The organism is Curtobacterium sp. MCSS17_011, assembly GCF_003224275.1.
GTDB lineage: Bacteria > Actinomycetota > Actinomycetes > Actinomycetales > Microbacteriaceae > Curtobacterium.
In genome coordinates this window covers 1-47,068 of record NZ_QKLE01000028.1, presented here as the reverse complement: position 1 = coordinate 47,068, position 47,068 = coordinate 1, and the positions used below count along the sequence as shown (strand labels likewise).

The 47,068-nt window shown below is 71.7% G+C and carries 50 protein-coding genes and 1 riboswitch; of the genes, 22 read left to right on the top strand and 28 right to left on the bottom strand.

The window, feature by feature from the left end; genetic code table 11:
- On the bottom strand, nt 1-736 hold a 736-nt coding region (locus DEJ17_RS15025), incomplete at its 3' end, for an SWIM zinc finger domain-containing protein (protein WP_181421231.1).
- A gap of 435 nt (nt 737-1,171) precedes the next feature.
- Between DEJ17_RS15025 and DEJ17_RS15015 the strand changes: the two genes are divergently transcribed.
- Nucleotides 1,172-2,155, top strand: a complete 984-nt coding sequence (locus DEJ17_RS15015) for an AraC family transcriptional regulator (protein ID WP_110894988.1) — start codon at nt 1,172-1,174, stop codon at nt 2,153-2,155.
- A 52-nt stretch (nt 2,156-2,207) separates the two neighbouring features.
- Here the strand turns inward: DEJ17_RS15015 and DEJ17_RS15010 are convergent, their stop codons facing one another.
- The gene (locus DEJ17_RS15010) at nt 2,208-3,620 is read right to left on the bottom strand and encodes an amino acid permease (protein WP_110894987.1); all 1,413 of its coding nucleotides are present in this window, start codon (nt 3,618-3,620) and stop codon (nt 2,208-2,210) included.
- A gap of 212 nt (nt 3,621-3,832) precedes the next feature.
- On the opposite strand from DEJ17_RS15010, the gene DEJ17_RS15005 reads away from it, so the two are divergent.
- The gene (locus DEJ17_RS15005) at nt 3,833-4,333 is read left to right on the top strand and encodes a DUF427 domain-containing protein (RefSeq protein ID WP_110894986.1); all 501 of its coding nucleotides are present in this window, start codon (nt 3,833-3,835) and stop codon (nt 4,331-4,333) included.
- Between the two features lie 7 nt (nt 4,334-4,340).
- On the opposite strand, the gene DEJ17_RS15000 is transcribed toward DEJ17_RS15005, so the two are convergent.
- Entirely contained in the window at nt 4,341-4,673 is a 333-nt protein-coding gene (locus tag DEJ17_RS15000) for a hypothetical protein (RefSeq protein WP_110894985.1), read from the bottom strand.
- 90 nt (nt 4,674-4,763) lie between these two features.
- Here DEJ17_RS15000 and DEJ17_RS18115 point away from each other — a divergent pair, with 90 nt between their 5' ends.
- The 3 genes from DEJ17_RS18115 (at nt 4,764) to DEJ17_RS14985 (ending at nt 6,132) form a co-directional block, all read left to right on the top strand.
- Nucleotides 4,764-5,144, top strand: coding sequence for a hypothetical protein (locus DEJ17_RS18115; protein ID WP_110894984.1), 381 nt, complete (start codon nt 4,764-4,766; stop codon nt 5,142-5,144).
- Entirely contained in the window at nt 5,117-5,602 is a 486-nt protein-coding gene (locus tag DEJ17_RS17980) for a DUF6264 family protein (protein ID WP_258366839.1), read from the top strand. The genes DEJ17_RS18115 and DEJ17_RS17980 overlap by 28 nt, the downstream gene beginning before the upstream one ends.
- A gap of 95 nt (nt 5,603-5,697) precedes the next feature.
- Complete coding sequence (locus DEJ17_RS14985) at nt 5,698-6,132, top strand: hypothetical protein (RefSeq protein ID WP_110894982.1); 435 nt, start codon at nt 5,698-5,700, stop codon at nt 6,130-6,132.
- Nucleotides 6,133-6,136: 4 nt separating this feature from the next.
- Here the strand turns inward: DEJ17_RS14985 and DEJ17_RS14980 are convergent, their stop codons facing one another.
- Nucleotides 6,137-6,757: a hypothetical protein gene (locus tag DEJ17_RS14980; RefSeq protein ID WP_110894981.1), complete on the bottom strand. Its 621-nt coding sequence runs from the start codon at nt 6,755-6,757 to the stop codon at nt 6,137-6,139.
- Nucleotides 6,758-7,111: 354 nt separating this feature from the next.
- A complete protein-coding gene (locus DEJ17_RS14975) occupies nt 7,112-8,566 on the bottom strand; it encodes an APC family permease (RefSeq protein WP_110894980.1) in 1,455 nt (484 codons plus the stop codon).
- Between the two features lie 98 nt (nt 8,567-8,664).
- On the opposite strand from DEJ17_RS14975, the gene DEJ17_RS14970 reads away from it, so the two are divergent.
- Complete coding sequence (locus DEJ17_RS14970) at nt 8,665-9,093, top strand: DUF6892 domain-containing protein (RefSeq protein WP_110894979.1); 429 nt, start codon at nt 8,665-8,667, stop codon at nt 9,091-9,093.
- A gap of 29 nt (nt 9,094-9,122) precedes the next feature.
- Here the strand turns inward: DEJ17_RS14970 and DEJ17_RS14965 are convergent, their stop codons facing one another.
- On the bottom strand, nt 9,123-9,734 hold the full coding sequence (locus tag DEJ17_RS14965) for a uracil-DNA glycosylase (protein ID WP_110894978.1): 612 nt from the start codon (nt 9,732-9,734) through the stop codon (nt 9,123-9,125).
- Nucleotides 9,731-10,933 carry a glycosyltransferase gene (locus DEJ17_RS14960; protein ID WP_110894977.1) on the bottom strand — a complete coding sequence of 401 codons (1,203 nt, stop codon included), beginning with the start codon at nt 10,931-10,933 and terminating at the stop codon, nt 9,731-9,733. The genes DEJ17_RS14965 and DEJ17_RS14960 overlap by 4 nt, the downstream gene beginning before the upstream one ends.
- A gap of 110 nt (nt 10,934-11,043) precedes the next feature.
- Between DEJ17_RS14960 and DEJ17_RS17875 the strand changes: the two genes are divergently transcribed.
- Both DEJ17_RS17875 and DEJ17_RS17870 read left to right on the top strand, forming a co-directional pair.
- Nucleotides 11,044-11,235: an antitoxin VbhA family protein gene (locus DEJ17_RS17875; RefSeq protein WP_146245006.1), complete on the top strand. Its 192-nt coding sequence runs from the start codon at nt 11,044-11,046 to the stop codon at nt 11,233-11,235.
- Between the two features lie 116 nt (nt 11,236-11,351).
- On the top strand, nt 11,352-11,831 hold the full coding sequence (locus DEJ17_RS17870) for a Fic family protein (protein WP_181421229.1): 480 nt from the start codon (nt 11,352-11,354) through the stop codon (nt 11,829-11,831).
- A 14-nt stretch (nt 11,832-11,845) separates the two neighbouring features.
- Here DEJ17_RS17870 and DEJ17_RS14950 read toward each other — a convergent pair whose 3' ends face one another.
- Entirely contained in the window at nt 11,846-12,670 is an 825-nt protein-coding gene (locus DEJ17_RS14950) for a DUF429 domain-containing protein (protein ID WP_110894975.1), read from the bottom strand.
- A gap of 124 nt (nt 12,671-12,794) precedes the next feature.
- Here DEJ17_RS14950 and DEJ17_RS14945 point away from each other — a divergent pair, with 124 nt between their 5' ends.
- Both DEJ17_RS14945 and ligD read left to right on the top strand, forming a co-directional pair.
- Nucleotides 12,795-13,463 (top strand): G5 domain-containing protein, encoded by a 669-nt coding sequence (locus DEJ17_RS14945; RefSeq protein ID WP_110894974.1) that lies wholly within the window; start codon nt 12,795-12,797, stop codon nt 13,461-13,463.
- A gap of 146 nt (nt 13,464-13,609) precedes the next feature.
- A complete protein-coding gene (gene ligD / locus DEJ17_RS14940) occupies nt 13,610-14,632 on the top strand; it encodes a non-homologous end-joining DNA ligase (protein ID WP_110894973.1) in 1,023 nt (340 codons plus the stop codon).
- A gap of 25 nt (nt 14,633-14,657) precedes the next feature.
- On the opposite strand, the gene DEJ17_RS17865 is transcribed toward ligD, so the two are convergent.
- The 4 genes from DEJ17_RS17865 to DEJ17_RS14925 all read right to left on the bottom strand — a co-directional run bounded on the left by DEJ17_RS17865 (nt 14,658) and on the right by DEJ17_RS14925 (nt 16,781).
- Nucleotides 14,658-14,801, bottom strand: coding sequence for a hypothetical protein (locus DEJ17_RS17865; protein ID WP_155896788.1), 144 nt, complete (start codon nt 14,799-14,801; stop codon nt 14,658-14,660).
- Complete coding sequence (locus DEJ17_RS17860; protein WP_181421227.1) at nt 14,798-14,959, bottom strand: hypothetical protein; 162 nt, start codon at nt 14,957-14,959, stop codon at nt 14,798-14,800. Before DEJ17_RS17860 ends, DEJ17_RS17865 begins: the two co-directional genes overlap by 4 nt.
- A gap of 143 nt (nt 14,960-15,102) precedes the next feature.
- Complete coding sequence (locus DEJ17_RS14930) at nt 15,103-16,146, bottom strand: ATP-dependent DNA ligase (protein ID WP_110894971.1); 1,044 nt, start codon at nt 16,144-16,146, stop codon at nt 15,103-15,105.
- A gap of 143 nt (nt 16,147-16,289) precedes the next feature.
- Nucleotides 16,290-16,781, bottom strand: coding sequence for a hypothetical protein (locus DEJ17_RS14925; protein WP_146239734.1), 492 nt, complete (start codon nt 16,779-16,781; stop codon nt 16,290-16,292).
- A gap of 96 nt (nt 16,782-16,877) precedes the next feature.
- Here DEJ17_RS14925 and DEJ17_RS14920 point away from each other — a divergent pair, with 96 nt between their 5' ends.
- Nucleotides 16,878-17,921, top strand: a complete 1,044-nt coding sequence (locus DEJ17_RS14920; RefSeq protein ID WP_181421226.1) for an MBL fold metallo-hydrolase — start codon at nt 16,878-16,880, stop codon at nt 17,919-17,921.
- 39 nt (nt 17,922-17,960) lie between these two features.
- Here DEJ17_RS14920 and DEJ17_RS14915 read toward each other — a convergent pair whose 3' ends face one another.
- The 4 genes from DEJ17_RS14915 to DEJ17_RS14895 form a co-directional block, all read right to left on the bottom strand.
- Nucleotides 17,961-18,593, bottom strand: a complete 633-nt coding sequence (locus DEJ17_RS14915; protein WP_110894968.1) for an FMN-dependent NADH-azoreductase — start codon at nt 18,591-18,593, stop codon at nt 17,961-17,963.
- 142 nt (nt 18,594-18,735) lie between these two features.
- Nucleotides 18,736-20,364 (bottom strand): putative Ig domain-containing protein, encoded by a 1,629-nt coding sequence (locus tag DEJ17_RS14910; RefSeq protein ID WP_110894967.1) that lies wholly within the window; start codon nt 20,362-20,364, stop codon nt 18,736-18,738.
- Between the two features lie 253 nt (nt 20,365-20,617).
- Nucleotides 20,618-22,471 carry a hypothetical protein gene (locus DEJ17_RS14900; protein ID WP_110894965.1) on the bottom strand — a complete coding sequence of 618 codons (1,854 nt, stop codon included), beginning with the start codon at nt 22,469-22,471 and terminating at the stop codon, nt 20,618-20,620.
- A gap of 132 nt (nt 22,472-22,603) precedes the next feature.
- The gene (locus DEJ17_RS14895; RefSeq protein ID WP_110894964.1) at nt 22,604-23,506 is read right to left on the bottom strand and encodes a LysR substrate-binding domain-containing protein; all 903 of its coding nucleotides are present in this window, start codon (nt 23,504-23,506) and stop codon (nt 22,604-22,606) included.
- Between the two features lie 105 nt (nt 23,507-23,611).
- Between DEJ17_RS14895 and DEJ17_RS14890 the strand changes: the two genes are divergently transcribed.
- Nucleotides 23,612-27,094, top strand: coding sequence for a bifunctional proline dehydrogenase/L-glutamate gamma-semialdehyde dehydrogenase (locus DEJ17_RS14890; RefSeq protein WP_110894963.1), 3,483 nt, complete (start codon nt 23,612-23,614; stop codon nt 27,092-27,094).
- A gap of 112 nt (nt 27,095-27,206) precedes the next feature.
- Here DEJ17_RS14890 and DEJ17_RS14885 read toward each other — a convergent pair whose 3' ends face one another.
- The gene (locus tag DEJ17_RS14885; protein ID WP_110894962.1) at nt 27,207-27,650 is read right to left on the bottom strand and encodes a thioesterase family protein; all 444 of its coding nucleotides are present in this window, start codon (nt 27,648-27,650) and stop codon (nt 27,207-27,209) included.
- Nucleotides 27,647-28,252, bottom strand: a complete 606-nt coding sequence (locus DEJ17_RS14880) for a QsdR family transcriptional regulator (RefSeq protein ID WP_110894961.1) — start codon at nt 28,250-28,252, stop codon at nt 27,647-27,649. The genes DEJ17_RS14885 and DEJ17_RS14880 overlap by 4 nt, the downstream gene beginning before the upstream one ends.
- Nucleotides 28,253-28,311: 59 nt before the next feature.
- Between DEJ17_RS14880 and DEJ17_RS14875 the strand changes: the two genes are divergently transcribed.
- The gene (locus DEJ17_RS14875) at nt 28,312-29,493 is read left to right on the top strand and encodes an acyl-CoA dehydrogenase family protein (protein ID WP_110894960.1); all 1,182 of its coding nucleotides are present in this window, start codon (nt 28,312-28,314) and stop codon (nt 29,491-29,493) included.
- Between the two features lie 97 nt (nt 29,494-29,590).
- On the opposite strand, the gene DEJ17_RS14870 is transcribed toward DEJ17_RS14875, so the two are convergent.
- Together DEJ17_RS14870 and DEJ17_RS14865 are read right to left on the bottom strand one after the other, a co-directional pair.
- Entirely contained in the window at nt 29,591-31,633 is a 2,043-nt protein-coding gene (locus DEJ17_RS14870; protein WP_110894959.1) for an alpha/beta fold hydrolase, read from the bottom strand.
- Nucleotides 31,630-32,526, bottom strand: a complete 897-nt coding sequence (locus DEJ17_RS14865) for a patatin-like phospholipase family protein (protein WP_110894958.1) — start codon at nt 32,524-32,526, stop codon at nt 31,630-31,632. The genes DEJ17_RS14870 and DEJ17_RS14865 overlap by 4 nt, the downstream gene beginning before the upstream one ends.
- A 113-nt stretch (nt 32,527-32,639) precedes the next feature.
- Between DEJ17_RS14865 and DEJ17_RS14860 the strand changes: the two genes are divergently transcribed.
- A complete protein-coding gene (locus DEJ17_RS14860) occupies nt 32,640-33,449 on the top strand; it encodes a GAF domain-containing protein (RefSeq protein ID WP_111236062.1) in 810 nt (269 codons plus the stop codon).
- Between the two features lie 41 nt (nt 33,450-33,490).
- A complete protein-coding gene (locus DEJ17_RS14855; protein WP_111093138.1) occupies nt 33,491-33,676 on the top strand; it encodes a hypothetical protein in 186 nt (61 codons plus the stop codon).
- 91 nt (nt 33,677-33,767) lie between these two features.
- On the opposite strand, the gene DEJ17_RS14850 is transcribed toward DEJ17_RS14855, so the two are convergent.
- Entirely contained in the window at nt 33,768-34,799 is a 1,032-nt protein-coding gene (locus DEJ17_RS14850; protein ID WP_110894956.1) for an NADPH:quinone reductase, read from the bottom strand.
- Between the two features lie 160 nt (nt 34,800-34,959).
- Nucleotides 34,960-35,322 carry a helix-turn-helix domain-containing protein gene (locus DEJ17_RS14845; RefSeq protein ID WP_071247254.1) on the bottom strand — a complete coding sequence of 121 codons (363 nt, stop codon included), beginning with the start codon at nt 35,320-35,322 and terminating at the stop codon, nt 34,960-34,962.
- A 108-nt stretch (nt 35,323-35,430) separates the two neighbouring features.
- Here DEJ17_RS14845 and DEJ17_RS14840 point away from each other — a divergent pair, with 108 nt between their 5' ends.
- Nucleotides 35,431-36,078: an NAD(P)-dependent oxidoreductase gene (locus DEJ17_RS14840; protein WP_110894993.1), complete on the top strand. Its 648-nt coding sequence runs from the start codon at nt 35,431-35,433 to the stop codon at nt 36,076-36,078.
- Between the two features lie 187 nt (nt 36,079-36,265).
- Here DEJ17_RS14840 and DEJ17_RS14835 read toward each other — a convergent pair whose 3' ends face one another.
- A complete protein-coding gene (locus DEJ17_RS14835) occupies nt 36,266-37,588 on the bottom strand; it encodes an MFS transporter (RefSeq protein ID WP_110894955.1) in 1,323 nt (440 codons plus the stop codon).
- Nucleotides 37,589-37,735: 147 nt separating this feature from the next.
- On the opposite strand from DEJ17_RS14835, the gene DEJ17_RS14830 reads away from it, so the two are divergent.
- Entirely contained in the window at nt 37,736-38,593 is an 858-nt protein-coding gene (locus DEJ17_RS14830; protein WP_110894992.1) for a LysR substrate-binding domain-containing protein, read from the top strand.
- A gap of 168 nt (nt 38,594-38,761) precedes the next feature.
- On the opposite strand, the gene DEJ17_RS14825 is transcribed toward DEJ17_RS14830, so the two are convergent.
- On the bottom strand, nt 38,762-39,949 hold the full coding sequence (locus DEJ17_RS14825) for a hypothetical protein (RefSeq protein ID WP_146239733.1): 1,188 nt from the start codon (nt 39,947-39,949) through the stop codon (nt 38,762-38,764).
- A gap of 97 nt (nt 39,950-40,046) precedes the next feature.
- On the opposite strand from DEJ17_RS14825, the gene DEJ17_RS14820 reads away from it, so the two are divergent.
- On the top strand, nt 40,047-41,015 hold the full coding sequence (locus DEJ17_RS14820; protein ID WP_110894953.1) for an aldo/keto reductase: 969 nt from the start codon (nt 40,047-40,049) through the stop codon (nt 41,013-41,015).
- Nucleotides 41,016-41,142: 127 nt separating this feature from the next.
- Here DEJ17_RS14820 and DEJ17_RS14815 read toward each other — a convergent pair whose 3' ends face one another.
- Nucleotides 41,143-41,778: an NADPH-dependent F420 reductase gene (locus DEJ17_RS14815; protein WP_110894952.1), complete on the bottom strand. Its 636-nt coding sequence runs from the start codon at nt 41,776-41,778 to the stop codon at nt 41,143-41,145.
- A 77-nt stretch (nt 41,779-41,855) separates the two neighbouring features.
- On the opposite strand from DEJ17_RS14815, the gene DEJ17_RS14810 reads away from it, so the two are divergent.
- The 4 genes from DEJ17_RS14810 (at nt 41,856) to DEJ17_RS14795 (ending at nt 43,695) form a co-directional block, all read left to right on the top strand.
- Nucleotides 41,856-42,152, top strand: a complete 297-nt coding sequence (locus tag DEJ17_RS14810; RefSeq protein WP_110894991.1) for a GNAT family N-acetyltransferase — start codon at nt 41,856-41,858, stop codon at nt 42,150-42,152.
- A 21-nt stretch (nt 42,153-42,173) separates the two neighbouring features.
- Entirely contained in the window at nt 42,174-42,635 is a 462-nt protein-coding gene (locus tag DEJ17_RS14805) for a VOC family protein (protein WP_110894951.1), read from the top strand.
- Nucleotides 42,636-42,718: 83 nt separating this feature from the next.
- A complete protein-coding gene (locus tag DEJ17_RS14800) occupies nt 42,719-43,189 on the top strand; it encodes a MarR family winged helix-turn-helix transcriptional regulator (protein ID WP_110894950.1) in 471 nt (156 codons plus the stop codon).
- Entirely contained in the window at nt 43,186-43,695 is a 510-nt protein-coding gene (locus DEJ17_RS14795) for a metallophosphoesterase (RefSeq protein ID WP_110894949.1), read from the top strand. Before DEJ17_RS14800 ends, DEJ17_RS14795 begins: the two co-directional genes overlap by 4 nt.
- A 60-nt stretch (nt 43,696-43,755) precedes the next feature.
- Here DEJ17_RS14795 and DEJ17_RS14790 read toward each other — a convergent pair whose 3' ends face one another.
- From DEJ17_RS14790 to thiM, 3 genes are all read right to left on the bottom strand, one after another.
- Complete coding sequence (locus DEJ17_RS14790) at nt 43,756-45,279, bottom strand: bifunctional hydroxymethylpyrimidine kinase/phosphomethylpyrimidine kinase (RefSeq protein ID WP_258366838.1); 1,524 nt, start codon at nt 45,277-45,279, stop codon at nt 43,756-43,758.
- Entirely contained in the window at nt 45,276-46,025 is a 750-nt protein-coding gene (gene thiE / locus DEJ17_RS18110; RefSeq protein WP_258366836.1) for a thiamine phosphate synthase, read from the bottom strand. Before thiE ends, DEJ17_RS14790 begins: the two co-directional genes overlap by 4 nt.
- Nucleotides 46,022-46,888, bottom strand: coding sequence for a hydroxyethylthiazole kinase (thiM, locus tag DEJ17_RS14785; RefSeq protein ID WP_181421225.1), 867 nt, complete (start codon nt 46,886-46,888; stop codon nt 46,022-46,024). The genes thiE and thiM overlap by 4 nt, the downstream gene beginning before the upstream one ends.
- Nucleotides 46,877-46,972: riboswitch (TPP riboswitch) on the bottom strand. Its footprint overlaps the gene before it by 12 nt.
- Between the last annotated feature and the right edge of the window lie 96 nt (nt 46,973-47,068).

Genomic DNA, 47,068 nt, shown 5'->3' with positions numbered 1-47,068 from the left:
GACTCCGGAAGTCGTCGAGGTGCAGCCAGTCGCTCTCGCCGGGCAGCCCTGCGAGCTGTCCGGCACGGTGCAGGGCCGCGAGCTGCAGGAACCAGGCGTGCTGTTCGGCACCGACGCCGAGCCGGTTCTGCGAGTAGGGGAGCGTGCCCCAGGTCAGCTGCCCGCGCACCCAGTTGCCGGCGTCGCTGCGGGTGACCGGACGGACCCCGAGCCGCACGCTGCGGGACGGCGCCGGCAGGGCGCGGCCGGCGGCACGCGCTCGCGAGGCGAGCTTCGCGGGGACCGCGTCACGCAACTCGAACTGCAGTCCCATCCGCGTGCCCTGCGGCGTGGGGGGCTGCGCGTCGTCGTCGCCGGCGAGGCGGGCGAGGTCGTGCCTCCAGTCCGAAGGCGGCGGAGCCGGCGTTTCCGGGCGTGGGCCGGCGTTCGCGGCGAGGGCACGCGCGTTGATGGTGAGCAGCGCGGCTGCCACGTGCTTGCAGTCGCCGCCGAGCGGGCAGGTGCAGGTGCTGCGCACCGGGCGGACGAAGTCGCCGCGCGCCGGGGTGGTGTCGACGCGCAGTTCGTAGGGGTCGTCGGCGGTGCCGGAGACGACCGCGGTGACCGTGCCGTCGTCGTCGTGCCAGGTGGCGTCGTCCACCAGACCGGCACGCACGACGTCTCGTGCGCGGCCGAAGGTCTGCGGCCCGACGAAGCGGATGACGTCGACGGCGTCGATCATCGGGGCAGCTGGCACAGGTCAATCGTGCCAGCCACCACCGACGATCCGCACCGCCACCCTGTGCGCCGCACATGCGACAGGGCTAGCGTCCAACTCGGAGGGCGACGACCGTGCTCCACGGAACCGATTGGAAACCATGCCGGACCGACTGCGGTGGGTACGCGACTCGGAGGACCACTGGAACGTGTGGCTCGACTCTGAGGTCGTGTGCGACATCACCCGGACCGACACGTACAACGTCGATTCGCCGGACCACACGTTGACCGGAGGGCACTCGTCCTTCGAGAGCGCAGCGGCGCAGGTGCACGGCTGGGTTCGCTGGACCGGCCGTTAGGCCGCGGAACGCAACCTGGTTGTAGGACCACCCGCTGCTCCCTAGCGTGAGAGGGCAGGCTGGGGACCACCCGGAGGTGACCACACCGCTCTGCTCCAGGAGAGAGAGGTGTTCCCATGACCGACACGACCGAGTCGCAGTCGCCTGTCCACCTGCCTGCTCCACCACGCTCGCTCGTCGCCGTGGCCGGCCAGGACACCGACGAAGCCATCAGCTCGCTCGCCGGCATGTACGCGGGCAAGGCCTGGTACTCCCGGGCCCTCGACCAGGACTACTGGTTCAAGTACGTCGGCGTCGGTGACGAACGGCTGAGCATCCGCCGTTCCCAGATGCACGGGTACCTGCGGGGAGACGTCGCCACCGAGGGCGAGGTCGTCGTGCAGTGGCTCGAGCGCGGTGAGGCCCGCGTCGACGTCGGCCGCGACGAGGTGCGCATGCAGCCGGGCGTCCCCACCATGTTCCCCGTCGAGCGCCGGTTCGAGATGGAGTACCAGGACTGGGACCAGCGCCTGGTGCACCTGCGCCGCGACCTGGTGCTCGACGTCGCCGCCGAGGACCACCTGGTCGACGGCACCATGGCCTTCGACACCACCGTCGCGCCGGACCCCTCCGCGGTGGCCCTGTGGCGCACCGCCGTGTCCGGTGCGCTCCGCGCGCTGCGCGAGGAGGGCGAGGGGTCCCTCGCCTGGCACGAGGCGCAGCGTGACGTCGCCCGTGCCCTGTTCCGGATCTACCCGCTGCAGGCCGAACGGTTCCCCGCGGGCTACGGCACCCGCAGCGACGGACGGCTCCGGGCCGCGGTCGAGTTCATCCAGGCGCACGCGCACGAGCCCCTGACCGTCGCCGACATCGCGCAGGCCGCGGGGCTGAGCATCCGCGGGATCCAGGAGTCGTTCCAGCGGGCGTTCGAGCGCTCGCCGATGACGTACCTGCGCGAGGTGCGGCTCGGTCGCGTGCACGAGGAGCTGCGGATCCTCGACCCGCAGGCGACCTCGGTGGCCGACGTCGCGCGGCGCTGGGGGTTCGCGCACATGGGGCGGTTCGCCTCGGTGTACGCGAACCGGTTCGGGGAGTACCCGCGGGAGACGTTGCGGCGCTGAACGGCGCGGTCGCAGTCGGCGTTGGCTGTGCGCGGCGCTTCGTCGGCTGTGCTCAGCGCTTCGCCTGCTCGGCCAGCTTGCTGTGCTTCCGCGAGTACCCGAAGTAGACGCCGAGCCCGATCGCGAACCAGATCGCGAACCGCACCCACGTCTCCCACTGCAGGAACGTGACGAGCCACAGCGACGCGATGACGCCGATGATCGGGATGACGGGCATGAACGGCAGCCGGAACTGGCGGTCAAGGTCGGGCTGCCGGTAGCGCAGCACCACCACGGCCGAGCACACGACCACGAACGCGAGCAGGATGCCGATGTTCGTGAGTTCGGCGACGACGCCGATCGGCAGCACGCCGGCCAGGATCGCCGACGCGATGCCGAGGATCCACGTCACCCGGGTCGGCACGTGGCGCTTCGGGTCGGTCTTCGCGAACCACTTCGGCATCAGGCCGTCGCGGCTCATCGAGAACCAGACGCGCGAGGCACCGAGCATGAAGGTGACGAGCACCGTGACGATGCCGACGATGGCACCGATCGCGATGACGTTGGCGACACCGCCGAGCCCGACCGACGCGAACGCCGACGAGAAGCCCGAGGCCGGAACGATGTCCTTGTAGTTCTGCATCCCGGTGAGCACGAGCGTCGCGAGCACGTACAGGACCATCGAGATGCCGAGGGACAGCAGGATCGCCTTCGGCATGTGCCTGCGGGCGTCGGTGGACTCCTCGGCCGCGGTGGACATGGCGTCGTAGCCGAACACGGCGAAGAACACCGTGGCGGCACCGGTCATCACGCCGCCGAAGCCGAACGGGAAGTACGGGGAGTAGTTCGCGCTGTTGATGTGGAACACCCCGAGCACCACGATGAGCACGACGAGCGCCACCTTGATGCCGACGGCGACGAACTCGAACCGGGCGGCGCTCCGGATGCCGCGCGTGAGCACGAAGGCGGTGAGCAGGCACAGGGCGATCGCGAAGACGTCGATCACGTGGCCGTCACCGGTGCCCGGGGCTCCGAGCATCCAGGCGGGCAGGTCGATGCCGAACTGGCCGACCAGGAACCCCACGTAGCCGGAGATGCCGATCGCGACCACCGCCACGATCGCCGTGTACTCGAGCAGCAGGTCCCAGCCGATGAACCACCCCACGATCTCCCCGAGCACCGCGTAGCCGTAGGTGTACGCGCTGCCGGCCTTCGGGATGAGCCCGGCGAACTCGGCGTACGACAGTGCAGCGGCGGCGCTCGCGACCCCGGCGACCAGGAAGCTGATCAGCACCGCGGGTCCGGCGACGCCGTTCGCGACGGTGCCGGCGAGGGTGAAGATGCCGGCACCGATGATGCCGCCGATGCCGATCGCGGTGAGCTGCCACAGACCGAGGTGCCGTTTCAGGCCGCCCTCGCCCCCGGCCTCGTCATCGATGGTGTCGATGGGCTTCCGTCGGAACAGGGTGCGTGTCGTCGTCGTCACCCGCCCATGGTGTACCCGGAGGCGATTCCGCGCACGCCCGCACGCGGGCGGTCGCGGGCGTTCGCGGCGGCCCGGGTGGGGTTTCGCGCTGGGCGACACTTCTCGCGCCGCCGCGCGCGTGAGGTGTCGCTGGGCGCGAAAGGTCGGGCGCACGGACGTGCACGCCCGCGCGCACGCGGCTGCACCGCAGGCACCGGGCGTAGACCTGGAGCATGCGCCACCCGAAGAGGACAGAGCCCGGCCCCGGCCAGGAGTCCGTCTGGGACTACCCCCGCCCGCCCGCCGTCGAGCGGGTCGCCGCCCGCGTCGTCGTCCGCCTCGGCGGTACGGTCGTCGCCGACACGACGGACGCTGTCCGCGTGCTCGAGACCTCGCACCCGCCGGTCTACTACCTGCCGATGGCCGACCTGGCCGAGGGTGCGCTCGTCGGGGCGCCGGGTTCGAGCATGTGCGAGTTCAAGGGCCTGGCGCGGTACTTCGACATCGTCGGCGGGGACGGGACGGTCGCGAGCCGTGCCGCCTGGAACTACCCGACGCCCGTGGCCGGCTACGAGTCGCTGCGGGAACGGGTCGCGATCTACCCGTCGGCGATGGACTCGTGCGAGGTCGGCGGCGAACGGGTCCAGGCGCAGGAGGGCGACTTCTACGGCGGCTGGATCACGGCGGACATCGTCGGGCCGTTCAAGGGCGCGCCCGGCACGCTCGGCTGGTGACCCGGCGTCAGCGGTTGGCGTACGGCGACCAGAACGGCGGCGGGAACGCGCCGCCCGTCACGATCACGAGCACCTGCCAGACGAGCATGACGAGCCCGGCTGCCCCGATCACGATGCCGATCCACGACCACACCTGCACCGCCCGACGGCGACCGGCGATCCGGATCGCCCGCCAGCCGCTCAGCACGCACACCAGCCCGAACACGGCAGCGAGCAGCACGTGCCGCACGGTCGACTGCGCGGGCACGATGATGCCGAGGTAGAACGCGACCGGTCCGAGCAACACCGCGAAGGTCGCCGGAGCCGCCGGCGGTTCGTGGTCCCGAGCGACTGCTCCCATGGACCGCATGTTAGCGAGTGAACCTCGCTTCGTACACGTCCAGGTCGCGCAGCGCGGGCATCCGATCGAGGGAGCGGGCACCATGGGGGCATGCGTTCTGTCTTCCGCGTCCTGCTCGGCTTGGCCCTCGTCGTCGCGGGCACGAGTCACCTCACCTTCGCGCGCAAGGAGTTCACGGCGCAGGTGCCCGACTTCGTCCCCCTGGACGACGACGCGACGGTGCTCGCGTCGGGGGTGGCGGAGATCACACTCGGGTCGGCGCTGGCGCTCGCCCCGAAGCCGGCCCGCCGCTTCGTCGGCTCGGTCGCGGCCCTGTTCTTCACGGTCATCTTCCCCGGCAACCTGTCGCAGTGGGTCAACCGTCGCGACGCCTTCGGCCTGGACAGCGACGAGAAGCGCTTCGTCCGCCTGTTCGGCCAGCCCGTCCTCATCGCGCTCGCCCTCTGGTCGACGCGTGGTCGGCGCTCCTGATGGGCGCGCCCGCGCGACGCACCGACCCGGCCTCCGGCGTGGGTCCCGGCTCGGGCCCCGATCCGCTCGGGTCCGGCCCGGCACGCTTCGGTCGGGAGGCCCGGCACCCCCTGGCAGGGCGAGCTCGCGTCGCGGACGTGGTCGCCTCCACCGCCCTGCTCGTGGTGCTCACGGTCGGTGCGTTGGCAGCGGGGTGGGGGATCAAGCTCATGTCGCTCGCGTTCGTGTCGTGCGCGGCGCCGGGCAACACCTGCAACGAGACGCTGGGCGACTCGGTGGTCGTCGTGGGGCCGATCATCGTGGCGGCGGTGCTGGTCGCGACGCTCGCGGTCTGCGTGCTGCGGCTCGTGCGGCGGCGGCTGACCTGGCCGGTGGTGCTCGTCGGCATGGCGGCGATCGTCGCGGTGTTCTTCGCCTCGCTGCTCCTCGTCGACAGCTCGGTCACGCACGGCATCTAGGCGTTCGTTCCTCCACAGGCGGGGATTGTCGAGCTGCTCTCCACAGAAGCTTGCGTCCGCCTCGGTGGAGGTGGTTCGGCGGTCACGCTGGAGCCATGCCTGACACCGAGATGCTCGACCGCCTGATCCGTGAACCCGTTCGCACCGACGACGACGTCGTCGCACTCGTGGAAGCCGTCGTCGAACGGCCCCTGCGCCGACAGTGCTGGGTGCTGTTCCTCGACGACCGCGGGATGTCGATCCCGTTCCTGCTGCCGATCGCCGACCTGCCGTACTCGCCGGACGAACACGTCGACGACTTCGCGGCCCTGATCGCCGACATCGTGGCGCAGCTCGGTGCCGTCGACGTCGTGCTCGTGTGGGAGCGCCCCGACGCCGACCGGCTCTACCCGGTGGACTGGGAGTGGGTCGACGCCTGCGCGTGCGCCCTCGACGAGCAGTCGGTCCGGCTCCGCGCCCAGGTCGTCGTGCACTCCGGGGGAGCCGCGATCGTCGAGTTCGACGACGACACGCAGGCGGTGGCGTCGTGAGCGGTCAGCCCTGGGGAGCGGCGTCCGGCACGTCCTGGCCGGTGAGCTCCTCGACGATCGCCTTCGCCTGCGGCCACGACTTCGCGTAGTGGTCGGGGTCCGAGTTGATCTGCACCGCGTGCGCCATCTGCGTCGGGCTCATCGTCTTCCAGCCCGGCACCTTCACCAGCTTCGCGTAGAACATCGACGCGGCCGTGTACGGGTCCATCCGCTGCTCGTACGTGCCCCAGGCGCCGTTGTCGCGCTGCTGGAACAGGCCTCGGCTGTCCGGACCCGCTGCATCGCCGTGGTCCAGGTTCACCAGGCTCGACTCGCCGATCGCGGTCATCACCCCGACGGCCTGCGTGTGCGGGCCGATGCCGAGCGCCTGGGCGGCCTGGATCACGTACGCGGCGTTCACCAGGCGGTCCTGGCAGAAGCCGCCGACGGGTCCGGCCGGCACGACCATCCCGCCGATCGTCTTCGACGCAACGGCCGGGCACGCGGGAGTCGGGGTGGCGGCGCTCGACTTCGCGATGCCGGCGATCGAGTTGACCGCGATCACCACGAGGACGACCACGCCGATGCCGACCGCCACGATCCCGGCGCCGAACACCGAGGCGAGGGTGATGCCGACACGGCGCATGACGGGACCTCTCGACGGGCGGGGCGGGCGGAGCAGGATGGGCAGCACGAGCGTACGGGCGCCTCCTGGGAAGCATGCGGCGGCCCGCCGTGGTCGCACGTTCGGGGATCGGGGTTCGCCGCCGGTTGCTCGCCCCGGGTCGGGTGCATCCCCGGCAACGAGTGACGGTTCTGGTTCACGAAGCGCAGGGCTTCGCGAACCAGAACCGTCATGGGTCATTCGTGCACGGCGGTCACCGCCCGCGTCGACCGTCCTGTCGACCCCGACCCCGACGCAGGCGCCAGCCTCCGGCGGACAGCGACAGCGCGGCGATCACCGCGATGACGATGGTCCAGATGACACTGGTCGCGTCCATCAGACGTCGCGGTGGTCGTGCGGCGGGCGCTGCACCTTCGTCGGCTCCGTCACGAGTCCGGTCGGGGCCTTCTCGGCCTGCTTCCGCCCGTGGGTGAACCAGGTCAGGATCCAGAGCAGCACGCCCAGGGAGAGCAGGGCACCGGCGATCTGGTACTGCTGCGGGTCACGTCCGGACGAGAACGGCATGACGAGCCACAGGCACGTGACGATGCCGATGACCGGGATGATCACGCCGGCGCGGAAGTGCTTGTGGTCGACCTTGTCGCGGCGCAGCACGAGCACGGTCACGTTCACGACGGCGAACACCGTCAGCAGCAACAGCGAGGTGGTGCCACCGAGGACGACGACGATGGGGGAGTCCGGGTCGAGCGAGACCCACCCGATCAGCAGCAGCGAGATGAGCGTGGTGAAGACGATCGCGGTCGACGGGGTGCGACGGGCGGGGGAGATGCGGGACAGGAAGCCCGGCAGCACGCCCTGCTTGCTCATGCCGTAGAGCAGGCGCGACGCCATCATCATGTTGATCAGGGCGGTGTTGGCGACGGCGAACATCGAGATGAAGGGCAGCAGGTCCGCGATCGGGAAGTCCGGCGCGGCGGTCTGCACGACGGTGACGAGCGGGGTCTCGTTGCCGGCGAGCTCACCGATCGGCACGACGGCCACGGCGCAGATGGACACGAGGACGTAGATCACGGCGGTGATGCCGAGGCCGGTGAGCATGATCTTCGGGAAGATGCGCGAGGGGTCCTTCGTCTCCTCGGCCATGTTGACCGAGTCCTCGAACCCGACCATGGCGAAGAACGCCAGCGACGTCGCGGTGCTGATCGACAGCAGCAGGGACTTGTCCTCCGGTGTCTCGAACATCACGACGCGCGAGAAGTCCGCGTTGCCGCCCGCGATCGCCCAGAACCCGATCAGGATCACCATGACGAGACCGGACAGCTCGACCAGCGTCAGCACGACGTTCGTCTTGACGCTTTCGCTCACACCGCGGAAGTTGATGAACATCACGGCGAGCATGAACCCCATCGCGATGAGCATCACCACGCCGTTCGGCAGTTCGATGCCGAACCCGGCGCCCAGGTTCGCCGCGAACGCCCGCGATGCCGTCGACGCCGACGTGATCCCGGAACACATCACGATGAACGTCACGATGAAGGTGACGAAGTGGATGCCGAACGCCTTGTGCACGTAGAGGGCGGCGCCGGCGGTCTGGGGGTACTTCGTCACGAGTTCGAGGTACGAGAACGCCGTCAGCAGCGCGACCGCGAACGCGATGAGGAAGGGGAGCCACGCTGCCCCGCCGACCTCGGCCGCGACCTGGCCGGTGAGCGCGTAGACACCCGTGCCGAGGATGTCGCCGACGATGAACAGCAGCAGGAGCTTGGGACCGATGACCCGGCGGAGCTCGTGCTGCTCCTGCTGTGGGCGGTCCGTCTTGGTGGTGGCCATGCGTCACCCTTGCGCGCGAGATGCCTTGCTGTCCAGTCCCACAGGAAGGTTTCTCTCGATCGCAACACGGTCGCTCGTCGACGGATACGCTCCGGGCCATGGACCAGCAGTCGAACACCACCGAGGAGCCCATCGAGTTCGCGGACTTCAACGCGAAGCTCCTGGTGCTCGACGTCCTCTGCTACGACCTCGACGTCCTCGAGCCCTACGACCCGGACGCCGAGGACGAGACCGACGAGGACCTCGACGTCGACGGGCAGGACGACCGGGCGCGCGAGTACTACGACGACCTCGACCTGCTGCCGTCGCACCTGTCGCTCGTCACCGAGATCACCGTGGACTCCGACCTCGAGGTGCTGCAGGACGTCCACCCCGGCTGGGACGGCTCGGACGACCGCTTCGACCCGCAGAACTGGGACGACCTGCTCGACCTGCCGGAGCTCCGCACCGTGTACGCCGCCGCACCGCTGCCGGCCCACGTCGCCGAGCGGCTCGCGGCCAAGGGTGTCGAGGTCCGCTCCGCCTGAGCGGGACGCGCGCGGGATCGACCAGCTGGCTAGCGGTCCAGCGCCCGCAGCTGGTCGGTGAACTGCTTCGCGCCGCCCTGCGCCGGGTGCCGCACGGCGATCGCCTCGATGCCCGCCAGGGCGAGCGCCCCTTGCGCCTTCCGACCGACGGCGACCACCCGGACCCGGTCCACCCCGCCCAGGGCCTCCAGCAGCGCGAGCGCGACGGGCGCGCCCGAGCGGACCTCCGTGGGTCGGGGCGTTCGGTTCGTCAGCCTGTCGGGTACCACGAAGGGGTGGTGCGGGAAGATCGCCCACGTGACCGGGAGCGCACCGCGCCAGCCCTCCAGCGCAGCGTGCACGACGCGGGACGACGCCTCCCACGGCGCGGTCGGCTCCGGCAGCACGAGGTACTCGGGTCCGAGCTCGCGCATGCTCGTGAACGGCACACCCGTGTTCGTCATGCCACGCCAGCCCGGGGCCTCGGCCACGAGCAGCGTGTCGGCCGCCGGCCCGGACCGCTCCAGGTACCGCGTCAGGTTCGCACGCCGCAGCCGGCCCTCGGCCGATCCGACGTCGTAGAGCGCCTCGGCGTCCGGCTCCACGGGCACGGCGTCGATCGCCGCCCAGAACGCGGCGAACCGACCGCCCGACCCGCTCACGAGCGCCCGAGCACCCGGCGGTAGACGTCCTCGAGCCCCGCGGCGGACCGCTCCCAGCTCAGCCGCTCCGCGTGCTCCCGCCCCGCTGCAGCGAGCCCGGCGGCGTACGGCGCATCCGTCAGGATCCGCTCGATCTCCGCCGCCCAGTCGTGCGGGTCACGGGACTCGAGCACGACGCCCGTCTCCCCGTCGACCACGGCCTCACGCAGGCCCCCTGCAGCGGCGGCCACGACCGGCACCCCGGAAGCGGAGCCCTCGAGCGCGACGAGCCCGTACGTCTCGGAGTGGGACGGCACGAGCACGGCTGCCGCGCCACGGAACAGGAACGCCAGGTCGGCACGCGACTGCGGGCCGATGAAGGTGACGTGGTCGGCGATGCCCCGCGCGTCGGCGAGCCGACGCAGTTCGTCCACGTAGTCGCCGGCCTCACTCGAGACGTCGCCCGCGATGACCAACGTGGGGCGGGCCTCCAGACTGATGTCGGCGATCGCCTCGATCGCCAGGTCCAGTCCCTTGAGCGGCTGCACGCGTGCCGCCGCGACGACGTAGGGGGTGGCGGCTCGGCGCGCACCGACCGCGGCGGGGCGGAAGACGGACCCGTCGACCCCCGGCGGCACGATCCAGATCCGGGCGTCGTCGCCGCCGAGCCGGGTCCGCACGGTCGAGGCCTCGGCCTCGGACACCACGACCACGGCGTCCGACTCGCGAGCCAGCAGTTCCTCGCCGGCGATGCGGCCGGCGGACTCGGGGCGCTCGCCCTCGGACAGCGGTGTGGCCGGGTCGGCGGCGATGGAGTGGAACGACTGCACGTGGGGGATGCCGCGCTCGCGGGCGACGGGCAGCGCGGCGGCACCGGAGAACCAGTGGTGCGAGTGCAGCACGTCGAACGGCCCGAGCTGCTCCAGCTCGTGACGGAACGGCTCGATGAACGCGTCGTGCTCACCCTTCGGTACCGGCTCGGCCGGCCCCGCGGACAGGAACCGCAGGCACACACCCGGTACGAGCGACACCGAGTCCGGCTGCGTCGGCGCGGACCGGCGCGTGATGATGTCCACGTGGTGGCCCAGGTCGGCCAGCGCCTCGGCCTGGTGCCGGACGACGACGTTCATGCCGCCGACCTCGCCCGAACCTGGTTCGTCTCCGGGGGAGGTGTGCAGCGACACCAGCCCGATGTGCAGGGGTTCGGTCGTCGTGCTCACCGCTCAACCCTAGCCGCGCGGCCTCCGCTGCGACGGGCGTGCGGGCGCCACCACGACGGGCCGTCCTGGCGGGTCTGGAACACGTGGGCGCCCCGGCGTAGCATTGGTGCATGCCCAAGCGAATGGTTCGGACCGTCTCCGGCTCGGAGCGCGTCAAGCGGACGCGCGCCGTCGCTGCGGTGATCCACTCCGGGCGACTCGAAGGCTTCAAGGACAACCCCGAGTGGATCCGGTACATGGACCGCTTCGCGAAGGGCGAGATCAGTCGCGAGGAGCTCCGGGCTTTCGCGCACCGTCGGTGAGTCCTCGACCCGACGGCGGGTACTACGACGACCAGTACGTCCTCCGCAACAAGTTCGGGGCCACGAGCCGTGATCAACTCGCGGAACTCGAGGTCCCCGAGGTGCAGGACCGAGAGTTGGACCTCCTGCTCGGTGAGGTTCCCGGACTCGCGGGGCTCCTGCCATCGGAACGGGTGCGCCGTATCCACGCCCATCTCTTCCAGGACGTCTACGTCTGGGCAGGTGAGTACCGGCTCGACGGCATCGCGAAGAACCCTGTCGAACCGTTCCTGGTGCCTGAACTGATCCCCGCACGGATGGCCCGGCTGGACGATGAGCTCGCTTCGCCCCGGATGCCGGAGCGTCCTCTGGACTTCTTGACCGAACAGTTCGCGACGCTCAACTACATCCATCCCTTCATGGAGGGCAACGGGCGAACCCAGCGGGAGTTCTGGCGCGAGTACGCGGCCGAGCGCGGTGTCGTGCTCGACTGGCGGAGGGTCACGACGAATGAGAACCATCACGCCGCCCGCCGGTCGATGCTCGGTGACTTGCAACCCCTTCGCGAACTCCTCACGAAGGTGATCTGCACGGCGGCAGCAACGGGCGAGATCTGATCCTTCTCGCGCCGTCAGCGCTGCGACGGGCGTGCGGGCGCCACCACGACGGGCCGGCGGCCCGCCTCGTCCGGCGTGTCGGTGGGGAGGGCCGGATCACCTCCCAGGATCTGCACGCGGTCGTCGCCGTGTCGCTCCCAGAACGCCGCCGTCCACGCGCACAGCGCGCCGTCGAGCAGGTCCTCGCGGTGCTTGTGCGTCGGACCGTGCAGCACCGACGGGTCGGCGAGCCGCTGCGTCAGCGGGTGTGAGTCCAGCAGCAGCGGCGGATCGAGCGGGGTCTCGCGCAGCCGCCGGACCAGCTCGTCGAAGGCTCCGGCACGACGGGCACGAGCCTCGGCGGCAGGGATCCGGAGGTCGAGTCGCTTGTACCGGGGTCGTTCCACGTCGTAGCCGAGCTCCTCCACCCCCACCAGCGTCGTGTACGGGTAGCACTCGAACATCGCCGGACCGGCGCGTCGGCGCATCGAGTCCGTGTCGGAGACGTAGCCGACGCCCAGCGTGGTCAGCCGGTCGAGCAGTGCTGAGCCGGCGCTCGCCGCCGACGCCTGGTTGGTCGGGTTTGCCGCGACCTTCCACCGGCCGTAGCGCTGCCCGACCTGCCGCTCGGACTCGCGGATGCCCGTCGGGTTCGTCACGACGAGCGAGGCGTCGACGGCGATCAGGGATCGTGGCCCGAGGTGCTCGGCGATCCAGTCCGTGACGGCGTCCACCCCGCGGGCCCACCCGGCGTCGGTGAGCGTGCCGTCGTGTTCCATCGCCACCAGCCCGGTCTCGTTCGCGGCCTTCCGCTCGGAGCCGAGCCCCCACGCCAGGTCGATGCCGAGGTACGCGTTCACTCGCCCATCCTGCCCGGCGGGCGGTTCATCCTCACAGCGCGGCTGCCCCGGAGTGGGGGTGCAGCGGTCGACGGAGCACGGGGCACCCTGGATCGTCGTACCGAACACGAGGGGATGTCGCAGGATGCGCTGGTCAGCACTACCGACGAAGGCGAAGGCTTCGGTCGTCGTCGCGATCGCAGCGGTGATCTGGGTCGGAGGCGTGGGCACCGCCGGTGCTGTGGTCGGTGCCGCCGTGACCAGTGCCAGCCAGGACACGGCTGCTCCGCGAGCCGTCGCCGACGTCGCCACGACCCCGACACCCAGCGCGACGCTAACCCCGACGCCGACCCCGGTCGTCGAGGTGTCGGAGGTCTCGAAGGACTTCCCGATCCACTTCCGGAAGACCACCATCGACGATCCGACCCTGGCGAAGGGCCAGACGCGGCTGCAGACGGCGGGTGTCGACGGCGTGCTCACCCGCACGTACCGAGTGACCACCACCGACGGCGTCGAGACGGACCGAGTCCAGGTGTCCAGGACCGTGTCGACGGCACCGGTGCCCGAGGTGACCGCGGTCGGGTCATACGTCGAGCCTGCTCCGGCCCCCGCGGTTCCCGCGCCTGCGCCAGCTGCTCCTGCTCCCGCGCCCGTCGAGCAGGCGCCCGCGCCGTCGCAGGACTTCATCACGCCCGGGGCGTTCTGCGCCGATGCGCAGGCCGGAGTGGTCGCCCAGGCCGCGAGCGGCAACTCGTACACCTGCGGCGGCAAGGGCCCTGACGCGAACGGCCACCTGCACTGGAACGTGATGTGAAGTCTGCCCGCAAGACACCGGTGTCCGCGCGCTGAACACCGGCGTGCGCGTGTTCGACCAGGGAACACCGGTGTCTTGCGGAAGCGCGGGAGCGCGGGCGGTCCCGGCTGCGGGCGGGCGGCCGCCACGCGTGTACGGTCCGCTGCATGGCGAGCGAAGCGACGACGGTGCGGGTGCCAGGGGCCGACGGTGACCGCGAGGTCCGGATCAGCAGCCCCTCGCGGGTGCTCTGGCCCGGGGCGGGCATCACGAAGCTCGACCTGGCGGAGTACCTGGTGACGGTGGGCGACGCCTTCGTCCGGGCGAACGGCGACCGGCCGATCTCGCTGCAGCGGTTCCCCGGCGGTGTCGACGGCGAGCAGTTCTTCTCGAAGAACCCGCCGAAGGGTGCCCCCGACTACGTCCGCTCGGTGACGGTGACCTACCCGAGTGCCCGGTCGCACCCGCAGCTCGTCATCGACGAGCCGGCCGTGGCGGTGTGGGCAGCCCAGATGAACACGGTGGTGTTCCACCCGTGGGCTTCTCGTGCCGAGGACAGCGACCACCCGGACCAGCTCCGCATCGACCTCGACCCGCAGCCCGGCACCGACTTCGGCGACACGGTGCCGGTGGCCGAGGAGCTGCGGAAGGTCCTCGACGAGGTCGGCTTGACCACCTGGATCAAGACGAGCGGCAACCGCGGCCTGCACGTGTTCGCGCCGATCCGCCCCGAACACGAGTTCCTCGACGTGCGGCACGCGGTGATCGCCGCGGCGCGTGAACTCGAACGCCGGATGCCCGACCGGGTCACGACGGCGTGGTGGAAGGAGGAGCGGGGGCAGCGGATCTTCGTCGACTTCAACCAGGCGAACCGCGACCGGACGATGGCCGGTGCCTACAGCCCCCGGGCCCTGGCGCACGCCTCGGTGTCGACGCCCATCACGTGGGACGAACTGCCCACCGCGGATCCGACGACCTTCACGATCCGGACGGTGCCGGAGCGGCTGCGGACCACCGGCGACCCGTGGGAGTCGATGGGGCAGCAGCCGGGCAGCATCGCACCGCTTCTCGAGTGGTGGGAACGGGACCTGGCGAACGGCGAGGGTGAGCTGCCGTTCCCGCCGGACTTCCCGAAGATGCCGGGGGAGCCGCCGCGCGTGCAGCCCTCACGGGCGAAGAAGCCGAGCTGAGGCCGAGCGGCCGAGCGGCCGAGCCTCAGGCTGCGGAGGAGACGTCGCGCTGGCGGTCCGGGTCCTCGACGCGCGTGGTGTGCGTCGGCAGCCCGATGCTCGCGGTGTGCAGGCGGGTGAGTCGCGACCAGGTGCCGCGGTGCACGTCGGTGATGCCGTCGACGATCACAAGCCGAGTCCGACCGTGACGAGTGCGAGTGCCGTGGCGGTCACGCCGGCGATGGCGCTGATGACCGCGCTGAGCTGCAGGACGCGCTGGCGCCGTGCCTCTCGGACTTCTGTGAAGGGGCTCCGCCGAGGGTGGCGGACAAGCGTGCTGGTGCTCATGTCGATCCGCTCCGATCTGGGCATCCGGACTGGATGCCTCGTGCTGCTGTGGACATCCTGGCATGGCTTCGCTAGTTCGGCTAACTACTTTTCCGGAACCAGCACAGGACAGCGACAAACGGACACCGGGTCGCGTTCCACCGTCAGGACAGCACGTCGTTCAGGTCGTACGCACTCGGCACCTCGAGCTGCTCGAACCCGCAGGACGTCGCGTCGCGGTCGGGCCGCCACCGCTCGAACTGCACGGTGTGCCGGAACCGGTCGCCCTCCATCTGGTCGTACCGGACCTCGAGCACCAACTCCGGCGCCAGCCGGACGAACGACGTGTCGCGACCCGACGAGAACCGCGACCGTTCCCCGTCACCGGTGACGGGCCTCCCGTCCGCATCGCGGAGCACGACGGGCTCGAGCTCATCGATCAACGCGGCCCGGCGCTTGTCGGAGAAGGCGGAGACGCCGCCGACCTGGCGGAGCTCGCCGTCCGCGTCGTACAGGCCGACCAGCAGCGACCCGACGCCGGAGCCGCTCTTGTGCACGCGGTAGCCGATCGCGACGACGTCGGCGGTCCGGTGGTGCTTGACCTTGAGCATCGAGCGCTTGTTCGGTTCGTAGGGCCGTGCGCGGGGCTTCGCGACGACGCCGTCGAGTCCGGCGCCCTCGAAGGTGGTGAGCCACTCGCGTGCCTGCTCGACGTCGAGCGTGGTGCGGGTGACGAAGAGCGGGTCGGTCATCGCGTCGCCGAGCTGCTCCAGGCGCTCGCGACGCTCGTCGAAGGGGCGGTCCACCAGCTCCTCGCCGTCCACCGCCAGCAGGTCGAAGGCCACGAACTGCGCTGGCGTCTCGACGCTGAGCTTGGCGATCCGTGAGGCCGCCGGGTGGATGCGTTGCGACAGCGCCTCCCAGTCGAGACGCTCGGCACCGGGCTCGCCGGAGCGCAGGATCACCTCGCCGTCCAGGACGACCGGGTGGTCGCGCCCGCCGAACTGCGCGCGGAACGCCTCGACGAGCTCGGGGAAGTACCGGGTGAGCGGCTTGGCCCCGCGGCTGCCGATCTCGACGTCGTCGCCGTCGATGGTCACGATGCCGCGGAAGCCGTCCCACTTCGGTTCGTACCGCAGCCCGCCTTTCGTGCTGTCCGGGTCGGGGACGGTGGCGACGGCCTTGGCGAGCATCGGTGCGATCTCCATGGGTCCTGTCTACTCGCGCGCGTGGGCCGGGCTGTCTGCCTGGAGGCCCGTGCTCCGCCCGGCACGTGCGTTCGGTGAGCAGAAATGGTCGGGTCCAGTGCCCGCACCCGACCATTTCTGCTCACCAGGCACCGCCAGAACGTTCAGCGCCGGCAGTCCGGCTCCATCTTCACCTGGGTGTAGGTGTTGGCCGTGTACGAGCGACCTTCGGCCTTGTAGCCGATGAAGATGGGGCCCGTCGTACCTGATGTTCCCTTGTCGCGTGACAGGTGAATGGCGAGGTCGAAGTGCTCGCCTGCTGGAACAGACCGGCCGATCGCAGACCTCGGATCGCCCCATTCCTCCGCCAACGGCCACGACACCGATCCGGTCCTGCTGTACGGGGAGACCGGAACCAACAGGACTTCGTGCGTCGTCACGCCGGTCTGCTCCGGCGTTCTGATGCCGGTGACCACGACGGGCGGACCGTTCGCCCTGTCGATGGGGATGCCGATCGAACCATCGAGTCGGGCGCTCTGGCACCAGACGGTGCCGCTGTCGGTGAACCGGAGCGGTCCGTTCGTCGAAGGTGTGCACGAGGTGATCCCCAGTACAAGCATGATTCCCAATGCCGGTGCTGTGCACTTGTTGCGCATGGCTTCCTCTCGACCGGTTGGACGATACTGAGATGTGAGGCTTGAAACCCAGCATTTCAATCCTGACCTCGCGAGGCCATCGGTAGGGTGGCCGGCGTGACGACCGTGCCCCCGCCGGCAGCGCCGGCCCCGGAACCGATCAGCCCCGTGCAGGCCGCCGCGCTCCGCGACGGCGTCCTGCCACCCGCCGAGCAGGTCCGGCCGGGCATCTGGACCCTCGCGGTGCCGTTCCGGTTCGGGGTGCCCGACGCGACCCTCGTGTACGTCGTCGAGGGGTCGGACGGCTCGCTCGCGGTGATCGACCCCGGGTGGTCGGCCGACGGCGGGCTCGCCGAGCTGCGGGACGGGCTCGCCGCGATCGGACGCACCTTGGACGACGTGTCGCTCGTGGCCGTGACGCACCTGCACGCCGATCACCTGGGTGCCGCGGCCGCCGTCCGCCGGGCGACGGGAGCACGTGTGGCGATGCACGGCCTCGAGGTCCGCGCGCTCGAACGAGAGCGCACCGACGCCCAGCGGAACGACGCCGACATCGCGACGTGGGGGCTGCCGGAAGACCTGCGGGCCGGGGTCGTCGAGGCGTGGGGCAGCGGACGCCGGATCGGGATGGGGCGGATCGAGGCGCCGTACGCCGACGTGCTGCTCGAGGACGGCGACCCGCTGCCGATCCCCGGCCGGACGATCCGAACACTGTGGACTCCGGGGCACACGGCCGGGCACGTCTGCTTCCTCGACGAGGCCGACGGGCTGCTGTTCTCCGGCGACCACGTGCTGCCGCGGATCAACTCCGGCATCGGGCTCGGTGGCCGGACCGGCACGAACCCGCTCGGGGACTACCTGGCCTCGCTCGCGCGGCTCGAGCCGTACTCCGACCTCGAGGTCTGCCCGGGGCACGAGTACCGGTTCCGTGACGTCGTCACCCGCGCGCAGACCCTGGCCCTGCACCGGGAGGAACGCTCGCGCCACGTCGCCGCGGCCCTCGATGCGCTGGACCGTCCGACGCTGTTCGAGGTCGCGGCCCGGGTGCCCTTCAGTGGCGGGATCGAGTCGATGACCGGGTTCCTGCTCGCCAGCGCGCTGACGCAGACGGCCTTCCACGCGGACCTGCTCGGGCGGGCCGACGAGGTCCGGCCCGCCTGACGAGCGTCCGCCTGACGAGGGCCCGCCCGGGCGGCCGGGTCAGCCGAGCGTCGTCGCCAGGCGCTCGATCGTCGTCTTCGCGTCCGCGAACTCCGCGGCTGCGTGCTCGGCCAGCGGCGCGAGGTCCGGCAGCCGGTCGGCCAGGGTCGCGCTGACGGTGATCGGGTACAGCTTCATGCCGAGCGCGGTGCCGAGCACGATGTGCAGGACGGGCGAGCCGTGGTCCCAGCCCTCGGTCGGGGTGCCGGCGTCGTAGGTGGCACCGCGGCTCACCACGGTCACGACGGGTCGGCCGGCCAGGGGCTGCACGCCGCCGGTCAGGATGCCGGGGACGTGGATGCGGTCGATCCAGGCCTTCAGGGTCGACGGCACGGTGTAGTTGTACAGCGGTGCACCCACCACGACGACGTCGGCCGCCAGGAGCTCGTCGATGACCTCCTGACGCAGGGCCTCGGCCTCGGGCGCGACGGTCTCCTCGGCAGTGCGGTCGGCTGTGGCCCAGTGCAACGCCGAGGTCTCCAGGTGGGGGAGCTGGTCGACGTGCAGGTCCCGCCGGACGACCGTGTACTCCGGGCCGCGGGCGCGCCAGGCGTCGGCGAAGGCCGCGGTCAGTGCGCGCGAGCGGGAGTGGGAGAGGTCGGCCGAGGAGTCGATGTGCAGCAGCGTGGGCATGTCGCCCACGCTACCGGCGCGGACCCGGCCGGGCGCGGATGCGGAAACGGCCCCGCCTGCTCCGGTGGAGGAGCAGGCGGGGCCGTCACGGGCCTCCCGTCCACCGCGCGGGCACGCGACGGACGGGAGACGTCTCAGGGTGTCAGCGCTGGGCGCGACGACGGCGCGCGAAGCGGGCGCCGATGAGGCCGGCACCGGCGACGAGCAGGCCCAGGGCCCACGGCAGGGCGTCGGTGGTGTCCGAGCCGGTGTAGGCGAGCTGGCCACCGGCGTTGACCGGGGCGACCGGGGCTGCTGCTGCCGGCGGAGCCGGGACGGGCGCGACGATGCCGGTGACGGTGGGCTGGACCTCGACGGCGAAGGACGTGCTGAACGAGCCGAACGCGACGGACAGGTTGTGGACCGAGGCGTGCGGGAAGGTGACGCCGACGACGCCGAAGTCACCGAGCTCGGGGTCCGGAGCGATCACGTCGCTGGCGATGTCCGACGTGACGGTCGGCAGGACCGTCTCGTCCTCGTCCTCGTCGGCCAGGACGTCGTTGCCGTACCGGTCGACGAGCCCGCCCTGGACGACGAGCGTGCCGCCCTGCTTCACGGTCGGACGACCGCCGTCGGTGAACACGACCGAGAAGGAGTCGTCGGTGGACTCGGCGTCGACCGTGTAGACCGAGCCGTCGGGCGCGATGATCCACGTGCGCTGCTTGTCAGCGGTCAGCTGTGCGCGGTCGATCGTGTAGACCTGCACCCCGAGCGGTGCGCCGGCCTCGACGTTCAGCGACACGTACTGGGTGACCGACTCGGTGCCGCTCGTCGCGGTGACGGCGAAGGTGTACTCCCACGCGTCGGTGGCGACGCCGCTGAGTTCACCGGTCGAGGCATCGAAGGAGATGCCGTAGGGCAGCTGCTCGTCGGGCTCGGGGATGTACTCGTCGCCGTTCTCGTCGAAGTACGTGGTGTCCTCGAGCTCCTCGTCGTCGAACCAGGCGAGGCTGTACTTCGGCTCCGGGAAGCCCTGCGCACGGAAGGTGTGCGAGAAGGCGTCACCGGCGGCGGTGCTCAGCTCGAGCGGGCTGTCCTGCGTGGCACCGGCCTTCGTGGGCTGGCCGTCCTCGCCGAGGAACGCCGGGGTCTGCGTCACGGCCGCGGTGGCCTCGGACTCGACCGTGGAGGTCTCGGTCGCGCCGGGGAGCGTGCCGGTCACGGCGACCGTGATGGTCTTGCGGACGTCGGTCGGGTCGACGACGTAGCTCGCGGCCTTCGACAGGACGTTGCCGTCCTGGTCGGTCCACGAGTACTTGTACCCCGCCTCGTCGTCGAAGCCGGTGACGACGGCGACGAGTCGGGTACCGACCTTCGCCGTGCCCTCGATGGTGACAGTGGCGTCGGCGGCCTTTGCCGTGACGTCCGGCTTCGGGGTCTCGGTCGGCTTCGGAGCCTCGGTGGCGGCCGGCGCGGTGGTCTCCGGCGCGACGGGCTCGTCGGTCGGAGTCGGAGCGGGGGTCTCGTCCGTCGGGACCGGGGTCTCGTCCGTCGGGACCGGGGTCTCGTCGGCGGGTGCCGGCGTCTCGGCCGTCGGGTCCGCCGGTGCGGGCGTCTCGTCGGAGACGACCGGGGCGGGCGTCTCGGCGGCCACGATCGGCTGCGTCGTGTCGAGCGTCTCGGCGTTGGCGGCCGTCGCGGTCATGATGCCGAGGCCGGTGGTCAGGCCGACCAGGGCGACGGTGGTGCCGACGGCGCAGGCGCGACGGACGGTGGAGGTGCTGCGGTGCACGGGTTCCCCCCAGGGGTCGGTCCGGGCTCATCGCCCGGATCATGTGAATTTGCCGAGAATGTCGGCGTTCTCGGATCGTAGCGGGATGACGTTGCCGATCCGGGCTGATCGATCGGAATGTGACCCGGGTTGGGGGTGCGTGCGGGAAACCGCCTGACTCCCGCACGCGCGGCGCGTCCTGTGGGTGCGGAAGGACGGACGGGAGGCGCGGTGCGGGCCCGCACCGTGCCTCCCGTCCGTCCGGCGTCGCGACTCAGGCGCGACGGCGACGCAGGCGGTGGACCAGCAGACCGCCGCCGGCGGCGAGCAGGCCGAGGGCCCACGCGAGCGGCCCGGAGGCGTCGGCGCCCGTGTAGGCGAGGTGCCCGCCGCCGCCGGCCGTCGGGGTCGGGTTGCCGACGGTCGCGACCGACGGCCGCACATCCACGTCGAACGAGGTCGAGACGTCGCCGAGGGCGACCGTGATGGTGTGCGGCGAGGCGTGCGGGAACCCGACGCGGGGCTCCCACTCGCCGTACGGCAGCGTCACTTCGTCGCTGGCCACGCTGCTCGTCACGACGGGCTGCGCGCCGTCGGACTCCTTCGTGCTGTTCCCGAACGCGTCGAGGGCCGTCACCCGGACGACCATCGTCGCCCCCTGCGCCACCGGGACGGCGTCGACCGGGATCGACTTCGGGCTCTCCGCGAAGATCTCGCGCAGGCCATCGGCGTCACGGAGCCACCCCTTCGGGGACCCGATCGTGCCGACGAGCAGGCTGAGTTCCTTCGTCGCGGCCGGACGGATGGACAGGTGGACGTACTGGGTGGCAGCGCGGGACCCGTTCATCGCCATGACCTGGAAGTCGTACTCGCCGGCCACCGTCGGAGCGCCGCTCAGGACCCCGCTCGTGTCACCGACGGCGAGGCCGAGCGGTGCGATCGGGTGTTCGTTGCCCGGGACGGGGAACGCTGTCGGGCCGGTCAGCAGGACGTAGTGCAGCTCCGTCGACGACCCCGACGCGGTGAAGGTGCGCTCGATCTGCTCGCCCGCGGTGGTCTCGATGCGGATGGGCGACTCGGGCGTCGAGGGCTCGGTGAACGCGATGGTGTCCGGAGCGGCGGGCTCGTCGGTGTCCTCGGCGCCGACCACGACCTCGAACGACGTCGAGACGCCCCCTTCGGAGACCGTCACGGTCCGGGTGCCGGTGCCGCCGAAGGTCACGGTGTTCGAGGAGTCCCCGTCGTTCCACACCGTCGCGTCGGAGTCGTCCGTGCTCGTGACCGTCGACCGGGGGTAGTCCGGACCCGGCGTGGTCCGGTTGCCGTACGCGTCGACCGCCAGGCCGGCGAGCGTGAGCGGGGTGTCCTCGGCGACGGGGATGTTCGGCACGATGCGGACGCGGCCCTGACCAGCGGCCTGTTCCCAGATCGTGCCGTCGGTCTCGACCTGCCACAGCCCGTTGTGGTCGGGGGTGGCGACACCGAACGTCACGCCCACGGGGTCGCCGGGTGCGACCGTCAGCTCGACGTACTGCGTGATCTCGGTCGAGCCGCTCAGGGCGACGACCTGGAACCGAAAGGTCCCGGCCTCCTTCGGGTCGCCGCTCAGGACACCGGTGTCGACGTTGACCCAGTAGTCGGAGGACGGCGCATCCTGGATGGCGTAGCCGACGGTGCCGTCGCCGCCCGTGGTCTCGAAGGTGCGGGTGAAGGGCGTGCCGCTGGTGGCGGTGAGCTCGATCGGGTCCTCGGCGGTCGACGGTTCCGTGAAGGCGAGGTCGCTGCCGTCGTCGGCGGCCGGCGTCGGCTCGGCCGCCGCTGGCGCCGCTGGTGTCGCAGGCGTGGCCGGTGCGGTGGGTGCTGTGGGCTCTGGTGCCGCCGTTTCCGGGACGGGAGCCGGCGTCGGGTCGGTGGGCGGGCCTCCCGGCTGCTCGTCGGTGTCGACCGTCGTGACGGGCACGGCGGGACCAGCCGGCGTACCGGGCGTCGCCGTGCTCGTGGCGGTCGTGGGCTCGGCCGCGACGGCGGTCGCGGCGCCGATGCCGAACGCCGACGACGCGGTGACGATGGCGACGGCTGCGCCGATGGCAGCGACCCGTCGCGTGGTGGAGGTGCAGGGCTGGTTCATGGGATCCCCCTCGGATGCCGGTCGGGGCACCGGGAGGTGCCCTCATCCAGGAGATGTCTGCACCGACGGGATCCTGACGGATGCCCAGGTCTCGATCCGGTCACGGCGCTGGATGGCGTGCGCGCTGGCGGATCAGTCGCCGACGGCTGCCGCCGCACGCTCGAGCGCGTCGCGGAGTGCGCGGACCGCCGGGGACGACGACCCCGCGGACCGCACCACGGTGAAGATCGTGCGCCGAGGATGATCCGGCAGCTCGAGCAGTCGGCAGGTCGTCGTCCGGCCGGTCCACATCAAGTCCGGCATCAGGCTCACCGCGTTGCCCGACTCGACCAGGCGGATCTGCGTCTGCAGGTCGGCGGTCTCGTACCGGACGTCGGGCTCGAAACCCCAGCGCCGACAGACCTGCTCGGCGAAGTGCCGCGACGCGGTCCCGCGGGGTTCCATCACCCAGGGCATGGCGCGGGCGTCCTCGAGCGACGACACCGGACGCAGCGCCGTGTCGAGCGGGGGCAGCGCGAGCCGGACCGCGTCGGTCGTCAGGTCGGAACGGTCGAGCCCGGGCAGGTGCGGTGCGGCATGCGCTGGGTACTGCTCCGCGATGACCATGTCGAAGTCACGAGCCCACGTCTCGTTCAGTGCGGTCTCGGGTTCCCGCTGCACCATCTCGACCCGGACGTCGGGGTGTTCCGTGGCCATGTCGTGCAGGGCGCTCGGCATCAGGGCGAGCGCCGCGGACTGGAACACGGCGACCCGCACGCGGCCCTGCACGGACGACAGGGTGTCCTCGACCTGCGACTGCGCGTGCTCGAGGACGTCGAGCACCTGGCCCGCCGCGGCCACCAGCACCTCGGCCTGCGGGGTGAGCTGGAGCCGACGCCCGGCCTTGCGGAGGAGCTGCACGCCGGCCTCCCGCTCCAGGGCGCTCAGCTGCTGCGAGACCGCCGACGGGGTGAAGTTCACCGCCTCGGCGACGGCCGCGATCGTGCCGCGGATGGACAGCTCACGGAGGAGCACGAGACGGCGGACGTCGAGCATGGTCCGACGCTAGCCGGGTCACGACCGGAACGGTAGCGCAACTGAACGGTATCCATCAGGAACGCTCACTTCCGCTACCGCATCCCGCACCTCCACACTGAACCCATGACGACGCTGCACGAGGACTCCGCCATCGACCACGACGCCCTGGCGGACCAGTCCGTCGCGCTCGTCCGACAGTGGCTCGCCGAGGCCGAGTCCTACCCGGTCGACGGCTCCGCGAAGCAGCTCGCCGGCGTGCTCGCCGACCCCGCCGGTCTCGACTTCGCCGTCGGGTTCGTCGACGGGGTCGTGCGACCGGAAGACCTCGCCGTCGCCGCCCGCAAGCTCCGCCAGATCGCCCCGGACGCCCCCGGGTTCCTGCCCGCCGCGCTCCGCGGTCTCGTCCGGCTCGGTGGCGGCATGGCCCCGGTGCTGCCGAACGTCGTCGTCCCCATCGCCCGACGGGTCCTCCGCAACATGGTCGGCCACCTGATCGTCGACGCCACCGACTCCAAGCTCGGCCCGGCCATCGCCGGGATCAAGCGCGACGGCGTCCGCCTCAACGTCAACCTGCTCGGTGAGGCCGTGCTGGGCGAGCGCGAAGCCGCCCGCCGTCTCGAGGGCACGCACAAGCTCCTGTCCCGCGACGACGTCGACTACGTCTCCATCAAGGTGTCCTCGACGGTGCACCCGCACTCGCCGTGGGCGTTCGGCCACGCGGTGGACGACATCGTCGAGCAGCTGCGACCGCTCTTCCAGCGTGCCGCAGCCGCCAGCCCGGCCAAGTTCATCAACCTCGACATGGAGGAGTACAAGGACCTCGACCTCACGATCGCGGTCTTCACGAAGCTCCTCGACGAGCCGGAGTTCCTCGGACTCGAAGCCGGCATCGTGCTGCAGGCGTACCTGCCCGACGCGCTCGCCGCGATGCAGGAGCTGCAGGAGTGGTCGGCCGCCCGCCGCGCCCGTGGCGGTGCCGGCATCAAGGTCCGACTGGTGAAGGGTGCGAACCTGCCGATGGAGCAGGTCGAGGCCTCGGTCCACGGCTGGCCGCTCGCCACCTGGCACACCAAGCAGGACTCGGACACCAACTACAAGCGCGTGCTCGACTGGGCGCTCACGCCGCAGCGGATCGAGAACGTGCGGGTCGGCGTCGCCGGGCACAACCTGTTCGACGTCGCCCACGCCTGGCTGCTCGCCGGCGAACGCGGCGTGCGGGACGGCATCGAGTTCGAGATGCTGCTCGGCATGGCGCAGGGGCAGGCGTCGGCCGTGAAGAACACCGTCGGTTCGTTGCTGCTCTACACGCCGGTCGTCCACCCGGGCGAGTTCGACGTCGCGATCGCCTACCTGATCCGTCGCCTCGAAGAGGGGGCATCGCAGGACAACTTCATGTCCGCCGTCTTCTCGCTCGTCTCGTCCCCGCCGCTGTTCGCCCGCGAAGAGGAGCGCTTCCGCGCCTCCCTGGTGCCGCTTGCGACGCCCGAGGGCCTCGAGGCGCCGGCATCCCACCGTGTCGCCGACCGCTACGCCGCGGTCGGCCGCCCCGGCCCCGGCCACTTCGAGAACACCCCGGACAGCGACCCCTCGGTCGGCGCCGTCCGCGCCTGGGGCGACGCCATCACCGCACGGGTCGCCTCGTCGACGCTCGGCGTCCGTGCCGTCCAGGAGGCCCGGGTCGACTCCGACACGGCGCTCGACACCGCGCTCGGCCGAGCCAAGGCCGCCGGTGCGGTCTGGGGGACCTGGTCCGGTGGTGCGCGTGGCGCCGTGCTGCACGCCGTCGGCGACGCGCTCGAGGCGAACCGCGCCGCCCTCATCGAGGTGATGGCGTCGGAGACCGGCAAGACCATCGACCAGGCCGACCCCGAGGTGTCCGAGGCGATCGACTTCGCGCACTTCTACGGCACCCTGGCGTCGTCGCTCGACGAGGTCGACGGAGCGACGTTCACCCCGGCCGAGCTGACGCTGGTCGCGCCGCCGTGGAACTTCCCCGTCGCGATCCCCGCCGGGTCCACCCTCGCCGCGCTGGCAGCCGGGTCGGCCGTCGTGCTGAAGCCCGCGCCGCCCGCCGAGCGCTCCGGTGCCGTGCTCGCTTCGATCATCGAGACCGCGCTCGACGCCCACGGCGCCCCGGCCGACGTGCTCGCGTTCCTGCAGGTGTCGGAGAGCGACCTCGGGCAGCAGCTCATCGCGTCCCCGATGGTCGACCAGGTCATCCTCACCGGCGCGTACGAGACGGCCGAGCTCTTCCGCTCGTTCCGCCCCGACCTGCCGCTGCTCGCCGAGACCTCGGGCAAGAACGCCGTGATCGTCACGCCGTCGTCCGACCTCGACCTCGCCGTGAAGGACGTCGTCGCGTCCGCGTTCGGGCACGCGGGCCAGAAGTGCTCGGCCGCGTCCCTCGTCGTCATGGTCGGCTCGGTCGCGAAGTCGAAGCGGTTCCGGAACCAGTTGCTCGACGCCGTGTCCTCGCTCACGGTCGGCTACCCGACCGACGCGGCGACCCAGATGGGCCCGGTCATCGAGCCGGCCTCGGGCAAGCTGCTCGACGGCCTGACGAAGCTCGGCGCGGGGGAGTCCTGGGCCGTCGAGCCGAAGCAGCTCGACGAGACCGGCAAGCTCTGGAGCCCCGGCGTCCGACAGGGCGTCCGCCGTGGTTCGGACTTCCACCGCACCGAGTACTTCGGCCCGATCCTCGGCATGATGACCGCCGGCTCCCTCGACGAGGCGATCGACATCGTGAACGAGGTCGACTACGGCCTGACCTCGGGCCTGCACTCGCTCGACCCGGCCGAGATCGGCACGTGGCTGTCGCGGATCCAGGCGGGCAACCTCTACGTCAACCGTGGCATCACCGGTGCCATCGTCCGACGCCAGCCGTTCGGCGGGTGGAAGAAGTCGGCCGTGGGTGCCGGCACGAAGGCCGGTGGGCTGAACTACCTGCTCGGGCTCGGGTCGTGGACACCTGCACCGGCGGGCGCTGCGTCCGGTGTCGCCGTGTCGGGTCCGGTCTCGGCGTTCGCCCGGGCTGCCGAGGTCGCGTCGCCGATGCTCGACCGTGCGCTGGCGTCCGACGAGCAGGCGTGGTCGACGCTGTTCGGCACCGCGACCGACGTGTCGGAGCTCTCCGCCGAGCGGAACATCGCCCGGTACCTGCCGTTCCCGTCGGTGCAGGTGCGGCTGGCCGCGGTTGCCGACTCGGACGCTGACGCGGACGCCTCGACGGTCGAGCTCGTCCGCGTCGTCGCCGCTGCGCTCCGGGCCGGCACGACGATCGAGGTCTCCACGGCCGCGACCCTGCCGTCGTCCGTCGCCTCGGCGATCCGTTCACTGCCGATCGTCCGGTCGCTGTCGCAGACGGTCTCCGACGAGGCCTTCGCGAGCTCGGTCGACTCGGGTCCGTCGACGCGGGTGCGGCTCATCGGTGGCGACACCTCGGCGCTGTACTCGGCCGTCGGTGGTCGTCCGGACGTCGCGGTCTACGGCGGCCCCGTGACCGAGGCCGGGCGGCTCGAGATGCTGCCGTTCGTCCGCGAGCAGGCGGTGTCGATCACGGCGCACCGCTTCGGTACGCCCAACCACCTGACCGACGACCTGATCTGACCCCGGACTGCGGTGCCGGCGTTCGGGTCCAGCGCCGCTTGCACAGCCGAAGTGCCCCCGAACCGCGCGATCGCGGGGTTCGGGGGCACTTCGGTTGTGCGGAGGGTCCTGGTCAGTCGGCCACGGCGGGTTGCTGCGCGACCATCGAGCCGGTCACGAGCTCGCGGAGCTCGGTGGGCAGGGGGATCGGACGGCGGGCACCTTCGCGGTCGATGATGACGTGCACGAACTCGCCGGTGGCGAGCAGGGCGCCGTCGGACTGCCGGAACAGGCCGAAGTCCCACGACAGGCTCGTGTTGCCGAGGCGCTTCGAGCGCATGCCGACCTCGATGACGTCCGGCCAGACGGCGGACTCGACGAACCGGCAGCTCGACGACACCAGCACGGCGATCCACTCAGACGAGAACGGGTCGAGCCCGGCGACCTCGCGGAACCAGTACGTCGACGCGTTGTCCATCGCCGAGTAGTAGATCGTGTTGTTGACGTGCCCGAACATGTCGTTGTCGTTCCACCTGGTGGGGTAGGTCCGGCGGAACGGGTACTCGTCGATGGTCATCGGTCTCCGATCGGTGCGGGTGTGGCGTGCACCGCGTCGGGCCGCAGGACGTACTCGAACGCCGCGCGGGCCCGGTCGGGATCAGGGGTCTCACCGGAGATGAACTCGGCGTAGGTGAACGACTCGGAGATCCGGACGAGCAGCCGCGCGAGCTCCTCAGCCGACAACGGTGCCGGATCGAACGTACCCGACGACTCCTGTTGCTCGATGAGTGTGGTCACCCGGGCGACGAACCGGCTCTGCACGTCGCTGTCCGAGGTGGTGAGCAGACGCATCGCCCGGGCGGGTTCGCGGGTCAGGAACGCCCGGAAGTACGGGGCGTCGATGAGGTCGGCGGTGAACCGGTCGAGCACGACGACGAGCCGCGCTGCTCCGGTCGCCCCGACCGCTTCGGCGGCGTGGGTGGCCCCGTCGAGGGTCGGGACTGCGAGGGACCACAGGATCTCGGACAGCAACCGGTCACGGTTGCCGACCCAGCGGAACAGCGACGTGCGGTCGACGCCGAGCGACGCGGCCAACGCGCCCATGTCGATCCGTGAGCCGGCGATGAAGGTGTGACGGGCCTCCCGGAAAGCGCGCAGCGCAGAGTCCGATGTGTACACGCGATCCTCTCTTGCAACGTTTTCGAGAATGATGCATCGTGGTTCCCATGTCAACGACGATGCCCGCGACGCCCCAGCTCGAATCGGACTTCTACGGCTTCCAGCAGCAGCTCACGGAGCAGGAGCGCGCGTCGCTCGGGCAGCTCCGGCAGTACCTCGAGCGCGAGGTCCGGCCGATCGCCGACGAGTACTGGGCGCGCGCCGAGTTCCCGATGCAGGTGATCGCGCCGCTCGCCGAGCTCGGCATGTACGGACCGGGCGTCCCGCTCGTGCGGCAGTTCGAGAACTCGGCCGTGTACCGCGGCTGGGCGGCCCTCGAACTCGGACGCGTGGACGCGAGCGTCGCCACCTTCATCGGCGTGCAGTCCGGCCTGGCGATGAACTCGATCGCGGTCGCCGGCAGCGAGGAGCAGCAGCGCGAGTGGCTGCCGCGGATGGCCACGGGTGAGATCGTCGGGGCCTTCGGGCTGACCGAGCCGTACTCGGGCAGTGACTCGGCGAAGGGCCTGCGCACCACCGCTCGGCGCGAGGGCGACGAGTGGGTGCTCGACGGCGAGAAGCGCTGGATCGGCAACGCCACCTTCGCCGACGTCGTCGTGATCTGGGCGAAGGACGTCGCCGACGGCCAGGTCAAGGGCTTCCTCGTCACCACGGACACCGCGGGCTTCACCGCGACCAAGATCGAGGACAAGATCGCACTGCGCGGCGTGCAGAACGCCGACATCGTCATGCGGGATGTCCGCGTGCCCGAGTCGCGTCGGCTGCAGAACGCCACCTCGTTCCGCTCGACCGCCGAGGTGCTCCGACTGACCCGCACCGAGGTCGCCTGGCAGGCCGTCGGCATCGCGGTGGGGGCGTACGAGGCCGCGCTGGCCTACGCCCGCGAGCGGATCCAGTTCGGCAAGCCGATCGCCGCACACCAGCTCGTCCAGGACCTGCTCGTCAAGTCGCTGTCGAACATCACGGCCTCGATCGCACTGTGCACCCAGGCCTCGGCCATGCAGGACGCCGGGGTCGGTGGCGACGAGCACTCCGCGATGGCCAAGGCGTTCGCCACCGCGAAGATGCGGGAGACCGTCGCCTGGTGCCGCGAGGTGCAGGGCGGCAACGGCATCGTGCTCGACAAGGGGGTGGCCCGGTTCTTCGCGGATGCCGAGGCGATCTACTCGTACGAGGGCACGCGCGAGGTCAACACCCTGATCGTCGGGCGGGCGATCACCGGGCAGGCCGCGTTCGTCTGACGGCCCGCCGCCTCCGCTGAACACCGGTGTTCGTGCGTTGCACACCCGCATCGAGGGGTTCGTTGCGCGAACACCGGTGTCTTGCGGCCCACTTGCGCTACCCGAGCAGCGCCGGCCGCTCCCACTCCTGGTCGAGCACGTGCTGCCCGAGGAACGCGAACACCGTCTCGTACCAGACCACCGCGTGCTGCGGAGCGAGCACCCAGTGGTTCTCGTCCGGGAAGTACAGGAACCGGTGCGGCATCGAGCCATCCGGCGCCGCGTGGTGCTCCGCGAGCTCGGACCAGAGCCGCAGCCCCTCGCCGATCGGCACCCGGTAGTCCTTGTCGCCGTGGATCACGAGCATCGGTGACGTGATGTCGGCCACGAACCGGTGCGGATCGTTCGCCGCGATCCCGTCGGCGTCGAAGATCGAGGACCAGTACTGCGACATGTCCGTCGTGCCGTTGAACTGGTCGAGCGCCCACAGGCTGGCGTGGGTGACGATCGCGCGGAACCGGTCGGTGTGTCCGGCGACCCAGTTCGCCATGTACCCGCCGAACGAGCCGCCCATCGCGGCGGTGCGGCTCGCGTCGATGTCCCCGCGGGCCTCGGCGGCGTCGGTGATCGCCATCAGGTCGGTGTAGGGCGCCTGCCCCCAGGCGTTCCAGCCGCGGTTCACGAAGTCGAGTCCGTAGCCGGTCGACAGTGCGGGGTCGGGCAGCAGCACGGCGTACCCGCGGGCCGCGAGCAGCATCGGGTTCCACCGCCACGACCACTGGTTCCACGAGTTGAGCGGTCCGCCGTGGATCCACAGGACGAGCGGGTGCGGCCCGTCGCGCTCGGGCACGACGAGCCAACCGCGCACGCGGGCGCCGTCGGCTGCGGTCGTCTCGACCTCTTCCAAGTGGGCGGGCACGTCCGGCAGGGGCGCCGGCGTCGCCAGCGGGGTCACCGTGCCGTCGGTCGCGATCCGGACGGGGTGCATCGGTGCTGCCCAGGAGGCCCGGAGCGCCACGACCACGCCCGTCGCCCCCGCCACGCGCAGGCTCGAGTACGCCCAGTCGTCGTGCGTCAGCTGCTCGACGGCTCCGCCGTCGAGGGGGATGCGGAAGACCGGTGCGCGGCCGTCCTGGTCGGCGACGGCGAGGAGGGCTCGGTCGCCGTGCTCGAACACGAGCTCGCTCGGCCAGCGGTCCCAGTCGGTCGCGATGCGGCGGGCGTCGGAGCCGTCGATGCCGGCGACCCATACCTCTTGCTGGTTCGCGCCGGCCGGGGTGGAGCGGACGGTTCGGACCCAGGCGATCGTCCGGCCGTCGTGGCTGAGTGCCGGCATCTCGTGGTCGACGTCGACGTCGTCGAACAGCACCGTGCGGTGGCCGGTGGACAGGTCGATGGTGACGAGCGTCGAGCGGTCTCCACGGGCCTCCCGGACGCCGACGGATGCCAGCAGGACCGATCCGTCGGGCGTGAGCGCTCCGCTGACGTGGTCGAGCGAGCGGCCCGGTGCCGGCGTGCGGTCGAGGGGTCGGGCGGGGTCGCCGCCGACGTCCGCGGCGTCGCTGGCGGCTGTGTCGAGCGTGAGGACGTGGGTCTGTGCCGGGCCCAGGTCGTGGTCCCAGTACCGGACCGGGTAGGTCTCGTGCAGGATCGCGCGGACCTGCTTGTCCTTCCGGGTCCTCCGGAGCTCCGCGTCGGCCTCGAGCACGGTGGCCGGGTCGGAGCCGGCGCCCGGCAGCAGGTCGGCGGTCAGCGCGACGACGTCCGACGAGGCTGCGGTGGCGAGGACCCCACCGACGCCCCCGGCCAGGCGGGTGAGCGGACGGGCCTCGCCACCGGTCGCGGGCAGCACCCAGAGCTGGGCGGCCTCGAGGTCGGCGGCGTCGGCGTCGGGCCGGGCGGAGACGAAGAGCAGGTCGCCGGCGCGGGTGAACGCGATGCCGCCCTCGCCCTTGGCGGAGCGGGTCAGACGGACCGGGCGCGCGGCGGTGTCGGCGGTCGGCGTCACGGGCACCTGCCAGATCGATCGGCGGTACCCGGTGGCGTCCGGGTCGAGCGCACTGACCGTCAGCGCGACGCGGGTGCCGTCAGGGCTGATGTCGATGCCGTCGACGCGGGGGAGCGCGATGTACTGGTCGAGGTCGGAGAACCGGGTGCTCATGCGTGCACGCTCGCCAGGTCCTCGGCCCAGAAGGCGGCGACCTGCTCGGCGACCGCGGTGCCCTGGGCGTGGCCGGCCTCGGCCGACGGCGCCTGCGTGGCGAGCGAGAGCGAGTTCGTGCCGAAGGCCTGCTGGGACGCGCTGTCCGCCACGACGACCTCGACCGACGAACCACCGGCCCGCAGTGATTCGACGGCGACGTCGACCCACGGTCCGCACGGCGACGGCCCCTCGGGACCGCAGGCGATGACGAGCACCCGCTCGTACCCGGCGGCTGTGTCGGCGTTGGTGCCGGAGCGGACGCCACCGTCGACGTGGGGGCGGCCGTCGATGGCGACGGGGGTCCAGACGAAGGGAACCGAGCAGCTGGCGGCGACGGCGCGGGGGAGCGGGACGCCGTCCGCGGCCGTCAGGAGGCGGAAGGAGCCGTCGGTGGCGTCGACCGCCGTGACGGCGAGCGGCTTGTCCGGCCACTCGGTGGACGGGAGCGTCTCACCGAAGGTCGCCGTGCGCTCGTCGTCGCTCTGCCCACCGACGACCTGCTGGGCGGCCTGGCCGAGTCGAGCTCGGGCGTCCTGCTCGCTGGTCGCCCCCTGCAGTGCCGCGCCGACGTGCTGCTGCACGGCTTCGACGTCGATGGGGGCCGGCTCTTCGTAGGTGGTCGGCGCCGGGGTGTGCTGCTGGTCGTAGGCCTGCTGGACGGCACCGTTTCGGACGAACGCGCCGACGACGCTGCCGGCGCTGGTGCCGACGACGAGGTCGGCGGCGTCGAGGTCGACGCCGGCTTCCTGCAGGGCGACGAGGACACCGACTTCCCACGCGATGCCGGCGACACCTCCGCCACCGAGGACGAGGGCTCTGGATCCGGGAACGGGCGTGCTGACGTCGGTCATGGGTCCTGCTTACCAGCTGCGTGCGACGGGCCGGTGGAGGCCGACACGTCCTGTGGAGAACCCGCCTGTGGACAACTCCGTCCGCGTCGGTGGCGTGACCTAGCGTCGTGGTCATGGGGCAACAGCGTTCAGGACGGGTCGGCACGGTCGTGTGGCCGATCGTGGTGGCCGCTGCGCCCACCGCGGCGTTCCAGCTGCCGAACCTGTTCGTCACGCCGGCGGTCCGACTGTCGCTCGTCGCGTTCGGGCTCGTCGTGCTCGTCGGCGCCGTGACGGTGCAGGTGGTCCGGACCCGGCGCAGCGACGCCGCACGGTCGGTGGCCGAGGACAACGCCACCGCGGCAGAGCTCGAGCAGTCGACAGCGGTCCGGTACGCGTTCGGCCAGATCGCCACCCGGCTCGTCCGGTTCACCGAGCTGCCCCGGTCCGATCGCCACGGCGAACTCTCGGTCGTCGCCGACCGCGTCGCCGTGGCCCTGGCGTTCTACCTGCTGCCGAAGGTGCCCGACGTCCGCGCGAACGTGTACCAGCTGTCCACCGACCTGCGGGCGCTCGAGCCGATCGGTCACGGTGGCGCCGGCGACACCGCCGGGGTCTTCCGCGCGGGCACGCCCTACGGCGACCGCAACCTCGAGTGGGTGCTGGTCGGGGGATCACCCCGGATCGTCGGTGACCGCTCCGCCGATGTGGACGTCGACCAGGACCTGCCGGGCTTCGAACCGCGGTACACCTCGTACGTCTCGGTGGTGATCCGGTCCGACCAGTACTCGTTCGGCATGCTCACCGTCGACTCCCCGGTCCCCGACGCCTTCACCGAACTCGACGCCAAGAACATCGCGATGATGGCGTCGTTCATGGCCGTCGCGTTCTCGCTGACCTACTCGTTCCCCGAGCGCGACCGCAATCCAAGGAAAGGCCCGTGATGCTCACACGCTCTGTCGGACGCTCGACGTACGATGCCCCCATGACGACCGTGAACCCTGCTCCGCCGTCGTTCGGGCGTGCCCGGATCTCCTCGCCGAACTGGAACGACACCACCACCGACGCCGACTACGAAGACCTCGACGTCATCGCCGCCAACATCGAACGCGAGCGCGCTGCAGCCCGGCTCCGGGTCACCGCAGCCATCGCTGCGCGTCTGGGTCGCTGACCCCTCCCGCATCGTCCACGACGAACGGCCCCCACGCGTGCGCGGGGGCCGTTCGTCGTCTGCGGAGGCCGAGCCGGATCCGGTGTCGCGGCTACCGCGCCTCGGTCACGTCGATGAGCACCTTGCCGACCGTGTCCTGCTCGACCGCGTCGTGCGCCTGGGCGGTCTGCTCGAGCGCGAACCGGGTGAGCGGGAGACCGGCGTCCTCGCCGACCGGCAGCACGCCGTCGTGCAGCGCCTCGGTGAGGTCCTCGGCCGCCGCGGACAGCGCCTCGTCGCCGATCGTGTAGAGCAGCAGGAACTGGTAGCGGGCGTTCACGCTCATGTTCGGGCGGATCGGCAGGCTCGCCTCGTCACCGCCGTTGTTCGCGTAGATCGACACGACGCCGTGGTTCGCCAGCACGTCGGCGACCAGCGCGGCGTTCTGTGGGATCGACACCTCGACGACGATGTCGACACCGTCCGGCGCGATCGACCGGATGCGCTCGGCGGCGTCCTCTTCGCGGTAGTTCACGACGTGGTGGGCGCCGGCCGCAGTCGCCAGTGCCGCCTTCGCGTCCGAGCTGATCGTCGTGATGACGGTCGCTCCGGCCCAGCGGGCGAGCTGGATCGCGGCGTGCCCCACGGCACCGGCGCCCCCGGCGACGAGCACGGTGAAGCCGTCGAGGGCTCCGGGGCTCAGGCGTGCGGGGCCGTCCTCGTGCGTGGTGAGGGCCCGGTGCGCCGTCATCGCGGGGACGCCGAGCGAGGCGCCGACGTCGAACGAGACGCCATCGGGCAGCGGGACCACGCGCGACTCGGGCACGACCGTGTACTCCTGCGCGGTGCCGGTCGGCCGTGACGCCGCCGCCATGAACAGCCAGACGCGGTCGCCGACGGTCAGCCGTTCGACTCCGGGACCGACGGCGTCGACGACGCCTGCGCCGTCCTGGTTCGGCGTGATCTCGGGGAACGGCAGCCCGTCCCCGTAGGTGCCGCCGGCGCGGGCCTTCCAGTCGGTCGGGTTGACGCCGGAGACGACGACGCGGACGCGGACCTCACCGGCACCGGGCTCCGGGATCTCCCGCTCGACGAGTTCGAGGACGCTGCTGGCACCGGGCTTCGTGTAGACGATCGATCGCATGTCCCCAGGCAACCACTCGTCGCCGTCGGGGATTCCGAGTGCGGGGGACGCTGGGCCACATCGTGAGCAGAAGGTGTCGCTTGCGATCCTCGGACCCGACCGTTTCTGCTCACCAAGCCCGCGCGCCGCGCGCCCCGCTCGCGCCCGCCCGCGCCACGCCTCAGCGCGCGTCGTACCCCTCGCGCGCCTCGGCGACGTCGGGCATGTGCGAGGTGGCCCAGTCCTCCAGCGGCACGAGCACCGTGCGCAGCGACCGCCCGAGCTCGGTCAGTTCGTACTCCACGTGCGGCGGGATCTCGGGGAACACCGTCCGCGTCACCATGCCGTCGCGTTCGAGCGCCCGCAGCGTCTGGGTGAGCATCTTCTGCGAGACCCCCTGCACCCGGGCCGCCACCGCCGAGTACCGTGCGGGACCGTCGGCGAGGGCGCCGATCGTCAGCACGCTCCAACGGTCGCCGATCCGGTCGAGCAGCTGCCGGCTGGGGCAGTCCGCCGCGTAGGGGCTGTACTCGAGTGCTGACATGGTGTCCTCCGCAACGCACCGCCAGGTGCCTACTTACTGAAAGAGAGTAACTCTTGTACGGTGACTGTCAACGTCACCGACGCCCGTGACGTCCACGAAGGGAACACCATGACCAACATCGTCGTCTTCGGAGGCACCGGCTACGCCGGCTCCGCCATCACCCACGAGGCACTCTCCCGCGGCATCACCGTCACCGCGGTGGCGCGCGACACGAGCAAGCTCGAGCCGGCCGAGGGCCTGACCCTGGCGCAGGGTGACGCATTCGACGCCGACTTCGTCTCCGAGGTCACGAAGGGTGCCGACGTCGTCATCGTCTCGCTCCACGCCGTGCAGGCGGACGGCAGCGAGCTGAAGGACAGGTTCCAGCACTTCGTCGATGCCGCCGCCGCAGCCGGTGCCCGTCTCGGCATCGTCGGCGGTGCCGGTTCGATGCGCGTGTCCGAGGACGGCCCCCGCGTCTTCGACACCGACGGCTTCCCGGACGCCTTCAAGGGCGAGGCGACGAGCCACGCGCAGATCCTCGACGCCCTCCGCGCCTCGGGCACCGAGGTCGACTGGTTCTACGTGAGCCCCGCCGCGGCCTTCGGCAGCTACAACCCGGGCGAACGTCGCGGCACCTACCGCGTCTCCGACGAGGTCCTGCTCGCCGACGCCGAGGGCAACTCGGACATCTCCGGCGCCGACTACGCGATCGCCTTCGTCGACGAGATCGTCACCCCGGCACACCACCAGACGCGCTTCGGCGTCGCCTACTGAGGCACCGCCCCTCGCGGGACACCGGTGTTCGCGCAACACACCGCGGGATCCCGCGGCGTCGAGCGTGGACACCGGTGTTTTGCGCACCACCCCGCACCACCCCACGCGACCAGCGGGCGGACGGGAGGCGCGGGACGGGGCCGCCACGGGCCTCCAGTCCGGCGGGTGGTCACCACCAGTGCCCCCGCTAGTGCGCGACGATCGCCGGCACCGGCAGGTGGTGGCGCATCCGCACCGCCAGGTGCAGGCCGCCACGGCGGGCGAGCACGAGCGCGATCACCGCGGCCGCAGCGGCCGGCACGCCGCCGGCGACCATCATCCCCACGTGCGCCCCGAAGCGGTCGACGACCTGACCCATCAGCGGCCCGCCGATTGCCTGCCCACCGAGCAGCACCAGGACGTAGAGCGACATCACCCGGCCGCGGATCGCCACGTTCGACGACAACTGCACGAGCGAGTTCGACGCCGTCTGGAACAGCAGCTGCGACATCCCCACCGCCACGAGCGCGACGGTGAAGGGTGCGATCGCCGGGATCGATCCGGAGACGACGAGCAGCACGCCCGTCCAGAAGACCCCGCCGACGATGGTCCGGAGCCGCACCACGGCCCGGCGGGTCGACAACAGCGCGCCGACGAGCGCTCCGATCGCGACGGCGGAGTTGAACACGCCGTAGCCGCCGGCACCGACGTCGTACACCTGTGACGCGAAGGCGGACAGCAGCACGGGCATCGTCAGCGCGAACACCGAGAAGAACGCCACGAGGATCACCGGCACGATGATCGTCGGCTTGTGCACGGCGTAGCGGAGGCCCTCCACCAGCTGTCCCTTGCCACGCGGAGCCGAGGGCGTGCGGTGGAGTTCGGAGACCTTGAGGAAGCCGAGCGTCACCACGACGGCGACGCAGGCGATCGCGTTCACGCCGAACGACCAGCCGGCGCCGACCGCGACGAGCAGTGCTCCGGACAGCGCCGGACCGATCATCCCGCCCAGCTGGAACACCGACGAGTTCACGCTGATGGCGTTCCGCAGGTGCTTGTGCCCGACGATCTCGGTGACGAACACCTGGCGCGCCGGGTTGTCGATGACGGTGACCATGCCGACCAGGAACGCGATCACCCAGATGTGCCACGCTTCGACGACGCCGGCGAGCGTCAGGACGGCGAGCAGTGCGGACAGCACCGCGAAGGCGCCCTGCGTGATCATCATGAGCGCACGCTTCGAGAACCGGTCGACCAGGACGCCGCCGAGGAGCCCGAACAGCAGCATCGGCGCGAACTGGCACGCCACCGTGATGCCGACCTGCGCGACCGAGCCGGTGAGCTGCAGCACGAGCCAGTCCTGGGCGATGCGCTGCATCCACCCGGCGGTCATCGCCACGAGGTTCGTCGCGGTGAACAGCCGGAAGTTCGGCACGGACAGGGCGATGAGCGTGTGGCGCCACGGCGGGCGCGTGGCCTGGATCGGGAGCGGTTCGGTGGGCGGGGGGAGGGTCGTCGGTGACGCGCTCACGGTGCGGGGTTCTCCGGACGTCGGGGTGGATCTGGTACCCCAACGAAACTACGTGGTCCCCGGTCATTCGATGCCCCTATGGTGGTTATCACTCCATTGCGATGTCGAATGACCGCGCGAACGGCCGCGCGAACGAACGAGGTGCCCGTGCTCGATCCGGTCCTGCTGCAGACGTTCCTGGCCGTCGCCGAGACCGGCAGCTTCACGCAGGCCGGCTCCCGGCTCGGCATCAGCCAGCCGACGGTGTCGCAGCACGTGCGGCGGCTCGAGACAGCGGTGTCGCGCACCCTGGTCGCCCGCGACACCCGCGGCGTCGCGCTGACCGACAACGGGGACGCGATGGCCGGGTTCGCCCGGACGATCCTCGCCGCGCACGCCACCGCTGACGCCTACTTCTCCGGCGCCGCCACCCGCGGACGGCTCCGGTTCGGGGCTGCGGACGACCTCGCCATCACCCAGCTGCCCCGGATCCTGCGGGACTTCCGACGGCTGCACCCGCAGGTGAACCTCGAGCTCACGGTGAACCAGTCGTCGCCGCTGCTCCGCCGGGTGCACGCCGGGCAACTCGACCTGGTGTTCATCAAGCAGACGGCGGGGGCGTCCGCCGAGGGCACCCGGGTCGCCACCGACCAGATGGTGTGGATGGCGCAGGACGGCATCGCCCTGGAACCCGGCGAACCCGTGCCGCTCATCGCCTACCAGGCGCCGAGCATCAGCCGGCAGATGGCGATCGACGCCCTCGAGGCGGCCGGCCGCACCTGGCGGATCACCTGCAACACCCGTGACGTCAACGGGGTGCTCGCCGCGGTGCGAGCGGGCATCGGTGTGGCGGTGTTCCCGCACTCGTTGATCCCGGCGGACCTGGTGAAGGTGTCGCAGCGGCTCGGGCTGCCGGACCTGCCCGCGGTCGACTACGTCCTCATCGCGAACCCGACGGTGCAGCGGGAGCCGATCGACGCCCTGACGAACGCGATCCTGTCCCGCGGGGTCGTCCGCGCCGTCTGAGCTCATGCATCGACGGCGAGACGCCGGCGTGTTCGGGCTGGTGCCTGTAGCAAGACGCCGGCGTGTTGTCTCGACACCGCGTCGACGTCGAGACGCCGCGACTTTCGGGGGCGTCTCGACGTCGACGCGGCGTCCTGCCGAGACGACGGCGTCTGAGCGCTCGCTGCGCTACGGGGCGAGTGTCGGAGTCGTGCCGCTCCCCGTGACGTCCGGCAGCGTCACCCCCGCGAGCGGCAGCAGCGCCGCAGCGACCGCCCACAGCAGCACGACCGTGCCGACACCACCGAGCACGGCACCGAGCAGCCCGACGGGCCGCTGCCACGTGGCCGTCCGGTCGCGCAGGGCCACGATCGAGAGCAGCAGCGCGAGCAGTCCGAGCACCACGCCGACACCGTGCACGATCGCGGGAGCGGTGAACCACCAGGCCGCCAGACCGATCGTCGCGATCCCGGCGACGGCACCGAGCACCGCACCGGCGGTCGCGCCGAGCGCGCGGCGTGGCTCCGGCGTGGCGACTGCGGCCACGGGCTGGTCGAGCAGTTCGGTCGGGAGGCCCGCCTCGCCCCCGCCAGCACCCTGCGGCACCGGGGCGGGTGCGACCACGGCCGTGGTCGCGACTGCGGACGGTGCCGGGTGCAGCACGGCGTCGAACGACCGTGCGGGTGCGGGAGCGGGTGCAGGAGCGACCGATCGTGCGGCGGCCTGCTGGTGGGCGAAGCGTCGGGGTGTCCGGTAGCCGATCGGGCCGACGGGCTCGGGTTCGGTGCCCTCGACGACCACGTGCTCGAGCCCGGGTACCGAGAACCGGGGCTGTCCGGCGACGGGCACGGCAGGCGCGGCCGGGGCGGCATCCGGTGCCGGAGTCGTCAGCGGTGCGACGAGCGGGGTGGCGTCCGCCGACGCGGGTGCAGCGGCGACCGGGGAGACCGGCACCACGAGCCCCGACGCGGCGACGACCGACGACGGCGGCACCGCCGGGTTCTCGAACGGCACGGTGTGCACGTTCGGCGACGTCGGTGCCGGGGGCAGCAGGTCGTGCTGCGGCGGGAAGTCCGGCACCGGGGCGTCGGCCTCGACGAGGGCGGCGATCGATGCGGGCTCGGGGGTCTGCGCGTTCTCGGCCGCCGGGTCGGCAACCGACGCGCTCACGGCCGGGGTGACCGTGGTCGGTGGGACCGGCGCCGCGTGGGCGGCGCGTGGCGAGGCGGGGGCGGGGCGGGCCTCCCGGTCAGGGGCGTTCACGTGACCGACGGCGGCGACCCGCTCGGGCGCGACCTCGTCGACGGGCGGCGCGGTCACCCAGGCCGGTACGGGCCGACGGGGCCGGTCCGATTCGGGCATGCGATGCGCTGCCACTGCGGCGCTCCTTCCGTCGACTGATCCACGCTCAGTTGTAGCGGCAACCGCTGTGTGGATCGCAGCCCCAGTTCGGGGTCGCCGGTACGGTCGGGTGATGACCGGAATCGAACACCGTCCCCTGGGCCCCTCGGGGCTCGTCGTCTCCACCGTCGGCCTCGGCTGCAACAACTTCGGGCGGCGGGGCACCGCGTCCGAGTCGCAGGAGGGCACCGACGCAGTCGTCGCCGCCGCCCTGGACGCCGGGGTGACGCTCTTCGACACCGCCGACATCTACGGCGGCGTGCCAGGCATGTCCGAGGAGATGCTCGGACGCTCGATCCGCGGCCGCCGCGACGAGATCGTCCTCGCCACCAAGTTCGGTATGGACATGCAGGGCGCGAACGGCCCGGACTGGGGCGTCCGCGGGTCCCGCCGGTACGTGCGGCTCGCGGTCGAGTCGTCGCTTCGCCGCCTCGGTACGGACTGGATCGACCTGTACCAGATGCACCGGCCCGACGACGTGACACCGATCGAGGAGACCCTGTCGGTGCTCGACGACCTGGTCCGCGAGGGCAAGATCCGGTACGTCGGCCACTCGAACTTCGCGGGGTGGCAGATCGCCGAGGCCGAGTTGACGGCGTCGATCGCCGGCACCACCGCGTTCGTGTCCGCGCAGAACGAGTACAGCCCGCTCGCCCGGGATGCCGAGGCCGAGGTCCTGCCGGCCGTGCGGGCGTACGCGCTCGGGTTCCTGCCGTTCTTCCCGCTGTACAACGGGCTGCTCACGGGCAAGTACACGAAGGCGGGCGGTCCGGCCGACGGACGGCTGACGACCTCGAAGCCGCAGGTGCTCGAGGACGCCCCGTGGGACGTCCTCGAGGACTACCAGCGGTTCTGTGACGACCGGGGTGTCACGATGCTGCAGGCGACTTTCGCGTGGTTGCTGGCGCAGCCGGGGCTGTCGAGCGTCATCGCCGGGGCGACGAAGCCGGAGCAGATCACGCAGAACGTCGAGGCGGGAACGACGTGGACGCCGACCGAGGACGACATCGCGGACATGACGGTGATCTTCGACCGGGCCTGAGCGGACGGGCGCGGTTCACGTCGGTCGTTTTCGCGCTGAGCGACAGGTCGCGGGGTGCGGAGCCCGTGAGATCTCGCCCAGCGCGAAACGGCGGCGGTGTGGCGGTGCTGCGCGGAGCCCCCGGCACCTAGCGCGTCGCGGCGGCCAGGGCGTCGCGCAGTTCGGCGGCGGTCATCCGCGGGCCGTAGCCGGGGGTGTCCCGCTGGATGCGCCAGCCCTCGGCGAGCGGTCCGGCGTCGACGACGTCGAAGCCGAACCCGTCGATGAGCTCGGCGACGGTCTGCTTGGCGGATTCGTCGTCGCCGGCGATGACGAGGGCACGACGCTCGGGGGTGCCCGCTGCTGTCGCGTGCCCGGTCAGGTCGTCGGCGCCGATGTGGTTGAACGCCTTCACGACGCGGGCGCCGGGCAGGTGGTCCTGCAGCAGCTCGGCGGTGGTCGTGGACTGGTCGTCGAGGGCGGCGATGTGGCCGTCGCGCTCCCAGTAGTAGTTGTTCGTGTCGATGACGACCTTGCCGACGAGGGGTTCGACGGGGATCGTCTCGATCGCGGCGAGCGGTACCGTCACGACGACGATCTCGCCCGCTGCGGCTGCCTCGTCGCGGGTCGCTGCGCGTGCGCCCTCGCCGAGTTCCGTGACCAGGTCGGTCAGGGTCTCCGGGCCGCGGGAGTTCGCGATGACGACCTGGTGGCCGTTCCGTACCGCGAGTCGTGCGAGCTGGGATCCGATGTTGCCGGCGCCGATGATTCCGATGGTTGTCATGGTGTCCCTGCAACGCTGCCCGACGTCGTGCATTCCCCGGGCGGCACGAACGCCCTTCCGGGAGCATGATGGCGGGCATGGACCACGAGTTCCGCGACGAGACCGACCAGGACCGCTACGCGATGTACGTCGACGGCGAGCTCGTGAGCGTGCTGGACTACCGCGTCAACGGTGACGCGGTAGCGTTCCCGCACACCTACACGGTCCCGAAGCACCGCGGCCACGGCTACGCGGCCGAACTCGTCGAGTTCGCCGTCGCCGATGTCGAGTCGTCGACCACGAAGCGCATCGTGCCGATGTGCTGGTTCGTCGGAAAGTGGTTCGACGAGCATCCCGAGAAAGCCGACCTGCTCAGCCGCAGCGCCGCGGACTGAGCACCGAACGAAGGGGCTCTCGTGCCCACCATCACCCCGTTCCTCTGGTACGACGACCAGGCCGAGCAAGCAGCCGAGTACTACGTCGGGCTGTTCCCGGACAGCCGCGTGGACAGCGTCAGCCGGATGCCCGACGGCCGCGCCCTCGTCGTCGAGTTCACGCTGCTCGGCAAGCCGTACCGCGCGATGAACGGTGGCCCCGGCCACCCGCACACCGACGCGGTGTCGTTCCAGATCGACGTGGACACGCAGGACGAGCTCGACCGCCTGTGGGACGCGCTGCTCGCCGACGGCGGGAGCCCGATGGCGTGCGGGTGGTTGACCGACCGCTGGGGTCTGGCGTGGCAGGTGACTCCGTCGATGCTGGGGGAGTTGATGAGCGGATCGGGCGACCCGGAGGCCAACGCCCGGGTCTTCGAAGCGATGATGCAGATGATCAAGCTCGACATCCCCGCGCTCCAGGCCGCGGCAGCCGCCCGCTGACCCCACATCAGGCGTACCCGCCGGTATGGTGACGGGACGAGAAGACCGCCGGCCGGCGCCGGCACAGACAGGCTGGAGCCACCATGGACCACCCGAGCTCCAAGGTCCGGAACAGCGACATCAGCCGGGCGTACACCGAGCTCGCCCGCATCACCCGTCGGGCGAGCATCCGTGCCCGTGGCTCGGACCAGGTCCTGAGCGTCGTCGACCAGTCCCTCGTCGACTTCGTCGTCCAGCACCCGGGCTGCATGGCCATCGACATCGCGCGCTACCTGCGACTGAACCGCTCCACGATCTCGCGGCAGCTGTCCGGGCTCCTCGCTACCGGGCTGGTGCGGACGACCGACGGCGGCAGCGGCAACGCGAAGCCGCTCGAGGCGACCGACGCCGGCCGCGCAGCGCTCGAGCGGTCGGTGCAGCTGCACCGCGACGCGCTCGACGAACGGCTCGCCGACTGGTCCGACGACGACATCGCACTGCTCGCCGGGCTGCTGGAGCGCCTCGGTGCCTCGGACGAGGCCGGGCTCCCGATGCCGGCACCCACCGAGCCGTGACGACGTCGTTCGTCCTGCTGTCCGACACGCACCTGCCCAAGCGCGCGAAGGACCTGCCGCCCGGGCTGTGGGCCGACATCGTCGCCGCCGACCTCGTGGTGCACGCGGGGGACTGGGTCGACCTGGCCACCCTCGACGCCGTGCAGGCGCGGTCCAGCCGCTTCGAGGGCGTGCGGGGCAACAACGACGGTGCGGAGTTCGACGACCGGCTGCCGCTCGTCTCCCGGTTCGGCGTCGAGGACCTGCGCTTCGCCCTGGTGCACGAGACCGGCGCCTCGACGGGTCGGGAACGGCGGATGGACGCCGAGTACCCCGACACCGACGTGCTCGTCTTCGGCCACTCGCACATCCCGTGGGACACCGTGGCGCCGTCGGGGATGCGCCTGCTCAACCCCGGCTCGCCGACCGACCGCCGTCGCCAGCCCGACCACACCTGGATGCGCGGCACGGTCAGCGGCCCCGAGCTGTCCGTCGAACTGGTGCGGCTGCCTCCGGTCGCCCGCTGATCCCCGCCGAGACTCGGCCCGGAGGACAGTTCTCGGGCGAGCCGGCCCGAGAACCGTCCCTCAGCGCGAGACTCGGGCGCCGCGTGCCTCCGTCGGCATCCGGAAGAACGCGAGCTCCCACTCCGCCGAACGCCGGAACGCCCGCGCCATCCGCCCCCGCTCGTCGGGCGTCGCGGCACGGGCCAGCTCCTCGACGAGCCGGGTGGCCTCGGCACTCGACGCCGCGAAGCCCGGGTCCCCGTACGCCGTGATCCAGTCGGCGAAGGCGTGCCCGTCCGGAGCGACGCCGAGCTGCGCCCCGACCCAGGCGTAGACCCGGAAGCACGGCAGCACCGCGGCGGCGAGCACCGCCGGGGAGCCGGAGTCGGCGGCCTCCTGCAGGTGTGCGAGGTACCCGGCGCACGTGGGGTGCACGGGATCGTCGGCGTGCGAGCCGGCGAGCCGACGGTGGTGCAGGTCGCGGGCCTCGTCGGCACACCCCTGCGCAGCAGCCGCCCAGAACGCAGCAGCAGCACCGACACCCTCACCCGAACCGGCAGCGGAGCCAGCACCAGCACCGGGGGTACCAACGCCGAGCGCCGCCAGGTGCCGCTCGTACGCCCGCAGGTAGTGGACGTCCTGCGCCAGGTACCCCGCGAACACCTCCGGCTCGAGCGTCCCGTCCCGCAGTCCCACCAGGAACGCGCACTCGATGGTCTCCTGCAGCACCGACGCCGCATCCGCCCACCACACGTCCGTGTACGACACCGCCGGCAGGGCTGCCCGCGCCTGCGCCCCGTGGTCGACCGGACCGTTGCCGCTCCCGACCGCCAGGGCATCCGCCCCGCGCAGGGCCGCCGTCAGCCAGTCCTTCGCCACCCCGACCGCGAGTTCCCAGTCGCCGTGCCGCGCGGCGAGCGTCGCGATCGCACTCGACAGCGAGCACCCGGTGCCGTGCGTGTTCGTCGTCACGACCCGGGGACCCCGGAACACCCGCACGGTTCCGTCCGCCGCCACGAGCACGTCGTCGGAGGTCGGCCCCTCGTCGTGCCCGCCCTTCGCCAGCACCAGGACGTCCCACCGCGCCGCCACGGCACGCGCCGCAGCCAGCGACGAAGCCGACGACGACGATGCACCGGAACCAGCCGCGCCCGACCCGGCGAGCTCCGCCAACACCGCCAGCTCGGCACGGTTCGGCGTCACCAGGTCGGCGAGCGCGAACAACGCCCCCATGGCCGACGCCGCGTCCGCGTCGAGCAGCCGGTCCCCACTCGTCGCCACCATCACCGGGTCCACGACGACCACCGGCGGCCGGTGCTCCCGCAGCCAGTCCGTCACGACCCGCACGACGTCGGCGGTGCCGAGCATCCCGATCTTCACCGCGTCGACCACGACGTCGTCCGACACCGCGTCGAGCTGCTCCCGCAGGAACCCGACGTCCGGCACGTGCACCGCCCGCACCCCGTGCGTGTTCTGCGCGACGAGCGCTGTCACGACCCCCATCCCGTACCCGTCGTGCGCGGCGATCGCCTTGAGGTCCGCCTGCATCCCGGCCCCGCCCGTCGGGTCGGTCCCGGCGATGCTCAGCACCCGTGGGACGCTCATGCGTCCGCCCCGTGGTTCGTGGCGTCGGCCTGGAGGAAGGGCGCGCCATCACCCGACGGCCGCGCCTCCGCATCGTGGCCGGGTCCAGGCCCCCACGCGGCCACGTACGCCGCCGCGGCGGACCCGGGGTCGGCCGCGGCGCAGATGCCCGACACGATCGCGACCCCGGCGGCCCCGGCTGCCCGGAGCGGCACGACGTCGTCGAGCGTCACCCCACCGATCGCCACGCACGGCACCTCGGCGGCGGCGGCCAGCCGGGCGAAGCCGTCGTGTCCGAGGGCCGGCGGGTGGTCGGCCTTCGTCGCCGTGGGGTGCACGACCCCGACGCCGAGCAGGTCGACGGTGCCCCGGGGGAGTCGCTCGACGGCAGCCAGGTGCGCGAGCGTGTTCGCGGTGAGGCCCACGTGGGCGTCCGCTCCGAGCAGCGCGCGGGCGGCGGTGACCGGGACGTCGGACTGGCCGAGGTGCACGCCGGCGACCCGGTGTCCCGCGTGCCGTGCGGCGAGGGCGACGTCGAGCCGGTCGTCGACCACCACCGTCGCGCGGTCCCCGACGGCGTCGGCGACGGCAGCGGTGAGCGCCAGCAGGTCGCGGGCGGAGGCGTCCTTGTCCCGCACCTGCACGATCCGGACCCCGGCGTGCACGGCGGCACGGACGACCCCGAGCACCCCGATGCCGTACCGGTCGGCCAGGGTGCCGTCGGTCACCAGGTACACGCCGAAGTCCGCCGCGTGCCGCGCGCTCACGCCGACACCGCCCGGGCGTCGACCGCGGGTGCGGTCTCGACCGTGATCCGTGCTTCGCGGACGACGTCCTCCGGCGTCAGCGACGCCAGCCGGTCGAGGAACAGCGGCTGGAAGGTCCCCGGTCCACCGGCGTCCCGCGCCGCGAGCTCGGCGGCGATCGTGTGCACCGCGGTGGCGGCGACGGCAGCGGCCCCCGCGTCCTCCGGCGAGACCGACGTGAACGCGGCGACGACCGCGCCGAGCGCGCACCCGCCACCGGTGATCCGCGTCAGCAGGTCGGTCCCGTTCGCGACCCGGACCACACCGATGCCGGGCGCGACCAGCAGGTCGACCGCACCCGACACGGCCACCGCGGCCACGAGCCTCCCGTCCGACGCAGCGACGGACGCGACCCGGGCGTCCTCCGTGCCCACGGTGCTGTCGACCCCGCGGCCACCAGCCGAGTCGCCGAGCAGGGCGAGCACCTCGGACGCGTTGCCCCGCAGCACCGTCGGGCGCAACGCGAGCAGGTCGCGCGCCAGCGCGGTCCGCACCGGCAGTGAGCCGACGGCCACCGGGTCCAGGACCCACGGGGTACCCGCGTCACGAGCGGCGTGCACCGCCTCGAGCGCGGCGACCCGCGCTTCGGCGTGCGGGGTACCGGTGTTCACCAGCAGGGCGTCCGCGACACGGGCGAACGGCCCCGCCTCGGTCGGCACGTCGACCATCGCGGGCGAGGCCCCGAGCGCGAGCAGCACGTTCGCCGTGACGTTCTGCACGACGGTGTTCGTGATGCACTGCACCAGCGGGGCCCGGGCACGCACGGCCTCGAGCAGTTCGGCGGTTCGGTGGGCCCAGGCAGGGGAGGGCACAGCGGTCTCCATGGACGATCCCTTCGCGAGTACGAGCTCGAGCAGGTTCGACGGGTGTGATCTCAGCCGCTGGATGCGGCACCCCGTGTCTCGAGCGACACCGTACACGACGCCCGGTGACCACTTCGAGGCCCGCTCCGGGCACCGTGTGCCAGGGTTGGACCGTGCCAGACCTGTCTCTTATACACATCT

Coding starts and splice junctions, on each gene's coding strand:
- DEJ17_RS15015 (WP_110894988.1), top strand. CDS start 1,172: ATGACCGACACGACCGAGTCGCAGTCGCCTGTCCACCTGCCTGCTCCA.
- DEJ17_RS15005 (WP_110894986.1), top strand. CDS start 3,833: ATGCGCCACCCGAAGAGGACAGAGCCCGGCCCCGGCCAGGAGTCCGTC.
- DEJ17_RS15000 (WP_110894985.1), bottom strand. CDS start 4,673: ATGGGAGCAGTCGCTCGGGACCACGAACCGCCGGCGGCTCCGGCGACC.
- DEJ17_RS18115 (WP_110894984.1), top strand. CDS start 4,764: ATGCGTTCTGTCTTCCGCGTCCTGCTCGGCTTGGCCCTCGTCGTCGCG.
- DEJ17_RS14985 (WP_110894982.1), top strand. CDS start 5,698: ATGCCTGACACCGAGATGCTCGACCGCCTGATCCGTGAACCCGTTCGC.
- DEJ17_RS14980 (WP_110894981.1), bottom strand. CDS start 6,757: ATGCGCCGTGTCGGCATCACCCTCGCCTCGGTGTTCGGCGCCGGGATC.
- DEJ17_RS14975 (WP_110894980.1), bottom strand. CDS start 8,566: ATGGCCACCACCAAGACGGACCGCCCACAGCAGGAGCAGCACGAGCTC.
- DEJ17_RS14970 (WP_110894979.1), top strand. CDS start 8,665: ATGGACCAGCAGTCGAACACCACCGAGGAGCCCATCGAGTTCGCGGAC.
- DEJ17_RS17875 (WP_146245006.1), top strand. CDS start 11,044: ATGCCCAAGCGAATGGTTCGGACCGTCTCCGGCTCGGAGCGCGTCAAG.
- DEJ17_RS14945 (WP_110894974.1), top strand. CDS start 12,795: ATGCGCTGGTCAGCACTACCGACGAAGGCGAAGGCTTCGGTCGTCGTC.
- ligD (WP_110894973.1), top strand. CDS start 13,610: ATGGCGAGCGAAGCGACGACGGTGCGGGTGCCAGGGGCCGACGGTGAC.
- DEJ17_RS17860 (WP_181421227.1), bottom strand. CDS start 14,959: ATGAGCACCAGCACGCTTGTCCGCCACCCTCGGCGGAGCCCCTTCACA.
- DEJ17_RS14930 (WP_110894971.1), bottom strand. CDS start 16,146: ATGGAGATCGCACCGATGCTCGCCAAGGCCGTCGCCACCGTCCCCGAC.
- DEJ17_RS14925 (WP_146239734.1), bottom strand. CDS start 16,781: ATGCGCAACAAGTGCACAGCACCGGCATTGGGAATCATGCTTGTACTG.
- DEJ17_RS14915 (WP_110894968.1), bottom strand. CDS start 18,593: ATGCCCACGCTGCTGCACATCGACTCCTCGGCCGACCTCTCCCACTCC.
- DEJ17_RS14900 (WP_110894965.1), bottom strand. CDS start 22,471: ATGAACCAGCCCTGCACCTCCACCACGCGACGGGTCGCTGCCATCGGC.
- DEJ17_RS14895 (WP_110894964.1), bottom strand. CDS start 23,506: ATGCTCGACGTCCGCCGTCTCGTGCTCCTCCGTGAGCTGTCCATCCGC.
- DEJ17_RS14890 (WP_110894963.1), top strand. CDS start 23,612: ATGACGACGCTGCACGAGGACTCCGCCATCGACCACGACGCCCTGGCG.
- DEJ17_RS14885 (WP_110894962.1), bottom strand. CDS start 27,650: ATGACCATCGACGAGTACCCGTTCCGCCGGACCTACCCCACCAGGTGG.
- DEJ17_RS14875 (WP_110894960.1), top strand. CDS start 28,312: ATGCCCGCGACGCCCCAGCTCGAATCGGACTTCTACGGCTTCCAGCAG.
- DEJ17_RS14870 (WP_110894959.1), bottom strand. CDS start 31,633: ATGAGCACCCGGTTCTCCGACCTCGACCAGTACATCGCGCTCCCCCGC.
- DEJ17_RS14865 (WP_110894958.1), bottom strand. CDS start 32,526: ATGACCGACGTCAGCACGCCCGTTCCCGGATCCAGAGCCCTCGTCCTC.
- DEJ17_RS14860 (WP_111236062.1), top strand. CDS start 32,640: ATGGGGCAACAGCGTTCAGGACGGGTCGGCACGGTCGTGTGGCCGATC.
- DEJ17_RS14855 (WP_111093138.1), top strand. CDS start 33,491: ATGACGACCGTGAACCCTGCTCCGCCGTCGTTCGGGCGTGCCCGGATC.
- DEJ17_RS14850 (WP_110894956.1), bottom strand. CDS start 34,799: ATGCGATCGATCGTCTACACGAAGCCCGGTGCCAGCAGCGTCCTCGAA.
- DEJ17_RS14845 (WP_071247254.1), bottom strand. CDS start 35,322: ATGTCAGCACTCGAGTACAGCCCCTACGCGGCGGACTGCCCCAGCCGG.
- DEJ17_RS14840 (WP_110894993.1), top strand. CDS start 35,431: ATGACCAACATCGTCGTCTTCGGAGGCACCGGCTACGCCGGCTCCGCC.
- DEJ17_RS14820 (WP_110894953.1), top strand. CDS start 40,047: ATGACCGGAATCGAACACCGTCCCCTGGGCCCCTCGGGGCTCGTCGTC.
- DEJ17_RS14815 (WP_110894952.1), bottom strand. CDS start 41,778: ATGACAACCATCGGAATCATCGGCGCCGGCAACATCGGATCCCAGCTC.
- DEJ17_RS14810 (WP_110894991.1), top strand. CDS start 41,856: ATGGACCACGAGTTCCGCGACGAGACCGACCAGGACCGCTACGCGATG.
- DEJ17_RS14800 (WP_110894950.1), top strand. CDS start 42,719: ATGGACCACCCGAGCTCCAAGGTCCGGAACAGCGACATCAGCCGGGCG.
- DEJ17_RS14790 (WP_258366838.1), bottom strand. CDS start 45,279: ATGAGCGTCCCACGGGTGCTGAGCATCGCCGGGACCGACCCGACGGGC.
- thiM (WP_181421225.1), bottom strand. CDS start 46,888: ATGGAGACCGCTGTGCCCTCCCCTGCCTGGGCCCACCGAACCGCCGAA.